The sequence below is a fragment of the Brenneria sp. hezel4-2-4 genome (genome assembly GCF_013155275.1).
Classification (GTDB): Bacteria; Pseudomonadota; Gammaproteobacteria; order Enterobacterales; family Enterobacteriaceae; genus Brenneria.
Map to the genome: position 1 here is coordinate 57672 of NZ_JABJXS010000010.1, position 51968 is coordinate 109639.

The 51968-nt window shown below is 55.4% G+C and carries 45 protein-coding genes (1 of these 45 only partly in view); 23 read left to right on the top strand and 22 right to left on the bottom strand.

What is annotated here, in order from left to right:
- Positions 1–120: the 3' portion of a Tex family protein gene (locus tag HOY33_RS16855; RefSeq protein ID WP_172291299.1), read on the top strand. Its footprint begins 2217 nt before the window's first position; 120 of the gene's 2337 nt are visible here — the last part of the coding sequence; the start codon falls outside the window, past its left edge; the stop codon is at positions 118–120.
- Positions 121–447: 327 nt separating this feature from the next.
- Here the strand turns inward: HOY33_RS16855 and HOY33_RS16860 are convergent, their stop codons facing one another.
- From HOY33_RS16860 to bioH, 5 genes are all read right to left on the bottom strand, one after another.
- Positions 448–1683, bottom strand: coding sequence for an ABC transporter permease (locus HOY33_RS16860; protein ID WP_172291300.1), 1236 nt, complete (start codon positions 1681–1683; stop codon positions 448–450).
- Positions 1680–2372 (bottom strand): ABC transporter ATP-binding protein, encoded by a 693-nt coding sequence (locus HOY33_RS16865; RefSeq protein WP_172291301.1) that lies wholly within the window; start codon positions 2370–2372, stop codon positions 1680–1682. The genes HOY33_RS16860 and HOY33_RS16865 overlap by 4 nt, the downstream gene beginning before the upstream one ends.
- A gap of 8 nt (positions 2373–2380) precedes the next feature.
- The gene (locus tag HOY33_RS16870; RefSeq protein WP_172291302.1) at positions 2381–2857 is read right to left on the bottom strand and encodes a hypothetical protein; all 477 of its coding nucleotides are present in this window, start codon (positions 2855–2857) and stop codon (positions 2381–2383) included.
- A 9-nt stretch (positions 2858–2866) separates the two neighbouring features.
- A complete protein-coding gene (locus HOY33_RS16875; RefSeq protein WP_172291303.1) occupies positions 2867–4612 on the bottom strand; it encodes an alkaline phosphatase in 1746 nt (581 codons plus the stop codon).
- Between the two features lie 91 nt (positions 4613–4703).
- Positions 4704–5492, bottom strand: coding sequence for a pimeloyl-ACP methyl ester esterase BioH (gene bioH / locus HOY33_RS16880; protein ID WP_172291304.1), 789 nt, complete (start codon positions 5490–5492; stop codon positions 4704–4706).
- Between the two features lie 53 nt (positions 5493–5545).
- On the opposite strand from bioH, the gene gntX reads away from it, so the two are divergent.
- The gene (gene gntX, locus HOY33_RS16885) at positions 5546–6247 is read left to right on the top strand and encodes a DNA utilization protein GntX (RefSeq protein ID WP_172291305.1); all 702 of its coding nucleotides are present in this window, start codon (positions 5546–5548) and stop codon (positions 6245–6247) included.
- Positions 6248–6307: 60 nt separating this feature from the next.
- Positions 6308–6883 (top strand): Fe-S biogenesis protein NfuA, encoded by a 576-nt coding sequence (gene nfuA / locus HOY33_RS16890; RefSeq protein WP_172291306.1) that lies wholly within the window; start codon positions 6308–6310, stop codon positions 6881–6883.
- An 11-nt stretch (positions 6884–6894) separates the two neighbouring features.
- On the opposite strand, the gene malQ is transcribed toward nfuA, so the two are convergent.
- The 4 genes from malQ to glpG are packed head-to-tail and all read right to left on the bottom strand — an operon-like array spanning position 6895 to position 13148.
- Entirely contained in the window at positions 6895–9012 is a 2118-nt protein-coding gene (malQ, locus tag HOY33_RS16895) for a 4-alpha-glucanotransferase (RefSeq protein ID WP_172291307.1), read from the bottom strand.
- Positions 9013–9023: 11 nt separating this feature from the next.
- Complete coding sequence (gene malP, locus HOY33_RS16900) at positions 9024–11483, bottom strand: maltodextrin phosphorylase (RefSeq protein ID WP_172291308.1); 2460 nt, start codon at positions 11481–11483, stop codon at positions 9024–9026.
- A 48-nt stretch (positions 11484–11531) separates the two neighbouring features.
- Positions 11532–12290, bottom strand: coding sequence for a DeoR/GlpR family transcriptional regulator (locus tag HOY33_RS16905; RefSeq protein WP_172291309.1), 759 nt, complete (start codon positions 12288–12290; stop codon positions 11532–11534).
- Between the two features lie 24 nt (positions 12291–12314).
- Positions 12315–13148, bottom strand: a complete 834-nt coding sequence (gene glpG / locus HOY33_RS16910) for a rhomboid family intramembrane serine protease GlpG (protein WP_172291310.1) — start codon at positions 13146–13148, stop codon at positions 12315–12317.
- A gap of 261 nt (positions 13149–13409) precedes the next feature.
- Between glpG and rbsK the strand changes: the two genes are divergently transcribed.
- From rbsK to HOY33_RS16935, 5 genes are read left to right on the top strand one after another with little or no spacing between them, the layout of a single operon-like run.
- Complete coding sequence (rbsK, locus tag HOY33_RS16915; RefSeq protein WP_172291311.1) at positions 13410–14621, top strand: ribokinase; 1212 nt, start codon at positions 13410–13412, stop codon at positions 14619–14621.
- A 42-nt stretch (positions 14622–14663) separates the two neighbouring features.
- A complete protein-coding gene (locus tag HOY33_RS16920; RefSeq protein ID WP_172291312.1) occupies positions 14664–15593 on the top strand; it encodes a dihydrodipicolinate synthase family protein in 930 nt (309 codons plus the stop codon).
- 43 nt (positions 15594–15636) lie between these two features.
- Positions 15637–16584 carry a tripartite tricarboxylate transporter substrate binding protein gene (locus HOY33_RS16925; RefSeq protein ID WP_172291313.1) on the top strand — a complete coding sequence of 316 codons (948 nt, stop codon included), beginning with the start codon at positions 15637–15639 and terminating at the stop codon, positions 16582–16584.
- A gap of 37 nt (positions 16585–16621) precedes the next feature.
- Positions 16622–17068, top strand: a complete 447-nt coding sequence (locus tag HOY33_RS16930) for a tripartite tricarboxylate transporter TctB family protein (protein WP_172291314.1) — start codon at positions 16622–16624, stop codon at positions 17066–17068.
- Between the two features lie 12 nt (positions 17069–17080).
- Positions 17081–18592 (top strand): tripartite tricarboxylate transporter permease, encoded by a 1512-nt coding sequence (locus HOY33_RS16935; RefSeq protein ID WP_172291315.1) that lies wholly within the window; start codon positions 17081–17083, stop codon positions 18590–18592.
- A 41-nt stretch (positions 18593–18633) separates the two neighbouring features.
- On the opposite strand, the gene glpE is transcribed toward HOY33_RS16935, so the two are convergent.
- The 3 genes from glpE to ulaG all read right to left on the bottom strand — a co-directional run bounded on the left by glpE (position 18634) and on the right by ulaG (position 21286).
- Positions 18634–18957, bottom strand: coding sequence for a thiosulfate sulfurtransferase GlpE (glpE, locus tag HOY33_RS16940; RefSeq protein WP_172291316.1), 324 nt, complete (start codon positions 18955–18957; stop codon positions 18634–18636).
- Positions 18958–19307: 350 nt separating this feature from the next.
- Positions 19308–20063, bottom strand: a complete 756-nt coding sequence (ulaR, locus tag HOY33_RS16945; RefSeq protein ID WP_172291317.1) for an HTH-type transcriptional regulator UlaR — start codon at positions 20061–20063, stop codon at positions 19308–19310.
- 158 nt (positions 20064–20221) lie between these two features.
- Complete coding sequence (gene ulaG / locus HOY33_RS16950) at positions 20222–21286, bottom strand: L-ascorbate 6-phosphate lactonase (protein WP_172291318.1); 1065 nt, start codon at positions 21284–21286, stop codon at positions 20222–20224.
- 428 nt (positions 21287–21714) lie between these two features.
- Between ulaG and ulaA the strand changes: the two genes are divergently transcribed.
- The 13 genes from ulaA (at position 21715) to ydhT (ending at position 34676) form a co-directional block, all read left to right on the top strand.
- Positions 21715–23109 (top strand): PTS ascorbate transporter subunit IIC, encoded by a 1395-nt coding sequence (gene ulaA, locus HOY33_RS16955; RefSeq protein ID WP_172291319.1) that lies wholly within the window; start codon positions 21715–21717, stop codon positions 23107–23109.
- An 85-nt stretch (positions 23110–23194) separates the two neighbouring features.
- Positions 23195–23503, top strand: coding sequence for a PTS ascorbate transporter subunit IIB (ulaB, locus tag HOY33_RS16960; RefSeq protein ID WP_109054777.1), 309 nt, complete (start codon positions 23195–23197; stop codon positions 23501–23503).
- A 9-nt stretch (positions 23504–23512) separates the two neighbouring features.
- Positions 23513–23980: a PTS ascorbate transporter subunit IIA gene (gene ulaC / locus HOY33_RS16965; protein WP_172291320.1), complete on the top strand. Its 468-nt coding sequence runs from the start codon at positions 23513–23515 to the stop codon at positions 23978–23980.
- A gap of 15 nt (positions 23981–23995) precedes the next feature.
- Positions 23996–24649: a 3-keto-L-gulonate-6-phosphate decarboxylase UlaD gene (locus HOY33_RS16970; RefSeq protein ID WP_172291321.1), complete on the top strand. Its 654-nt coding sequence runs from the start codon at positions 23996–23998 to the stop codon at positions 24647–24649.
- 9 nt (positions 24650–24658) lie between these two features.
- The gene (locus HOY33_RS16975) at positions 24659–25519 is read left to right on the top strand and encodes an L-ribulose-5-phosphate 3-epimerase (RefSeq protein WP_172291322.1); all 861 of its coding nucleotides are present in this window, start codon (positions 24659–24661) and stop codon (positions 25517–25519) included.
- Positions 25516–26205, top strand: coding sequence for an L-ribulose-5-phosphate 4-epimerase (locus HOY33_RS16980; protein ID WP_172291323.1), 690 nt, complete (start codon positions 25516–25518; stop codon positions 26203–26205). Before HOY33_RS16975 ends, HOY33_RS16980 begins: the two co-directional genes overlap by 4 nt.
- A 315-nt stretch (positions 26206–26520) precedes the next feature.
- Positions 26521–28020, top strand: coding sequence for a glycerol-3-phosphate dehydrogenase (gene glpD / locus HOY33_RS16985; RefSeq protein ID WP_172291324.1), 1500 nt, complete (start codon positions 26521–26523; stop codon positions 28018–28020).
- A 611-nt stretch (positions 28021–28631) separates the two neighbouring features.
- Positions 28632–29261, top strand: a complete 630-nt coding sequence (locus tag HOY33_RS16990; RefSeq protein WP_172291325.1) for a ferredoxin-like protein — start codon at positions 28632–28634, stop codon at positions 29259–29261.
- A 63-nt stretch (positions 29262–29324) separates the two neighbouring features.
- The gene (locus tag HOY33_RS16995; RefSeq protein WP_172291326.1) at positions 29325–31427 is read left to right on the top strand and encodes an aldehyde ferredoxin oxidoreductase; all 2103 of its coding nucleotides are present in this window, start codon (positions 29325–29327) and stop codon (positions 31425–31427) included.
- A gap of 12 nt (positions 31428–31439) precedes the next feature.
- Positions 31440–32126 carry a YdhW family putative oxidoreductase system protein gene (locus tag HOY33_RS17000; protein WP_172291327.1) on the top strand — a complete coding sequence of 229 codons (687 nt, stop codon included), beginning with the start codon at positions 31440–31442 and terminating at the stop codon, positions 32124–32126.
- A 129-nt stretch (positions 32127–32255) separates the two neighbouring features.
- Positions 32256–32927: a 4Fe-4S dicluster domain-containing protein gene (locus HOY33_RS17005; RefSeq protein WP_172291328.1), complete on the top strand. Its 672-nt coding sequence runs from the start codon at positions 32256–32258 to the stop codon at positions 32925–32927.
- Complete coding sequence (gene phsC, locus HOY33_RS17010; protein ID WP_172291329.1) at positions 32924–33709, top strand: thiosulfate reductase cytochrome B subunit; 786 nt, start codon at positions 32924–32926, stop codon at positions 33707–33709. Before HOY33_RS17005 ends, phsC begins: the two co-directional genes overlap by 4 nt.
- Before the next feature lie 34 nt (positions 33710–33743).
- Entirely contained in the window at positions 33744–34676 is a 933-nt protein-coding gene (ydhT, locus tag HOY33_RS17015) for a protein YdhT (RefSeq protein WP_172291330.1), read from the top strand.
- A gap of 78 nt (positions 34677–34754) precedes the next feature.
- Here the strand turns inward: ydhT and glgP are convergent, their stop codons facing one another.
- The 5 genes from glgP to glgB form a co-directional block, all read right to left on the bottom strand.
- Positions 34755–37202 (bottom strand): glycogen phosphorylase, encoded by a 2448-nt coding sequence (glgP, locus tag HOY33_RS17020; protein ID WP_172291331.1) that lies wholly within the window; start codon positions 37200–37202, stop codon positions 34755–34757.
- Between the two features lie 74 nt (positions 37203–37276).
- The gene (gene glgA / locus HOY33_RS17025) at positions 37277–38713 is read right to left on the bottom strand and encodes a glycogen synthase GlgA (protein WP_172291332.1); all 1437 of its coding nucleotides are present in this window, start codon (positions 38711–38713) and stop codon (positions 37277–37279) included.
- Between the two features lie 70 nt (positions 38714–38783).
- Positions 38784–40061 carry a glucose-1-phosphate adenylyltransferase gene (gene glgC, locus HOY33_RS17030; RefSeq protein ID WP_172291333.1) on the bottom strand — a complete coding sequence of 426 codons (1278 nt, stop codon included), beginning with the start codon at positions 40059–40061 and terminating at the stop codon, positions 38784–38786.
- A gap of 17 nt (positions 40062–40078) precedes the next feature.
- Entirely contained in the window at positions 40079–42049 is a 1971-nt protein-coding gene (glgX, locus tag HOY33_RS17035; protein ID WP_172291334.1) for a glycogen debranching protein GlgX, read from the bottom strand.
- Complete coding sequence (gene glgB / locus HOY33_RS17040; RefSeq protein ID WP_172291335.1) at positions 42050–44227, bottom strand: 1,4-alpha-glucan branching enzyme; 2178 nt, start codon at positions 44225–44227, stop codon at positions 42050–42052.
- Positions 44228–44681: 454 nt separating this feature from the next.
- On the opposite strand from glgB, the gene HOY33_RS17045 reads away from it, so the two are divergent.
- Positions 44682–46400: a sensor histidine kinase gene (locus HOY33_RS17045; protein WP_172291336.1), complete on the top strand. Its 1719-nt coding sequence runs from the start codon at positions 44682–44684 to the stop codon at positions 46398–46400.
- Positions 46401–46456: 56 nt separating this feature from the next.
- Here the strand turns inward: HOY33_RS17045 and opp1C are convergent, their stop codons facing one another.
- The 4 genes from opp1C to HOY33_RS17065 form a co-directional block, all read right to left on the bottom strand.
- A complete protein-coding gene (gene opp1C, locus HOY33_RS17050) occupies positions 46457–47296 on the bottom strand; it encodes a nickel/cobalt ABC transporter permease (protein WP_172291337.1) in 840 nt (279 codons plus the stop codon).
- Complete coding sequence (opp1B, locus tag HOY33_RS17055) at positions 47293–48231, bottom strand: nickel/cobalt ABC transporter permease (RefSeq protein ID WP_172291338.1); 939 nt, start codon at positions 48229–48231, stop codon at positions 47293–47295. Before opp1B ends, opp1C begins: the two co-directional genes overlap by 4 nt.
- A gap of 15 nt (positions 48232–48246) precedes the next feature.
- Complete coding sequence (gene nikA / locus HOY33_RS17060; protein ID WP_253906987.1) at positions 48247–49782, bottom strand: nickel ABC transporter substrate-binding protein; 1536 nt, start codon at positions 49780–49782, stop codon at positions 48247–48249.
- Between the two features lie 77 nt (positions 49783–49859).
- Entirely contained in the window at positions 49860–50639 is a 780-nt protein-coding gene (locus HOY33_RS17065) for a class I SAM-dependent methyltransferase (RefSeq protein ID WP_172291340.1), read from the bottom strand.
- Between the two features lie 573 nt (positions 50640–51212).
- Between HOY33_RS17065 and HOY33_RS17070 the strand changes: the two genes are divergently transcribed.
- Entirely contained in the window at positions 51213–51731 is a 519-nt protein-coding gene (locus tag HOY33_RS17070) for an Hcp family type VI secretion system effector (protein WP_172291341.1), read from the top strand.
- A gap of 3 nt (positions 51732–51734) precedes the next feature.
- On the opposite strand, the gene HOY33_RS20505 is transcribed toward HOY33_RS17070, so the two are convergent.
- Positions 51735–51968: hypothetical protein (locus HOY33_RS20505; protein WP_216660553.1), on the bottom strand; the 234-nt coding region annotated here is incomplete at its 5' end.

Sequence of the window (51968 nt, forward strand, 5' to 3'; positions counted from 1 at the left end):
ACTCCGGCTTCGCCGCGTCAGCCGTCAGGCAAGCCACGCTCTCGTCCGGCGGGCAACGCTGCCACGGCGGGTAACAGCGCCATGAGCGATGCGCTGGCGGCGGCGTTTAAGAAGCGCTGATCCGGTTGACCCCGGCCCCGCCGTTGGGACTGGAGAATCCCCACAAATTTGGGGAAGAATTTCTGTCAGTGCAGTGAACGTTTCGTGCGCACTAACCTCAGTCGATTGCTGCGACCGTCTCAGCACGCGCCCGGCACGTGGCGGCTCAATCACCGCCGCCCCGTGTCCCCAGGCATTTCGCGGAAAATGATGAACCCCGTTGGGGTTCACCCTACGGCTAACGCAAGCGTTGTTCCATTTTGCGTTGCAAAGTTGCAAAATGGTGTCGTCGCTATGCGATGCTTTCGGCGTTCGTGACCGCTGACCGGGAGAGAGAAAACCTCACCCTCACTCCCCGCGCAGCGCGGCGGCCGGCGACTGCCGGTAAGCCAGCATCGCGGGAACGGTCAACAGCATCGCGGCGACCAACAGCAGAATCAGCACAAAGGCAACGTCATCCTGTCCCAGCGTCACCGGCAGCACAAAGCCGCTTTTCTCGCTCATCGCCTGCGCAATGACCTGTGCGGCGGCATAGCCGATGCCGATACCCAGCAGCACGCCGGCGCTAACCAGCGACATCAAACCACACCAGACAAGCGCGAAAACGCCATAGCGCGGCGCGCCGAACGCCCGCAACGCCCCGATCTGTTTTTGTCGCTGCCGCAGGTGAACCACCGCCACCATCGCCACGGCGACGCCGACCAGCCCTTGCGTGCCCAGTGAGATATAAATCAACAACTGCCGAATATCCCCCAATAGGGAATAGAGCTTCACCAGCACTTCGCCGGGGAAGACGGCCTGCGTCGCGTGGGTGCGATATAACGAACGAAGCTGATAAGCCCCGGCAATGCTCTTGGGCTTCACCACAATCGCCGGCACGCCCGCCTGATGCGCATGATCGCCCGCGTCCCGCTCAGCGTGTTCGTCGTGCGAGTGCCCCTCATCCTGCGCGTCATCCGCAGGTGGCGGCTGCACACCATGCACCCGCCACACCGCGCTTATCGGCACCAGAATCGCCTTATCCCATGCGCTGCCGTCGGCGGGCAGGATCCCCACCACGGTGTAATTGACCTCTTCATGCGCATGCGCGCCCTCTTGCCCCACCTGACCGTGAATCGGGCTGAACGTATCCCCCAACGCCAGGCCGGTATGCGCGCCCACCACCGCTTCGAAATCCGCGTTAAACACCCGACCGGCCAGCAGTCGCCGCTTGCCGTTATCGGTCGCCAGCGGCGCAGTGGTGCCGACTATCGGCATGTCCTGATAAAAATCGCCGAACGCTACCGGCGCCGCCCAGGCCACCAGCGGATTTTTCGTCAAATCGTCCACGATCTGCGCGGGGATCAGCGTCAGCGCCGACGGTTGCAGGAAAACCGACGATAGCACCAGTTGCGTTTCGCTGCCCGGCGCGCCGACGATCAAATCAAAACGATCCGCCGCTTTCGCGCTTCCCATACGCAGCGCTCTTTCCTGTAGGCTGACGGCAATACTTAGCGCGGTAGCCGTCGCAATCAGCAACACCACCACCACGACCCCCGGCCATAAACGCCGCCAGTCAACCCAGATAAGACGCCACGGGATCATGGTGCAACCTCCTGTTGAGCGCTGTCGGCTATCAGCCGCCCTTTCTCCAATCGCAGACAACGCGTCATCCGTGACGCCAGAAGCCGATCGTGGGTAATGGCAATCAACGTGGCGTTATTTTGCCGCGCCAGAGTCGCCAGCAGTTCGGCGATTTGCGCGCCGCTGTGCGCATCCAGACTGGCCGTCGGTTCATCCGCCACGATAATATCCGGCGATCCCAGCAACGCTCTGGCGACGGCGACTCGTTGCTTTTCCCCGCGCGACAGCATCTCAACCGGGCGATTACCGACATCCAGCCCGACCTGCGCCAGCAGATCGGCGGCGCGCTGTTTTAATGATGCCGGCAAGCGCCAGTGATGAAAGTTCGCCGGTAATAGCACGTTTTCCCGAGCGCTCAAACCGGGAAAGAGATGGAAATCCTGCATTACCAACCCCACATGCCGCGCCCGCCAGCGATCCCGTTCGGTTTCATTTAACCGCCTGATGTCCTGCTGCGCCCAGTTCACGCTGCCCGTTCCCCGCGAATCCAGGCCGCTAATCGCATTGACCAGCGTGGTTTTGCCCGAGCCGGACGGCCCCATTACCGCCACCTGCGAACCGGCGGCGATGCGCAACGCCGGAATAGCCAGCACCGCATCCGGCGTATCGGGGAAAGTGACGCTCAGATCTTGAATCAATAACTCCACCATCAGTGCTCCTACAGGGTATCGAACGTCGCATCACGCAGCCGCAGAAGACTGACGAAACCGGTTTCCGCGTCGGTCCACGATCCGTGCTCCAGTACGCCTTTCACTTCAATAATGGTGTTGTTCTGGACGAAGGTTTGCCGTTTAGCCAGATAGACCACCACGATATCTTCCGGCCAGTCGGCATCGGAGGAACAGAAAGGACACAACGCCATCGGCATTTTGGTCAGCACGAAGAATTGGGCTTCCGCTTTCAGCGGCGGCGCCATAAAGCCGCGCATCGTCACCCGCTTGCCGGATAAGATTTTGACGTCATCGGAGAATGCCAGTCCCAGCACGCCGTAAGACGCATAAAGTTTGTCGAAAGACAGTTCAGGCGGCGCGGCTTTCGCTGGCGCGACGCACAATAGCGCAAGCACAATCGGCGCTGCGTTCAACCAGACAGAAAGCGGGTTTGCCCCCGCCGGGTTACATTTCGCGTTATTCATACCGGCCAATTATCTCTTGTCCTGCGGTTTTAGCGCCAACGCATCGACAATCACCCGAAACAGCTCCGTATTTTCCATATAACCCCGGATCCGCTCGGCTCCCGGCCCGCTGGCCTGAATCACCATATCGTCCACCGCGTGCACGCCGGTATCGGAAGAACGCGGCAGGATCCCTTCGCGGAATACCGCCCCCGGCACCGCCTCATAGGCTTTATTCGCCACGTATTCATCCTTTTCATTTTTCACCGCCGGCACAAAGCGCCCGTCCAGCTTCGGCCGAAAGGTTTCGTAATAGTCAGGAAAGTTGTTGAAGAACACCGCCAGACGTTTGGAAACATGCACCTCGTCGGGATAACCATCTTTATTGGCGTCCCGATAGTTCGGGTAGCCGGCGTCTTCATACACGCCGACTTTCTCGCGCATGTCGGCGCCCGGTTTTTCATCGTCCACCGTGCCGATAATGGAGAGACCGTGGGTATGGTCGCCGGTAACGACGATCAAGGTATCCGGGTGCCGCTCGGCGAATGCCTTCGCCAGCGCCACCGACTGATCCAGCATGATGGTGTTATAAAACGCGCGCTCCCAGTCCAGCGGATGCGAGGCTTTGTCGATCAGCGCGGATTCCACCATCAGGAAGAAACCATCCTGATTTTTGGACAGGACATCCAGCGCCGCCTGCGTCATTTCGGTCAGATCGGGCTGGTGGGGGAATTTTTTGGCGACGTCGTTTTTCAGGAAACGGCGATCCAGCACATCATCCATGTTGCCGGTATGGAACAGGCCCAGCAGTTTGGTGGCCTGAGCCGCATTTTCCTTCAGCGTTTGGGCATCGGTAGCCAGCGTGTAACCCGCCTGCTGGAATTTTTCGATATAGTTGTTTTCATCTTTGCGTTTTGAGCCCGGCGTGCTCTGCGGCAGGAAATAAGCTGAGCCGCCGCCCAGGATCACGCTGGGCTGCACGTTGTAGAACATCTCGACGATTTCCGCTTTATCCGCCCGACGGCGGGTATGGGCCACCACGGCCGCCGGGGTTGCGTCTTCAATTTCAGCATCGCTGACCACGCCGACCGCCATATTGGTTGAACGGGTAATCAGCTCGCCGAGCGTTTCCTGTTTCGGATGTTCCAGCGAGTTTTTACTGCGGCTGACGTAGACGCCCAGCGCGTTTACGCCGGATTTATGCCCGGTCATATAGGCGCTCATGGTATTGGCGCTGTCCGCCGCAATCGAGTCGGTACTGGAGGTGCCGGCAAACGCCATGTATTGCAGATCGTCAATCGCCAGACGGCCGTCCGCCTTTCCTTCGGTTATCCCTTTGGACAGAATACGGGCGCCGGTGCGGTGAGCGACGGACAACCCGTCGCCGATAAACAAAATAACGTTTTTGGCTTTGCGGGTATCCGGCGTCTGATAGACGTCCCAGGTTACCCGCGTCGTTTTCCCTTTGGCCTGCGCTTCCACGGCGTATTGACCGGCGGCGGGCAGATGCGCATCCCGCACCCACACGGTAGACGCCCCGGCGCCGTCTTCACGTTCGACGAACGTGGCCGATTTTCCCAACACCTGTTGATAATCTTTGCCGTTGATCAGGATACGGATCTCTTCCGGCTTGAGTACCTCGTCAAACTCGACTTTAAAATCGAATTTTCCCCCCGCCAGCATGGTCGCGCGGTCGATGGGATAAATAGCCTGTGACTGAACCAGGCCCGGCAGTACGCCGGCCAACGCTAAAGGCAATAACCAATAAGCTTTCATCGTGATGTCCTTGATTGCGGAATGAACAGGACATAACGTAGTTATCTTTTCTTACAGTTTGATGAACATGGATATCAATTCCGAGCGGGGTTCACGCCCGCTCGGCCACGTCCGGCCGTTGGCTAAACGCCGTCAGTTGCGCAACAACCGTATCCGGATGGGAAATAAAGGGCGCATGCGCCGCTTTCGGGATCACCAACGATGAAGACCGCGGCCACTGTTCATCCAGCAAACCGGCCACTTTACGCGGCACCAATCCGTCCAACGCGCCATAGAGACGCAAAAACGGCAGCGGCAATGACGTCAGCGCCGGCCGTAAATCCGTCTGACGCAGAATTTCCAGACCGCCGTTCAGCACCTCGACGGAGGGCATGGGTTGCTCCAGCACCACGCGCTTCAGTAATCGGGCATCCTGTCGCGCGCTATCGGTTCCCAGCGTTTGCAGCGCCAGAAAACGTTCGACGGTGCGCTGGAAATCATCGCTGAGCTGCTGCTGGAACCCGTGCAACACATCGGATTTAATGCCCGGCCAGCCCTCCCGCGCGCTAAAGCACGGCGACGACGCCAGCGTGATCAGCCCGCTCACCCGCTGCGGCGCGTTTAATGCAATCTGACTGGTCACCAGCCCGCCCAGCGACCAGCCCAGCCAGACGGCGCGTTCAGGGGCCTGCGCCAGCACCGTCGCCGCCATGTCCTCCAGCGACATCGCGCCGAACCCCTGGCTTCGGCCATAGCCGGGCAAATCCACCAGATGCAGGCGAAAATGCGCGGCCAGTCGCGATGAAATGCCATGCCATACCTTCGCATTCAGCCCCCAGCCGTGCAGCAGCACAAGTTCCGTTTTTCCTGCGCCTTCAGTCTGCCAATACAACGGTTTCATAAGTTATCGTCCGCCTTAGAGAAATCCACTCTGTTCACTTCAGGGAAAAGCCTATGTTAACCATCGCCGCCCTGTGCTGGCTATGCCGGTCGCCGCTTTATCGCAGCCAGCAGGGAATTTGCTCCTATTGCCAGCGCCGCCTGTCGCCGACGCCGGTATGCTGCCCACGCTGCGGCTTGCCGACCGGCGATCCGACGCGGCAGTGCGGGCGCTGTCTGAAAAATCCGCCGCCCTGGCAGTCGATAACGTTTGTCGGTGACTATGTTCCACCGCTCAACGCCTTAATCAAACAATTTAAATTTAACGGTAAAACGGAACTGGCCCCGGCGCTTGCCCGGCAACTCTTATTACGCTGGTTGGCCGCCTATCGCGAACAGGCGTTGCTGACGCCGCGCCGCCTGTTCCGGCCCGACCGGATAGTTACGGTGCCCCTGCACCAACGGCGTCACTGGTCGCGCGGATTCAACCAGACCGAATTGTTAGCCCGCCCTTTGGCGCATTGGCTGGGATGTGATTATGAACCTCGCGCCATACGGCGTATCCGCCAGACGCCTCTTCAGCAAAAGCTCAGCGCCAGCGCACGGCGCGGCAATCTGCGAGGCGCGTTTCGCTGTCACGCCTCGCTGCCGGGCAAACAGGTGGTATTGCTGGATGATGTGGTGACCACCGGCAGCACCGCGGCGGAAATCAGCCGGCTTCTGCTGGCGCAAGGGGCGGCGGGCGTTCAGGTATGGTGTTTGTGCCGAACCTTGTAGTTCAAGGGAGGATGGGCGTATTATAACCGATAAGCGTAGTCAACCATTGAGTTTAACATTATGATCCATATTACTGACGCTGCTCAGGAACACTTCCTGAAACTGCTGGCAAAACAGGAAGAAGGCACGCAAATTCGTGTTTTCGTCATCAATCCCGGCACACCCAATGCGGAGTGCGGCGTTTCTTATTGCCCCCCGGATGCAGTGGAAGCCAGCGACACCGAACTGAAATTTGAAAAAATTTCAGCCTATGTGGACGAACTTAGTGCGCCGTATCTGGAAGATGCTGAAATCGATTTCGTCACCGACCAACTGGGTTCTCAGCTTACGCTGAAAGCGCCCAACGCCAAGATGCGTAAAGTGGATGACGACGCGCCGTTGATTGAACGCGTGGAATATGTACTGCAATCGCAGATCAACCCACAGTTGGCAGGCCACGGCGGCCGCGTCACGCTGATGGAAATCACCGATGATAATCTGGCGATCCTGCAATTCGGCGGCGGTTGCAACGGCTGTTCGATGGTCGACTACACGTTGAAAGAAGGGATTGAGAAAGAATTGTTGCAAAAGTTCCCAGAGCTGAAAGGCGTGAGGGATCTCACCGAGCATCAGCGCGGTGAGCATTCCTATTATTAATGTCCTGATGATTAGGCCGGGTCATTGCACCCGGCATCCTCCTCGCAGACAGTCGCGGGCAACGGCGCGCCGCGGCGCAGATCGATGTCGCGAATCAGACGTTCAAGATAACGATCGGCAAAGATGGATTCCAGCGTGCGGCTAAGTTTCCGCCGCCAGTTCGGGTATTCCCGGCTCGTTCCGGGAACGTTCACCGGCGTCGCCATATCCAGCCAGTCTTCCAGTTGAAACCCGACCAACGCGCTGGCGCTGTCGGCCATATAACGTTGAACGCCCCGGTTAAGCGGTACGCCCATTGTCGTCAACGATGAATTCCTCCCCACCCGCTGCGGCAACAGCCCGTGCTGATGTAATGCGTTCAACAAACCCTGTTTGGATTTTTCACGCAGCTGAATCTGCTGTTGCAATAACACGTCATCCGGGTACAAACCCAAATCCCTGCCCAACGACAAATCCACCGCCTGCCAGTACCCGCGCAGCGTGGGGAGATCGTGTGTGGTGATGGTGGCCATCGCCTGACGCGGATACCTGCCGGGTGAGCGGAAGCGATGCTGCTCGTCCTTTTCAAAAAACAGCACCTTATAGGAATAGACGCCGAAGTCATGCAGTTTGCTGACGATCTCCGGCGGCACCGTGCCCAAATCCTCGCCTATCACCAGGCAGCGGTGACGCTGACTTTCCAGCGCCAGCACCGCCAACAGATCGTCCAGCGGATAGTGGACATAGGCGCCGTCAACAGCCGATTCGGCTTTGGGTATCCACCATAAACGCAGGAGCGCCATCACATGGTCGATACGCAGCGCGCCGCAATTCGCCATGTTGCTGCGCAACACGTCGATAAACGGCTGATAGCCGCGCTGCCGCATCATGTTGGGATTCATCGGCGATAAGTGCCAGTTTTGCCCCAGCGGCCCCAGCGGATCCGGGGGCGCGCCGATGGAGGCATCCAGACAATAAAGCTGACGCTCATCCCAGGTTTCCGCGCCCCCCTGCGCGACGCCTACGGCCAAATCGCGATACAGACCAATAGGCAGACCGAGCTGCTTACTGCGCGCAAAGCATTCCGCCAGTTGCTCGTAAGCCAGCCATTGCAGCCAGCAATAAAAATTAATTTCATCCGCATGTTCCTGGCGAAACGACTTCACCGCCTCGCCGTGAACATCATGATAGCGGGTCGGCCACTGCAACCAGTCCGCGTAATTTTCTCCCTGACGTTTCAGGTAAGCCTGCAACGCATCGAATGTTGCCTGCAATTGCAGACTTTGCCCGCCATTGACCACAAACTGGCGAAAAGCGCTGATACGCGGGTCCAGCGCGCTGCGGGTGTTGAAATAGCCAAAGGCCAGCCGCAACGCGCTCAGCTTGAGGGTGGTGACCGATTCATAATCGACCCAACGTCCCGCCCGCAGCGCCGATACCGCTTGCTGCGTCTCCTCCAGCAGCCACCATTGTTGCGCCTCTGAACTCTGCTGAAAATCATCCACCTGATTGACGTCAATATAAATCACGTTTAGCCAATGGCGGGAAGAGGGACTGTACGGACTTGCCGCCTCCGGAACCGCCGGGTACAGCGAGTGCAGCGGATTCAGCCCCACAAACGCCCCGCCGCGGCGGGCTATCTGTTCCACCAACTGGCGCAAATCGCCGAAATCGCCCACCCCCCAGTTATTTTGCGAACGCAGGGTGTAAAGCTGAACGGTCACTCCCCACCAGCGTTTGCCCTGCAACAGGGCTTCAGGCTCGTAACAACGGGGCGGCGCCACGGTTATCCGACAGTTCCAGCGCTGCTCGGCCTGCGTTAGCGTAAGATGATGATATCCCATAGGAAGTGCTGCGGGGAGCGTCAGATTCGTACCGCCGGTCACCTGTCCCTGAACCTGTCCGCCGTTTTCATACATCAGCGTCCAGTGAAATTCGCCATTGCCGGCCAGCGCAATAACGGCGTCCCGTCCCTGAAGAAAAACTTTTACCGGAGGCAGGGGAGCGCCATCACTGCCTGAGATATCCATCATCGCCAGCAGTCGTTCTCTGATCGACGCATCAATCGTATGCTTATTGCCATAAGCATCCGTATATGTTTCCGCTATACCCATCTGTTGAATTGCCGAGTTACCCGCCTTGAATGCCATCTTCCTTTTCCTTAACGACGCACTTGCCAAATACGCTTCTGGTAATCATGAATCGCCCTGTCCGAGCTAAACATCCCCATTCTGGCCGTATTAAGTACACAACGACGCGTCCATTCCTCCGGTTCACGATATTGCGCATCCACCTGCTGCTGCACCTCACAGTAAGGTACGAAATCAGCCATCAACAAATAGGGATCGCCCTCTTCCAGCAAACTGTTCAACAGCGGCGCAAACGCTTGCTTGTCCCCGTGACTAAAAGCGCCGCTGGCTAGTTCATCCAATATCTCGCGTAGCAAAGGCGTATCGGTAATGTAGTCCGACGGCGCATATCCCTGCGCCTGCAAGGCTTTTACCTGCTCAACCGTATGACCGAAAATGAACAGGTTTTCAGCGCCGACCTGTTGAGCCATCTCGACATTGGCCCCATCCCATGTTCCCACCGTCAGCGCGCCATTCAGCGCCAGCTTCATATTGCCCGTTCCGGAAGCTTCTTTGCCCGCCGTCGAGATTTGCTCGGACACATCGGTAGCGGGGATCATCCGTTCGGCCAGCGATACGCGGTAATCGGGAAGAAAGACCACCTTGAGACGATCGTTGCAGCGGCGATCCCGATTAATCTTTTCCGCCACCTGATTAATGGCATAGATAATATTTTTGGCCAGTGCATAACCCGGCGCGGCCTTGGCGCCAAACAAAAAGACGCGCGGAACTATATCCAGATGCGGGTTATCACGCAATTGCCGATAGAGAGAAAGGATATGCAGCAGATTCAGGTGTTGACGCTTATATTCGTGCAGCCGCTTGATTTGCACGTCAAACAGCGCCAGCGGATCGAGACTCACCCCATAATCACGTTGCAGGTGTTCCGCCAGACGCACCTTGTTGTCTTGTTTAATCCGCCGGTAACGCTCGCGGAATCCGGCATCGTCGGCATAGGGTTCCAGCCCTTGCAAGGCAGGTAAGTCATTCACCCATTCGATGTGTAATGTCTCATCAATCAACGACGACAGCGCCGGATTACACTGCTTCAGCCAGCGGCGCGGCGTAATACCGTTGGTCACGTTGTGAAATTTATTCGGCCATAGCCGGTGATATTCAGGGAACAGATCTTTCACCACCAGTTCCGAATGCAGCGCCGCCACGCCGTTTACCGCAAAGCAGCTCACCACGCACAGATTCGCCATGCGGATTTGCCGCCGGTGACGCACCGCCAGTTTCGCCCACACCTGACGATCGCCGGGCCAGTGTCGCTCCACCTGGATGTTAAAATGCGCGTCGATCTGCTTGATGATGGAAAGATGACGGGGAAGCAGACGGGCGAACAGCCTTTCGTCCCAGCGTTCCAGCGCTTCCGGCATCAACGTATGGTTGGTATAGGCAAAAGTGCGCCTGGTAATCGACCAGGCATCATCCCAGCTCATCCGGTGGTCATCCAACAATATGCGCAACATTTCAGGGATCGCCAGCGTCGGGTGCGTGTCATTAAGCTGGATCACTTCATAATCCGGCAACTCGGACAGCGCCCGTCCGGCCGCCAGATGCCGACGCAGAATATCGGCCACCGAGCAGGCACACTGGAAATATTGCTGCATCAGCCGCAGCCGTTTACCCGCGGCGTGGTTATCATTCGGATACAGCACTTTGGTCAGGCTGGCCGCCGCCACGCCGGCCTGCTCGGCCTTGAGATAGCGCCCCTCATTAAACAGCGTCAGATCAAACGGGTGACGGTGGGTCGCCTGCCACAGGCGCAGCGGTTGAGTGATGCCGTTGCGATAACCAATCACCGGTAAATCACAGGCTTCGCCCCGCAGGCTAAAATCAGGCAGCCACACCTCACTGCCGTCAGCCTGCTGCTGCAACCGGCCGCCAAACCCGACATCCACGGCCAGCTCAGGCCGTTGAAAAAACCACGGATAGCCATCCCGGTGCCAATCATCGGGGGTTTCCTGCTGCTGTCCCTGCGTAAAATGCTGGCGAAACAGACCGTATTGATAATTGAGGCCATAGCCGGTCGCCGGCTGCCCGACCGTGGCCATCGAATCCAGAAAACAGGCGGCCAGCCGACCCAGACCGCCATTGCCCAAACCGGGATCGGTTTCCTGCTCCAGCACATCGCTCAGGTTAATCCGTTGTTGCGCCAATACCTCGGCGACGGCGTTGTACCATCCCAGATTCAACAGGTTGTTGCCGGTCAGACGGCCGGGGAGAAACTCCATGGAAAGGTAATTCACATGGCGTTGTTCCGACCGGCCATGCGTTTTATTCGGCGCAACGGCAAAGGCGGGCTGCGCCGCCAGTTGTTCGGCCAGCGCCAGACTGACAGAGCGCCAGCATTGCGTCGGCGTCATCTGTTGCAGAGAAGCAACGCCGTAGTAGCGCTGCTGGCGAAGCAGCGCGGCGGCGAACTGCGACGGATTGAATGCAAGCGATGGGTGCTCTGAAAACGATTGGTTATCTGGAAACCCTGACATGGCGCCTCTCTCCCCCTGTGATCCGTCGCGGAAAAAGGCACGTCTGGCTCAGCACAACTCCAACTGCACCTTATGTTGTTCAATGATTTTTAGCACGCCGGGCGGTGGCAATTGATCGGTAAAAAGATAGTCAATCAAATCCATGTTGCCCAGATTAACCATGGCGTTGCGGCCAAATTTGGAATGATCCGTCACCAGCATGACACAACGGGAATTTTCAATGATTGCCCGTTTGGTTCGCACTTCATGGTAGTCAAACTCCAGCAATGAGCCGTCCATGTCAATGCCGCTAATACCCAAGATACCGAAATCCAGACGAAACTGAGAGATAAAATCCAGCGTGGCCTCTCCCATAATGCCGCCGTCGCGGGTACGCACTTCACCGCCCGCCAGAATTAAACGGAAGTCTTCCTTTGCCGTCAGCAACGTCGCCACATTCAGGTTATTGGTCACAACGCGTAAATTCTTATGCTGCATCAGCGCATAGGCCACGGCTTCCGGCGTGGTGCCGATATCAATAAACAGCGTGGCGCCGTCCGGGATCTGGCTGGCGACCTTGCGCGCAATGCGCGCTTTCTCCTCGGACCACATCATCTTACGGTCATTATAGGCAGTGTTAACCGAGCTTGAAGGCAATGCCGCGCCGCCATGATGACGGTGGATCTTATTCTGTTCGGCCAAGTCGTTCAGATCGCGGCGAATGGTTTGCGGACTGACCGCAAAATGATCCACCAGTTCCTCCGTACTGACATAACCCTGACGACGCACCAGTTCGATAATGGCCTCATGTCGTTGTGTTTGCTTCACGTTCATCCCCTAGCATGTCCGGATTTACCGGGAGTTCGTTTTATTATAAGTATCCCAAAAGGCCATTAATATCCCTGCGACCAGCCCCGCCGCATGCGCGGCATTGGCTATCGACATCCCTAAAATATCGAAATATCCGGCTATCAGCCACAGTAAAGCAAACGCCATCAGGCTGCGCGGCATAAATAAATTGCCGTTGGGTTCTCTTTCGCCACGCAGCCAGACATACCCCATCAGCGCATAAACGACGCCAGACAATCCGCCAAAGTAGATACCGCTAAACCAGGACTGCGCCCAACCGCTCACCAGCGATGAAATCAGGGTAATCATCAGCAGCTTACGGGTGCCCAGCACTTTCTCGACCGGCCCGCCCAGATACCACCACCACATCAGATTGAATAAAATATGCAAGACGGAAAAATGCAACAAGGCATGACTGAACCAACGCCAGAGCTGCCATTGCTGCCCGGCCTCGGGATAAGACAACCAGGCCATCACCCGATCGGCGCCCGATACCTGCATCAGTAAAAAGACCACCACGGCGACGACCATGATCGACAACGTCAACGGCCCCGCTTTCTGTTGCAGCGTTTGCCAATAGGAAAAGCGATGATATTGGATGCCCGAGTCCGTCGATCCCGACTGCCAGCTTGCCGCCTGATAGCGGGGATTCAGCGGATCGCGCAGAAAAATCTCCAGCGCCTGTTGTACTTTATCCAGTTGCTCGTCGTCAGCCAGCCACAGCTCGGCTTCTTGTCCGGTGGCGCGTATTTCCAGACCGACGTTCTGCGTCTGCATATAATCCACAAACGCCTGCGCCAGACGTGGATTGGATAGAGAGATAACGCGAATTGCCATAAAAAATTAATCACATCGTAGTGGGCGGATTGCGCGTAAAAATATCACATATCCCCAAAAGACGTGCGCGAGAATCTCTTTTCAACGCCAGAACCTTATCGTTTCTCCGGCCTCCATTCCCCTCGACTCCGGCGATCCCCGCCCTTTTGATAACATAGTTATTTATTTTTGTTTACTTCCGTTTCACCTTATTTCCTATGACATCAGTCACTTTTTAATCAACAGGACTCTTTTACTCTCCCAGTATGTAGAGAGGTGATTATGTTTCTCGAAGAAAGGCGACATCAGATCCTGACCTATCTGGACAGACACGGGCGGGCAAGCGTGGAATTTCTGGCGAAGGAGTTTTCCGTGACCAGAGAAACCATCCGCAGTGATTTGAACGCGCTGGCGCGCATGAACCTGGTTCAACGCTGCCACGGCGGCGCTATCGTCATCCGTCGAAGTTTACAGTCCGAACTCATCACCTCCGGCCGGGAGAACATTGAGGCGCTGCTGAAACGGCTGGAAAAACACCCGCGGTATCAAACCATGAAAAACAGGGGAGGCAGAATGAGCGGTAAGGTCTGTATTCTGGGATCGTTTAACGTCGATATCGTCGCGAAAGTGGAGCGTTTTCCCAAAGGCGGGGAATCCTTGCTGGCGTTGGGCAGCGCGCTCGGCCCGGGAGGGAAAGGCGCGAATCAGGCCATGGCGGCCAGCCACGCGGGAGCCAACGTGCATTTTGTTTCCAAGGTCGGCAAAGATCAATTCAGCCAGTTTGCCTATGATCATCTTTCCGCCTCGGCAATACACTCTTTCAAACTTTACCAGTCAGAAACAGAACCGACCGGCAACGCGATTATTTATGTGTCGCAGCAAGATGGCGAGAATATGATCGCCATTTATTCCGGCGCGAATAAAACCATTACCGATGACGAGATCGCGGAGATGATGCCCGAGCTGTCCGACTCGGACGTATTATTGCTGCAACTGGAGAACAACTTCCCCGCCACATTAAACGCCATCAAGTTGGCTAACGCATTGAATATCCGCGTAGTGCTGAACCCGGCCCCCTATTCCCGCGACGTGCTGGACTGTCTGGAATATATCGACGTCATCACGCCGAATGAAACGGAAGCTTCTTTGCTCTCCGGCGTTGAAGTGCGCGATTTGGACAGCGCCAAGGACGCGGCGCAAAAAATCGTCGCGCTCGGCGCCCGACGGGTCATTATCACCATGGGTTCGCGCGGGGCGCTACTCTTTGATAACCAGCAATTTCAACATATTCCGGCGTTTCCGGCGTTGAGCGTGGATACCACGGGCGCCGGCGATGCCTTCAACGGCGCGTTCGCCGCCGCGATTGCCACCGGACAGAATCTGGTGCAGGCCGCGACCTACGCCTCCGCCTTCGCATCGCTGGCCGTAGAACGGGAAGGCGCGGCGAATATGCCGGATCATCAGCAGGTTAAGGTCAGACTGTCCCAACGCTGATCCCTGAATTTACCCATACTGTAATTCCGCCAGGAGTGAACCATGAAAAAAATCGACGGCATTGTCCCGGTCATGCTGACCCCATTTACCGAACAAAACGCTATTGATTATCCCGGGCTGGCAAAACTGATTGACTGGTATCTTGAAAAAGGCGTCGATGCGCTATTCGCCGTCTGCCAGTCCAGTGAAATGCAATTCCTGAGCCTGCAAGAGCGTGTCGACCTGGCGCGTTTTGTGGTCGAAAAAGTCGCCGGCCGCATCCCGGTGATCGCTTCAGGGCATATCAGCGATGGTCTGAACGATCAGATCGCCGAGCTTGGCGCCATGGCGGCGACCGGCATCGACGCGCTGGTGCTGGTCACCAACCATCTGGATCCCAAAGATCAGGGCAGCGAGGTGTTTTATGCCACGCTGAACGCGCTGCTGGCCGCGCTGCCCGCGTCCATGCCGCTGGGGCTGTATGAGTGCCCGGCGCCTTATCGCCGTTTGCTGAGCGATGATGAACTGAGTTACTGCGCCAATAGCGGACGCTTTGTGGTGCTGAAAGACGTGAGCTGCGATCTGCCGACGGTGGCACGCCGGGTCAAACGGGTTGCCGACACGCCGTTGAACATCATCAACGCCAATGCGGCGATTGCCTTCGATGCCATGAAAGCGGGTTCAAAAGGTTTCAGCGGCGTGTTCACCAATTTCCATCCAGAACTCTATAGCTGGCTTTACCATCACCATTCCAGTAACCCGGAACTGGCGCAGGAGTTGGCGACGTTTCTTTCCCTCGCCGCCGTGACGGAAACCCTGGGTTATCCCAAAAACGCAAAAATTTATCACCAACGCCAGGGCACTTTCGGCAGTGCTTACTGCCGGGTCAATAAAGACAACGTGCTGGAAAAATACTGGGGATTGACAGTGATCCTCGAGCAAATCCGCAGCGGCACAGAGCATTACCAAAACAAAATAAATCGCATTAACTAGTCTCCCTTTTTCCTCATACCTCTACGAGAAGGAAGCACCGATTATGAAACTTATCCGGTTGACGGCGTTAAGTACCCTCTTACTCTCCTGCTCCGCCTTCGCAGCGTGGCCGGAAAAACCGATTACCATTATCGTCCCCTGGGGCGCGGGCGGAAATACCGACACCGTGGCCCGGCTGGTGGCCCAGGGTCTGCAAAAAGAGCTGGGCGTGAACGTCAACGTGGTCAACCGCACCGGCGGTAGCGGCGTCGTCGGCCATGATGCGATCCATCGCGCCAAACCCGATGGCTATACGCTGGGTATTGTGACGGTGGAAATCGCCATGATGCACCACCAGAAAATGACCACCCTCAGCTATCAGGATTACACCCCTATCAGCCGGCTGGCGGTGATTTATGGCGGGTTACAGGTCGCCAAGGATTCGCCCTATCAGGATGCCAACCAGTTAATCGAGGCCATCAAGCAGCAGCCTGGCAAATTGCGCGCCTCGGGCAGCGGTCTGAAATCCGTCTGGCACCTCAATACGCTGGGGATGCTGAAAAGCGCCAATCTGCCGGATAGCGCCGTTCGCTATATTCCCTCGCAGGGCGCCAGCGCCGCGCTGCAAGAGCTGGTTTCCGGCGGGGTGGACTTCGTGACCTCTTCGCCCGGCGAAGCCAAGAGCATGGTAGACGCCGGTATGGTGCGCCACCTGGCCATCATGTCCAATCAGGCCTCCGATCTCTATGCCGATATCCCGATCTTCAATCAGGCGACGCCGTATAACTGGTCGCTGACCACCTGGAACGTGCTGTCGGCCCCGAAAGGCCTCTCTACGGAGATTACCGACAAGCTGACCGCCGCGATGAAAAAGGTTTATGACTCTGGAGAACTACAGAAATTCGCCAACAATCAAGGATTTGAAGTCAGCGCGTTGTACGATGACGAACTTTATCAATTTATGAAAGAAGAAGATGCTCAGTTTGGGAGCCTACTTTCCGCAGATAAATAAAACAGGCGGGCGCCATGCAAATGGCGCCTGAACAACAATGCCGAAGTTATCCTTATTACTCCCGCTGCTTTTCCTGCTGTTCGGCGCCGGCATTGCCGCCTATGCCTTTATTCAGCTCGGCGATGCGGCCTCGTTTGGCGCGGGATTTATGCCCGCCATCGTCGGCTGCCTGATGGTATTGCTCTCCGTTCTGGATCTGATAACCGTGCGGTTAACAAAAGCGCATCGCCAGCCGGCGAATAGCGGGCAACGTGACCTCATAAGCGTCGGTATGGTCGCGATCACCGTCGTTTTCTATATTTATTGCGTTGAATTCCTTGGGTTCATCCTGACCACCAGCATCATTATGGCCGGCCTGCTGGTGCTTTTCCTGCCGAAAAACAAAGCCATTGCCGCTGTTGCCGCCGTGGGGCTTTCGACCGGCATTTATTACCTGTTTTCAAAAGTATTATTGGTGCCTCTCCCTTCCGGCAGCATTTTTTAAGGACCACCGACGATGGATATCCTGATCAACGCCAGTGAATACATTACCCTGAACGCCATCATCGCCATCTTTGCCGCCGGGCTGTTCGGCCTGTTTATCGGCGCGATACCCGGTCTGACCGCAACCATGGCCGTCGCCCTGCTGGTTCCTTTCACCTTTTTTATGGATCCCATCCCCGCGCTGGCGATGATGATCTCGGTCGGCGCTTCCACCATCTATGCCGGGGATATCCCGGGCGTACTGTTGCGCATTCCCGGCACCCCCGCCTCGGCCGCCTACGTGGACGACAGCTATGCGCTGAGCCAACAGGGGAAAACCAATCACGTCCTCGGCCTCGGCCTGAGCACCTCGGTCATCGGCGGCATCATTGGCGCCATTGTGCTCAGCTTCGCCTCACCGTTGCTGGCCTCATTCGCCATGAAATTCAGCTCGTTTGAGTACACCTGGCTGGCGCTGCTGGGGCTGAGTTGCTCAACGCTGATTTCAGGACAATATGTGGTCAAAAGCCTGATGGCGTTGTTGTTGGGGCTTGCTTTAGCCACCATCGGTTATGATGAGTTCACCGGGCAGCCGCGTTTCACTTTCGGTCAGGTCGCGCTATTGGAAGGGATCAGTTTTATCCCGGCGATGATTGGGATGTTCGCTATCGCCAACGCGATTGAATATTACGCCGGCCGCCACCGTGACCGCGTTAAGCCGGCAAACGCCGCGCCGCCGCCGGTGGAAAAATCGTCGTTAAATATCCTTGCCGGCATATGTCCGGCATTGAAAAAAAACCGGCTCGGCATTGCGCGCAGCAGCGCCATCGGCACCTTGATTGGGGTACTGCCCGGGGCGGGCGCCGATATCGCCGCCTGGATCTCCTACGCGGTGGCGAAAAAGTTCTCCCGCGAGCCAGAGAAATACGGCAAAGGTTCGGAAGAGGCCGTGATTAACGCCTCATCCAGCAATAATGCCAGCCTGGCGGGAAGCTACATCCCCACGCTGGTGTTTGGCATCCCCGGAGACTCCGTGGCCGCCATTGTGATCGGCGTACTCTATATGAAAGATATGCAGCCGGGGCCGTCCCTGTTTATCTTCCACCCGGAAAAGCTCTACGCCATTTTCATGCTGTTCTTTATCGCCAACCTCGCGTTGCTGCCGCTGGCGCTGATCGTGGTTAACTTCCTGAAGCGCCTGATTTCGGTAAATAAAGATATCGTGTATCCGGTGGTGATCGTATTCAGCATCGTCGGGGCATTCGCCATGAATAACTCCATGGCGTCGGTGGTGGTGATGCTGGTAATGGGGATTGCGGGTTATTTCCTACAGAAACATCACTACCCGATTGCGCCGGTGATTCTGGGCATGGTGCTGGGGCCGATGTTCGAGAAAAGCCTGCTGTCTTCGCTGCTGAAATCGGATGGCAACCTGATTGCCTTTGTGGAACGCCCGATCTCCGCTTTCCTTGCCGTGCTGTTTTTAATCGTGGTCATCATGCAGGCCAAAAGCATCATTCAGGTGTTCAAAAACAGCCGCGGGTAAAACCGCCACACCCTCATCGGGCCGGTATGACGCAGGCCCGATCAGTTGACGGATTCAGCATCCTGCGGATAGCGGTTTTGCCAGGCTTCAAAACCGCCGTCAATGCTGTATACCGACTCAAAGCCCAGGCTGATCAGGTACTGCGCCGCATTGCGGCTGCTGATCCCGTGATAGCACATCACCATGACCGGCGTATCCAAGTCCGCGCCACGCACAAAATCCGCCAACGTCTCGTTGGTCAAATGCGTGGCGCCGGGTACGTGGGCAACGGCAAAACTCTGCCCATCGCGGATATCGACGACGATGCCCCCCTGTTGCCAGCGGGAATAGGCTTTTTCTATGTCAATCGCTTCAAATTGTTCCATTAAGAGTTACGACCTTGTTAACCACAAAGAACATTATTGTAACCCTTAGAACGCCGGATAAAACCCAGCAAATGATATGGAATTAGTGAAAGCGCGGCGGTTTTCTTTCACCGTTAAAGCAACGCGCGCCGCTTGAAGTATGACGGGTATAGAGTCCCGCTTATTACAGCAACTTCCGCTGACAGTAGCATGCCTATACCATCCACCGATGATCTCGCATCGGCTCTACTTAAAATCGTAGATCGGCCTCACCCTGCGGCGTTTTACCGCCCGTCCAACGTTGTGCCGGGGAACTGGATAACAATCGCAACCGTAACTCGTTGATTGATGTGTCCCCTTGCGCAAAGCCGCTACACCAAAATCACCTCTACGTTCTGGTCGCGCAGTTGCGCCACGATCTGCGCATTCGCCTGTTTGCCGGTAATGACGACGTCAATCTGCTCCACCCGGCTGAACAGCATCCCGGCGCGTTGGCCGATCTTGCTGCTGTCCACCACCACCGCCAGCTTACCGACATAGTTAAGCATCTTTTGCTCCGCCATCGCCGTCAGCATATCGGTTTTATACAGCCCTTCCGCCGTCAGCCCCTTGCCGCTGGTAAACATCCAGTGCCCGGCATACAGGCTGGCATCCCCTTCCTGCGGCGCCAGCGTAATGGACTGACTTTTATTGTACTGCCCTCCCATGATGACGACGCTTTCATGTTCCTGCTCAATCAGGTAATTCGCCAGCGGAAGATAGTTGGTGATCACCTGAACGTCTTTGCCGCATATTTCCTGCCCCAGCAAAAAGGCGGTAGAGCCGCAGTTAATCACCACGCTTTCGCCCGGACGGCACAGTTGCGCGGCGGCTTTGGCAATGCGCATTTTCTCGTCCAGGTTTTGCGCCTGATAAATATTGAGCGGCGACCAGGCGGGACGCGGAACGCTCACCGCTTCGGCGCCATTGCGAACTTTCCGCAACTTGCCTGACTCATCAAGCTTGTTGATATCACGCCTTGCCGTGGCGGGTGAGACATCAAAGTGCTCGATAAGATCGGCAACGGTAAGCTGCTTTTGTCGTTGCAGAAAATCAATGATGGCGTTATGGCGCTGAGATTCAGTCATATTGGCCCCGTTAAATGGATTCTACTCACCGATTATAAGGAGCGCTTACGGTAATTTGAATCATAACTTGTCAAAAGTACGCACGGGATATCGTCCACGGATAAGAGCGCGATTGCAAAGCGAATGCTGGAAAGGGCGGCCCACGCCGCCCCGTGGTTTTACAGGAAAGATTTAAACGGCAAATCCGGTTCGATGGTGAAGCAATCGTCAAATCCGCGCGGATAGTGATATTCCAGATTATCTTTGTCCTGCGGCCAGGTGAACTTGCCGCCGACCTGCCAGATAAACGGTTTAAAACCATACTTCAGACGATCTTTTTTCATTTCCCACAACACGCGAATTTCCTGCGGATCGGCCTGAAAATTCGACCAGATATCATGGTGGAAAGGAATGACCACTTTGGTGTTCAGCGCCTCGGCCATACGCAGCATGTCGGAACTGGTCATTTTATCGGTGATGCCGCGCGGGTTTTCGCCATAGGAGCCCAGCGCCACATCGATCTGATGCTCGTTGCCATGTTTGGCGTAATAATTTGAATAATGCGAGTCCCCGCTGTGATAAAGATTGCCGCCCGGCGTTTTGAATAAATAGTTCACCGCCCGCCTATCCATGCCATCCGGCAGCACGCCCGCCGCTTTCTCCTCTGGCGGCAGCGTTATCAACGCCGTGCGGTCGAACGCATCCAGCGCATGAATTTCAACATCCTTGATGGAGATCACATCGCCCGGTTTGACCACGATACAGCGTTCACGCGGCACTCCCCAGCCAATCCACAGATTCACGCAGCTTTCCGGGCCAATAAACGGCACGTCGGCGTCGCAGTTTTTCATCACGGCGGCGGCCACATTCACATCGATATGATCGTTATGGTCATGCGTGGCGAGCACGGCATCAATTTGTCGAATGGCGAAGGGATCAAGAACGAATGGCGTGGTGCGTAAATTAGGCTGTAGTTTTTTCACCCCGGCCATGCGCTGCATTTGATGGCCGGATTTCATCAGCGGATTACCGTGGCTCTGTTTGCCCGTGCCGCACCAGAAATCCACACAAATGTTCGCCCCCTCTTCCGACTTCAACCAGATGCCGGTACAGCCCAGCCACCACATGGCAAACGAGCCGGGCGCCACCTGCTCTTGTTCTATCTCTTCATTCAGCCAGGTTCCCCATTCCGGAAAGGTATTCAGGATCCATGACTCACGGGTAATGCTCTCGATTTTACTCATAGTGTGAACCTCATCAGCGATCGGCGTGGTGCGTTATTGAACGTTACAATCATAAGAAATCATAAAATGAAAACAAGTGATTTTATTTTGCGAATCTACCACCATTTTTTTATGCCCGCAATCGACTATTGCGTGCGGCGATTTTTTATATGCTGCTGAAAAATCGGTTATAAATTGTGACATTGATTCAAATAAATACATAATCACATGAAAAATAACGACAAAAAAATAATGCCAAATTTTATGCGCTGAAAATGACGTCGGTAAAAAGGATAATTGCGAAGCTAATCACAAATAATCAATTAATGTCTTTTTATGATTATTTATGATTGCTAAAGTGTTCGTGCCTTACAAAAAAAGACCTGCCCGCGCCAAGGCAATTCGGACGTGGCGCGTAACAGAATGACCAAAGCCAGAACGGAGTGCTTATGGAAACCCTCTATAAAATCTTTACGATTTTCTTTAATCAGGTCATGACCAACGCCCCGCTGCTGCTGGGGATTGTCACGTTCATCGGTTATTTACTGCTGCGTAAAAGCGCCACTGTCATTATTAAAGGCACCATCAAAACGATCATTGGTTTTATGCTGTTACAGGCAGGTTCCGGCATTCTGACCAGCACGTTCAAACCGGTTGTCGCCAAAATGTCCGACGTTTACGGCATCAGCGGCGCCATCTCGGATACCTACGCGTCCATGATGGCGACCGTCGAACGCATGGGCGATGCCTACAGTTGGGTCGGCTATGCCGTATTGCTGGCGCTGGCGCTGAATATCGTTTACGTGCTGCTGCGCCGGATCACCGGCATCCGCACCATCATGCTGACCGGCCACATCATGTTTCAGCAGGCCGGGTTGCTCGCCGTGTTCTTCTATATTCTCGGCTACCCGATGTGGACCACCATCATCTGTAGCGCCGTGTTGGTTTCCCTCTACTGGGGCATTACGTCCAACATGATGTATAAACCCACGCAGGCGGTGACCGACGGCTGCGGTTTCTCCATCGGCCACCAGCAGCAGTTTGCCTCCTGGCTTGCCTATAAGCTCGCCCCTTATCTGGGGAAAAAAGAAGAGAGCGTGGAAGATCTGAAGCTTCCGGGCTGGCTGAATATCTTCCACGACAATATTGTCTCCACCGCCATCGTCATGACGGTATTCTTTGGCGCGATCCTGCTCTCCTTCGGCCTGGACACCGTGCAGCAAATGGCCGGGAAAACACACTGGACGATTTATATCCTGCAAACCGGCTTCCAGTTTGCCGTCGCCATTTTCATCATCGTACAAGGCGTACGGATGTTCGTAGCCGAACTCTCCGAAGCGTTTAACGGCATATCCCAACGTTTAATCCCCGGCGCGGTGCTTGCCATCGACTGCGCGGCGATTTACAGCTTCGCTCCCAATGCGGTGGTGTGGGGATTTATGTGGGGCACCATCGGTCAGTTGATCGCCGTCGGCATTCTGATCGGCATCGGTTCCCCCATCATGATCATCCCCGGCTTTATTCCGATGTTCTTCTCTAACGCCACCATCGGCGTGTTCGCCAACCACTTTGGCGGCTGGCGCGCGGCGATGAAGATCTGTCTGGTGATGGGCGTGATCGAAATATTCGGCTGCGTATGGGCGATAAAACTGACCGGTCTGAGCGCGTGGATGGGCATGGCGGACTGGTCGATTCTGGCGCCGCCGCTGATGCAGGGGTTAACGCTTGGCCTGTGGTTTATGAGCGTCGTTATCGTGATTGCCTTGGTTTATATGGTCTTTGCCAGCCGCACATTGCGGGCTGAAGAAGATGCTGAAAAGAAACTCGCTGAGTCCATACCCTAAATGATTCGAGTTACAGAGCGCAGTCAAAACACATGCAACTTGCAGTATGACGGGTATACCACGAACGCATTCAGGAGAAATCATTATGACCGTACGAATTCTGGCCGTATGCGGCTGCGGGCAAGGAAGTTCCATGATCATGAAAATGAAAGTCGGCCAATTTTTAACCGAGCAGGGGATCGACCATAGCCTGAATAGCTGCGCAGTGGGCGAATACAAGGCCGAACTAAGCGGTGCAGACATCATCATTGCCTCTACGCACGTTGCCGATGAAATCACCGTCAGCGGCAACAAATATGTGGTCGGCGTACGCAATATGCTCTCGGCCGCCGACTTTGGCCCAAAGCTGCTGGATGTCATCAAAGCGCATTTCCCGGCGGACTTAAAGCAATAGGGAGCTTTTATGAAACTACGTGATTCACTGGCGGAAAATCGTTCCATTCGTTTGCAGGCGGAAGCCGGTAGCTGGCAGGAGGCGGTAAAAATCGGGGTTGATCTGCTGGTCGCCGCCGACATCGTCGAACCCCGCTACTACCAGGCGATTCTGGATGGCGTAAAACAGTTCGGCCCCTACTTTGTGATTGCGCCAGGACTTGCCATGCCCCATGGCCGCCCGGAGGAAGGGGTGAAAAAAACCGGCTTTGCGCTGGTGACGTTGAAAACGCCGCTGATTTTCAACCACGAAGATAATGACCCGGTCGATATTCTGATCACCATGGCGGCCGTTGATGCCCATACCCATCAGGAGGTGGGCATCATGCAAATCGTGCAGCTTTTTGAAGACGAAGCCAATTTTGACCGCCTGCGCGCCTGTCGCACCGAGCAGGATGTACTGGATTTGATTGACCAGACCGCTACGGCGGCATGCTGATTAAGGAGCTTACCGATGTCTCATTTACCGATGTTACAGGTCGCGCTGGATAACCAAACGCTGGCCGATGCCTACCAAACCACCCGACTGATTGCCGAAGAAGTGGATATTATTGAAGTCGGCACCATTCTGTGTGTCGGCGAGGGGGTGCGCGCGGTGCGCGATCTGAAATCCCTTTATCCGCACAAGATTGTGCTGGCCGACGCCAAAATTGCCGACGCCGGGAAAATTTTGTCACGCATGTGCTTTGCCGCCAATGCAGACTGGGTGACCGTTATTTGCTGCGCAGACATTAATACCGCCGCCGGCGCGCTGGAGGTCGCCCGCGAGTTTAAGGGAGACGTTCAGATCGAACTGACGGGCTTCTGGACCTGGGAGCAGGCGCAAGCCTGGCGTGATATTGGCATTCAACAGGTGGTGTATCACCGCAGCAGAGATGCGCAGGCCGCGGGGATCGCCTGGAGCGAGACCGATATCAGCGCCATCAAGCGGCTGGCGGATATGGGCTTCAACGTGACCGTTACCGGCGGTCTGGCGCTGGCGGATCTGCCGTTGTTCGAAGGCATTCCCATCCATGTGTTTATCGCCGGCCGCAGTATTCGCGACGCGGCGGATCCAGTGGAAGCCGCGCGCGAGTTCAAGCGCCGCATCGCCCAACTCTGGGGCTAAGGTGATCTCATGCTCATGAAGGCTGTTCCTCTCGGTATTTATGAAAAAGCACTGCCGCCGGATGAAAGCTGGCTGGCGCGTCTGCAACTGGCGAAAGCGCTGGGTTTTGATTTTGTCGAAATGTCGGTGGATGAGAGTGACGGCCGACTGGCACGGCTTGACTGGAGCCCTGAGCAACGTCTGGAACTGGTCAGCGCGATTTCCGCCAGCGGCATCCGTGTCCCGTCCATGTGTCTGAGCGCTCATCGGCGTTTCCCGCTCGGCTGCGAAGATGACGACATCCGTAACCAGGGGCTGGAGATTATGCGCAAAGCGATCCGCCTTGCGCAGGATGTCGGTATTCGCGTTATCCAGCTCGCCGGTTACGACGTCTACTATCAACAGGCTAACGACCTTACCCGCGAGCGTTTTCGCCACGGTTTGCAACTGGCGGTGGAAATGGCCAGTCGGGCTCAGGTCACGCTGGCGATGGAAATCATGGACTACCCGTTAATGAACTCCATCAGCAAAGCGCTGGGCTATGCCAATTACCTCAATAATCCGTGGTTTCAGCTTTACCCGGATATCGGCAACCTGTCGGCGTGGGATAACGATGTTCAAATGGAGCTTAAAGCAGGGAAAGGCCATATCGTGGCCGTGCATGTTAAAGATACGCGGCCGGGCATTTTCAAAAACGTGCCCTTTGGCACCGGCGTGGTCGATTTTGCGCGTTGTTTCACCACCCTCAGAGAGAGCGGCTACTGCGGCCCTTATCTGATTGAAATGTGGAGCGAAACATCGCCCAATCCGCTAAAGGAAATCACCGCCGCGCGCGACTGGGTTAAACAGCGGATGGCCCAGGCCGGTTTGCTGGTGGAGGAAGTCGCATGACAGAACAGCTAAAACAGCAGGTTTTTGAGGCGAATATGGCGCTTCCGCGTCATGGTCTGGTGACCTATACCTGGGGCAACGTCAGCGCCATCGATCGGCAACGGCAGCTCATCGTCATCAAACCCAGCGGAGTGGCGTATGACGTTATGCAGGCCGACGATATGGTGACGGTGGATATGCAGGGCAACGTGCTGGAAGGCAAATATCGCCCTTCCTCCGATACGGCCACCCATCTGGAACTCTATCGCCGCTATCCGCAAATCGGCGGGATCGTCCATACCCATTCCACCCACGCCACCGCCTGGGCGCAGGCCGGGATGGCGATCCCCGCGCTGGGCACCACGCATGCCGACTACTTTTATGGCGATATCCCCTGTACCCGCCCCTTAACGTCGCAGGAGGTGGAAGCGGAATATGAGAAAAATACCGGCGTGGTGATTGCCCAAACGCTTGGCGACGCTAACCCGCTGCATACGCCGGGCATCATCGTTTACCAGCATGGACCCTTTTGTTGGGGTAAAGACGCGGATGAAGCGGTGCACAATGCGGTGGTGATGGAGGAAGTGGCGAAAATGGCGTGGCTCACCGGCTCGATTAATCCACAACGGCACCCGATTGACGGCTATCTGATGAATAAGCACTTCAGCCGTAAACACGGCCCTAACGCCTATTATGGGCAGCGGTAGTATAATCCCCGTTTATGCCCGCGAAAGCGGGCATCTCATGCACTGCGCCGTCAGGCAACGCAAATCTCCGTCAGCGCAAAAACAGCGGAAATAAATCTTCTGTTACTGCGCCGCTCCTAAAGCCCGCCGCTGTCTTATGCTTTTATCGCGCTTAATACCCATTATTTTAATGTGACAATTATCATCAAATTGTTAGCTACATCACGCATAAATGTTTTTATTCGGTTAAGTGTTAGCTGTATTGTTTGTTTTCGATTATTATAATGCTCGAAAACGAACATTTTTTGCTTTTATTTTAATGGTGGAGGAAAAAACGTGGAAACCAAAGATCTAATTGTGATCGGCGGCGGCATTAACGGTGCAGGCATAGCCGCGGATGCGGCCGGGCGCGGCTTATCCGTGCTGCTGCTGGAAGCGCAGGATCTGGCCTGCGCCACCTCCTCCGCCAGCTCTAAATTGATTCACGGCGGCTTACGCTATCTGGAACATTATGAGTTTCGTCTGGTCAGCGAAGCGCTCTCCGAACGTGAAACTCTGCTGAAAATGGCTCCCCATATTATTTTCCCCATGCGTTTCCGCTTACCGCATCAACCACACCTGCGTCCGGCATGGATGATCCGTATCGGTTTGTTTATGTATGACAATATTGGCAAACGCGTCAGTCTACCGGCCAGTAAAGGGGTGAAATTCGGCGCCGAATCAGTCTTAAATCCTCAACTGACCCGCGGTTTTGAGTATTCAGACTGTTGGGTGGATGATGCGCGTTTGGTGGTGCTGAATGCGCAGGAAGTCACCAAGCGCGGCGGCGAAGTGCGCACCCGCACCAAGGTCGTCAGCGCCCGTCGCGAACAAGGCTTGTGGGTAGTTGAAGCGATTGACTCACTCAGCGGCGAAACGCTCACCTGGCGTGCCAAAGGTCTGGTAAACGCCACCGGCCCGTGGGTGAAAGCGTTCTTTGATGATGGCTTGCATCTGAAATCCCCATATGGCATCCGCCTGATCAAAGGCAGCCATATTGTCGTGCCGCGCGTACACGATCAGCCTCAGGCTTATATCTTGCAGAACAAAGATCACCGCATTGTGTTTGTGATCCCCTGGCAGGATGAATTTTCGATCATCGGTACTACCGATGTGGAATACCAGGGCGAACCACATAATGTGCAGATCGACGACAACGAGATTAGCTATCTGTTGGACGTATATAACGATCACTTCAAAAAACAGCTCACCAAAGAAGATATCGTCTGGACCTATTCCGGCGTGCGCCCGCTGTGCGATGACGAATCGGATTCGCCACAGGCTATCACCCGTGATTACACGCTGTCGGTGGATGATGAGCACGGTCAGGCTCCGCTGTTGTCCGTATTCGGCGGTAAGCTGACCACTTACCGTAAACTGGCGGAACACGCGCTGGATAAACTGCAAAAATATTACCCGCAGGCCGGCAAAGCCTGGACTAAAAATGCCGTTTTACCCGGAGGCGATATCGCAGGCACGCGGGATGACTACGCCGCGACGCTGCGCCGCCGCTTTAACCTGCCGGAAGCGCTGGCGCGCCGCTATAGCCGGACATATGGTTCAAACAGCGAGCTGATTCTTGCTAATGCGCAAGGCCTTGCTTCCCTGGGCGAGCATTTCGGTCATGACCTGTATGAAGCAGAGCTTCGTTATCTGGTTGAAAAAGAGTGGGCGGTAACGTTGGATGATGTTATCTGGCGGCGCACCAAACTCGGTATGTGGTTAACTGAAGCGCAGCAACAGCATATCAGCGAATGGCTGGACGCTTATCGTCATCAGGTAGCAAAAGTCAGCTAATCCTCCTTTGCAGAACGTTTACATTTTGGTAAACGTTCTGTATCTTCGAAAAACATCAAATCATTCCCAGGGTTATTTTTCTGGCTGAAAACCACGTTTTGAACCAGAATCTCCCCAAAACCGTATGTATATCATTTTCAACCCATCGTCTTAATTCTGTATATTTCGGCATAAATCAAAAATACCGATATTCGGTATTATTCAGATATAACATTTCACCTGATAAATTAACCTCGCCAGAAATAAACCATAGATAATCATTCTTAATCATTATTATATTTATTTATGGTTTAAAAATACGCATTGATATCTCATTATGAAATTATCAAATAATAATAAGAATCAATAACAACAATTATATTTAAAATAAATAATTTATACGACATTAATCACAGAATAAAAAATAACCTAACCACATTATTTATATGGTTAACGAGCTGTATAAAAATGACCTATAGCGAACAGATTGAAAAATCGTGAAATTAAAGAGGATGGCGCAATCGTTATTTGTTTTTTATATAACGCTATTCAATGCCGCTTCTCATTCTATTTTCCACTAAATTGCCTTTGATGTTTTGCTATGGGTTGGGTATGCGGGGGATAAGAATTAAATGCCTAATCAGGTTGAACGTCCTTTATTAGATCTGGGGTTAACAAGACTGGAGTTCCTGCGTATTTCAGGCAAAGGCCTGGCGGGGATCACCATCGCGCCGGCATTGCTTTCTTTGCTGGGGTGCAGACAGGAAGAGATTAACAGCGGCGCCATCGGGCTGACGACCACGCCGAAAGGGGTGCTAGTGACCAAGAGGGCCCGCTGCACAGGCTGTCACCGCTGCGAAACCTCCTGTACAACCTATAACGACGGCAGCGTCGGCTCTTTCTTCTCACGGGTGAAAATCCACCGCCATTTTTATTACGGCGATGGCGGCATAGGTTCCGGCGGCGGGCTGTATGGCGATCTGAATTTTACTACCGACACCTGTCGGCAATGTAAAGATCCCGAATGTATGAAAGTCTGCCCGATAAACGTGATCGCCTATAACGAGGAGCGCGGCTGTATTACGGTGGACGCCCGGCGTTGTATCGGCTGCGCCGCCTGTACCACCGCCTGCCCGTGGATGATGGCGACGGTAAACCCGCAGATCGAAAAATCCGGTAAGTGTAATTTATGTGGCGAATGCGCTACCGCTTGCCCTACAGGTGCATTGAGTATCATCGACTGGGAAGAGATTACGGTCTGAGCAGCCGGACGTTATCCCTATCTATTCATCCATGTCGATGCTTCACACTCGGGAAAATAAATTATGATCAACGGTTGGACGGGCAATATATTACGCATCAACTTAAGCACCGGCGCGATCGCTAAAGAAGATTCCAGCAAATATAAGCCGTTTATTGGTGGAATGGGCTTTGGTTATAAAATCATGTACGACGAAGTGGCGCCGGGAACCAAACCTTTTGACGAAGCCAATAAGGTGGTATTTGCCGTCGGGCCATTAACCGGTTCCGGCGCCCCCTGCAGCTCACGGGTTAATATCACCACGCTGTCTACTTTTACCCGCGGTAATTTAGTCATTGACGCGCATATGGGCGGTTTCTTTGCCGCTTATATGAAATATGCCGGTTATGACGCCATCATTATTGAGGGGAAATCGGCCACGCCGGTGTGGATTAATATTCAGGACGATAAAGTCAGCATTGAAAATGCCGCTTTCCTGTGGGGGAAAGGAACCCGCGCCACCACCGAAGAGATCTGCCGCGCCACCAATGTGGAAGCCTGCGTCGCCGCTATCGGTCCGGCGGGGGAAAATCTGGTTCCTTTGTCCGGTATTCTGAACAGCCGCAACCATAGCGGCGGCGCCGGTACGGGCGCGGTACTCGGCTCGAAGAATCTTAAAGCCATCGCCGTCATCGGCACCCGGGGCGTCAACGTCTCGAATCGGGAAGCGCTGAAAAACCTCAACGATTACATGATGACGCAGTTAATCGGCGCGAATAATAACCATGTGGTGCCGAGCACGCCGCAGGCCTGGGCCGAATATTCCAATCCGCGCTCCCGCTGGACGGCGCGCAAAGGGTTGTACTGGAAAGCCGCCGAAGGCGGCCCGATTGAAACCGGCGAAATTCCCCCCGGCGACCAGAATACCGTTGGCTTCCGTACCATGAAATCGGTATTCGACCTGGGGCCGGCGGCTGAAAAATATACCGTGAAAATGGGCGGATGTCACTCCTGCCCCATCCGCTGTTCGGCGCAGTTGAAAGTCCCGCAGGCCGGCGAATACGGCGTGCCGACCACCGGAGGCAACACCTGTGTCGCTCAAACCGCGCATAGCTCGATGTACCCGAACGGCCCCAAAGATTTTGAGGAAAAAGGGGACGGCAAGGTTATCGCCAATTTTGTGGCGTTAAACGTGTTTGACGACATGGGGCTGTGGTGTAACTACGCCCAGTTACAACGCGATTTTGTTTACTGCTATTCACACAATGTGTTCAAACGCGTACTGCCTGCGGAGGAATACGCTTCAATCCGTTGGGATCTGCTGGAAGCGGGCGATCCGGCGTTTATCAAAGATCTCTACCTGCGTCTGGCGCACCGGCAGGGTGAAATCAGCCACCTGGCCGACGGATCTTATCTGCTGGCGCAAAGGTGGGATCTGGGCGAGGAATACTGGGCGGCCGCCAAAAACAAACTGTGGTCGCCGATGGGCTTTCCGGTGCATCACGCCAATGAAGCCTCGGCCCAGGTCGGCGCGCTCGTCAACTGCATGTTCAACCGCGATGCCATGACGCATACCCATATCAACTACATCGGCAGCGGGTTGCCGTTAAAACTGCAAAGAGAGGTCGCCGCGGAGCTGTTCGGTTCGGCGGATGCCTATGACGAAACCAAGAACTATACGCCGATCAATCCGTACAAAATCAAATACGCCAAATGGTCAATCCTTAAAAGTTGTCTGCATGACGCGGTGACGCTGTGTAACTGGGTCTGGCCGATGACCGTCTCGCCCTTGAAAAGCCGTAACTATCGCGGCGACCTGGCGCTGGAAGCCAAATTCTTCGCGGCGGTGACGGGCGAAACCACCACGGAAACGAGTCTGGATCTGGCGGCGGAGCGTATCTTCACGCTGCACCGCGCCTACACCGTAAAGCTGATGAACACCACAGACATGCGTCATGAGCACGACCAAATCTGTTCGTGGGTATTTGATAAAGACCCAGACATCCCGGTGTTTACCGAAGGCACCGACAAGATGGAGCGGGAAGACATGCAAAAAGCGCTGACCCTGTTCTATACGGAAATGGGCTGGGATCCTGAACTGGGCTGTCCGACCAGAGCAACGCTGGCCAGGCTGGGTATGGAAGACGTCGCCGACGATCTGGCGTCACGGGATTTGCTCCCGGCATAAGCGGTATTGATTATGAATACGACACCATCATTTACATCAGGGCCATCATCCGAGCCAAAAGCACAGCATGACGCCCAGCCGGATTTAACCAAAAGACGACTGCTGCTGCCGTTATCCCGTCAGGCGGCAGATAACGATGTCACGGCTGATGAGCCCGCCGAACAAAAAGCGCCGTATTTAGTCGTGGCGGGTTATATCCGCCAGCGTTCGGCGGCGGGCGAACTGGTTGACGCGCGGAACTTTCAGGCAGCCCCCTACTCGCTGGATGCGGAAACCCTCGACCGGCTGTTTGAACAGATTAATCACAGCCAGGATTGTGCGGACCTTCTCTCCATCAGTAACGATGAAGCGCGGTATTACTACTCCGATCGACATATGAGCCATAACTACGCCCGGCTCCTGGTTTTCACGCACCAACAGGATATCTGCAAAACCATTGCGGACACCGTTCGTTTCGAGTGCCAGACCTATCCGCGGCCTTACAAGGTGCAGATGCTGCGATTGCCGCCCTATGCTTTGACACAGGAAAAAATTGACGGCGCAATGCGCTTTTTCGAACAGTCCGATGCGTTTCAGGATATTCGCCTCGTCGCGGCGTCTAACGGCGCGTCCTATTTATTCAGTGAACGTTTCATGAGTTACGGCAAAGCCAGGGGGCTATGTGAGTGGATTGAGGTCGAACAGTATGAAAACCCTTAACCCTTTTCCCGGCAACGCACGACAAAAAGAACAGCCGCCTCGTGCCGCCGGGGAACTGATGAAAAAACGCGCTTTGACGCCGCGGATAACACCGACTTTGAACGACTTTTGTTCCGGGAGGCAAGGAAAATGACATGCTCACGCCGTAAATTTGTCCTCGGCATGGGATCGGTGATTTTTTTCAGCGCCCCGCTGTTCTCCGCTTTGGGCGGAACCGATAAAAACAAACCCGGGCGCTACGCCATGATCCACGATGAAGTGCTGTGTAACGGCTGCAATATTTGCACCGTGGCCTGCCATAAAGTGAACAAAGTCCCGGTCGGCGCGGCGCGCATGAGTATCGCTCACATTGCGATGACGCCCCCCGAGCAGGGGAATAGCTATCACTTTTTTCGCCATTCCTGCCAGCAGTGTGAAGATGCTCCGTGCATCGCCGTGTGCCCGACCGGCTCCTCTTATCGGGATGAAAACAACGGTATCGTGCGGGTGAACCAGGCGAAATGCATCGGCTGTAGCTACTGTATTTCCGCCTGTCCCTATCAGGTGCGCTACCTCAATCCGCGCACCCGCGTGGCCGATAAATGCGATTTTTGTCTGGAATCGCGGCTGCAAAAAGGCTTCGCGCCGATCTGCGTCAGCGCCTGTCCGCAAAATGCGCTTATTTTCGGACCTGAGGACAGCGAACCGGTTCAGACCTGGCTGAAAACGCATGAGTATTACCAGTATCAACTCCCCAATGTCGGTAAGCCGTATCTTTATCGTCGCCCTGGCCCCCACGATATCGAAAAGGTGACTGTATGAATATTATGCCGAATGCCGAGCAGTTTCAGGCTCAGCTTTATCAATATGTTTATATCTATACGCCCGATTTCTGGCCGGTATGGCTTATTCTGGCCGGGGTGTTATTGGTCGGTATGCTGGGCGTACTCACGCTGCATGGGCTACTGCGTTACAAATTCGCGTCGCCGCACGCCGTTTCACATGAAGAGAAGGTATACCTCTATTCACGGGCCATCCGTTGCTGGCACTGGAGCAACGCGCTGCTGTTTATTTTGCTGCTCGGCAGCGGCTTGCTGAATCACTTTGCCATTGGCTCGGTCAACGACACCGTTACGCTGGCGGCGCTGCATGAACTGTGCGGCTACCTGCTGTTGGTAAGCTGGGTCGCGTTTGTCCTGATCAACGCGTTTGGCGGTAACGGCAAGCACTACATTATCGACCGTAAAAGCTGGGGGCAGCGCGCCTTTCTACAGGTGCGTTTCTACCTGTACGGCATCATCAAAGGGGAAGACCATCCGTTCCCGGCAACGCCGCGCGCCAAGTTTAATCCGCTGCAACAGGCGGCTTATCTTGGCGTGATGTACGCGCTGCTGCCGGCGTTGCTGGCGACGGGGGTGCTGTTAAGCAACCCGCTGTGGCTCCCGGCCGATTTTGTGCTGGTCAAAGCCTGGCTGCTGCCGCTGCACCTGGCGCTGGCCGTCGCCAGCCTGTTCTTCCTTTGCGGGCATATCTATCTGTGCACCACGGGGCGTACGCCCACCCAAACGTTCCGCTGCATGATCGATGGTTATCACCGGCACTGAGCGGGAAAATAAGCGACGCGGATATCAGGCGAGAATGAACAAAATTACCCGGCAGCAATTACATTCATTACAGGTCAGCCCGCGGATTTATCGCTGGTTCCTGCGCCGTTTCCCGCAGGGCGGGGATTATCAGGATATTCACTATGCCCTGATGTGCGACGGGTACGTTGAATGGCTGGAAAGCCTGGTGGAGTACGGCTATTCATTGGGCTTCGACTCGCCGCAGTTTATCCGGCAGGAAACCAAGGCCACGCGGGCGATGATTGATCGACTGACCACCGGCGACGCCGGGATCATACAGGTCACGCCCCGTTATCGCTCGGTAAAACATACGCCGGAAATCCCCGATGAGGTGCAGTTAGCCACCGGCGACCAGGCGCTGGATATCGGCTGCATCGGCCTGCAAAGCAAAGTCGCGACGTCAGGCGCCTATAACTTTATCGGTCATTCAGGCGAAAACAGCGCCATCGCCAGCGTCGGCTACGCCTGCCAACTGGTCAGTTCCGGCTTTGCCGTCAAGATCAGCAATACGGGTCAGCACTGTCGAATCGGCAGTCTGGGCGGGCGGGCGCGCATCAGCAACAGTGGAAACTCCGCGAAAATCAGCGGCGCGGGCCGGGGAACGCATATCGCCAACAGCGGCATGCGCAGCTATATCAGCGGCACGGGCGAAGCAACGAACATCGCCAACGCCGGCGATATGTGCAAAATCGGCCTTGCCGCGCATGAAAGCCGAATCGCCAATACGGGCGACAACGTCGCCATCAGGGTAACGGGCGAAAACGCCGTAGTCGTCTCGTCAGGTAGTCTGCATACGCTGGTTCTAGGGAAAGGCGGCTGCGCCGCATTGACCTATCACGATGGCGCCCGCACTCGCTTTCTGGTGGTATATGAGGGTGAGAATGGCATCACGGCGGGAGTAAAATATCGGCTTAACGCCCGGTTTCAGTTGGAAGCGTTCGAATGATGCCGCGCGCAGCGGCGCAAGTCCCCCCTCCGGACCTCTCCCTTGTTAAGCAGAGGCCCGGAGGGGGATTACAAACGGCTATAGCCGTATCGGTTTGATATTCCAGATTTCTTCCGCGTATTCAGCGATCGTTCGGTCCGACGAAAAGTAGCCCATATTGGCAATGTTATGCACGGTGCAGCGCGTCCATTCGTCTTCATTGCGGTACAGTTCATCCACCCGGTCCTGCGTATCCACATAGCTGCGGTAGTCCGCCAGCAGTTGATAGTAGTCGCCAAAGTTCACCAGCGAATCAAACAGGTCGCTGTAGCGTCGGGTGTCCTCCGGGCTGAAGATCCCCGTCGCGATCTGCGTCAGCACCCGATGCAACTCATCATCGTTATTGTAGTATTCACGCGGGTTGTAACCATTTTGCCGCAGATCTTCCACTTCATCCGCCGTGTTGCCGAAGATAAACATGTTTTCTTCACCAATATGCTCCAGCATTTCAACGTTCGCGCCATCCAGCGTACCGATGGTCAAGGCGCCATTCAAGGCGAACTTCATGTTGCTGGTGCCGGACGCCTCGGTTCCCGCCAGCGAAATCTGCTCGGAGAGATCCGCCGCCGGAATAATGATCTGCGCCAGGCTGACGCCGTAGTTGGGAATAAACACCACTTTCAGACGATCGTGCAAAGCCGGATCGTTGTTGATCACCTTCGCCACGTCGTTGATCAGATTGATAATATGCTTCGCCATGTAATAGGCCGACGCCGCTTTGCCGGCGAAAATCGCCACCCGCGGCACCCGATCAAGTTCCGGATCGTCCTTGATGCGGTTGTAGAGCGTGATAATGTGCAACACGTTCAGCAGTTGCCGTTTGTACTCATGAATGCGCTTAATTTGCACGTCAAACAGCGCTTCCGGGTTGACGACAATATTCAGGTTTTCCGCAATGTAGTCAGCCAGACGTTCTTTATTCTCCAGTTTGGCCTGACGGACTTTCTGCACAAAAGCCGGGTAATCAATATGCTGCTTAAGCTCGCTTAGTTGACTCAGATCGGTACGCCAGTTATGCCCGATGGTCTCGTCCAGCAGTTTAGACAACGGACGATTCGCCAACGCCAGCCAGCGTCTGGGAGTTACGCCGTTGGTTTTATTACAGAAGCGGTTGGGGAACAGTTTGGCGAAGTCGGCAAACAGCGACTGCACCATCAGATCTGAATGCAACTCCGACACCCCATTCACTTTGTGACATGCCACCACCGCCAGCCAGGCCATGCGGACTTTACGCCCGTTGGTTTCTTCAATAATGGAAACCCGCGCCAGCATATCGTTGTCGCCGGGAAACTGCTGTTGGACGAAGGCCAGAAAATGCTCGTTAATCTCGAAAATCAATTGCAGATGGCGCGGCAGAATCTTGCCCAGCATATCCACCGGCCAGGTTTCCAGCGCTTCCTGCATCAGGGTATGGTTGGTATAGGAAAAGACCTGAATAACCACGTCCCAGGCGTCCTGCCATTTGAACTTATGCTCATCAATCAGCAGGCGCATCAATTCAGGGATCGCCAGCACCGGGTGGGTATCATTCAGGTGGATGGCGAATTTCTCCGCCAGATTGTCGTAGGTTTTATGCATCATCCAGTGGCGGTTGAGAATATCCTGCACCGTGGCGGAAACCAGGAAATATTCCTGACGCAGGCGCAGCTCGCGCCCTGAATAGGTTGAATCATCAGGATAAAGCACCCGGGATACGTTTTCCGAATGGTTTTTATCTTCAACCGCCGCGAAATAGTCGCCCTGATTGAATTTACCCAGATTGATTTCATTACTGGCCTGCGCGCTCCACAAACGCAGCGTATTGGTGGCATCGGTGTCAAAACCGGGAATAATCTGGTCGTAAGCGCAGGCGATGACCTCTTCGGTTTCCAGCCAGCGGGCTTTGGTGCCCTCCTGTTGAATACGCCCGCCGAAGCGCACTTTGTAACGCGTGCTGTGACGGGGGAATTCCCACGAATTGCCATATTCCAGCCAGTAATCCGGCGACTCCGCCTGCTGCCCGTTAATGATATTCTGCTTGAACATGCCGTATTCATAACGAATGCCGTAGCCGCGCCCCGGCAGCGCCATAGTGGCTAACGAATCCAGAAAACAGGCCGCCAGCCGCCCGAGGCCGCCATTGCCTAAGCCGGGATCGTTCTCTTCCTGTAAAAGCTCATCCAGCTCCAGCCCCATACCATCCAGCGCGGCTTTTAAATCGTCGTACAACCCCATCGCCAGTAATGCATTGGATAACGTGCGCCCCAGCAAAAACTCCATGGAAAGGTAATAGACCTGGCGGACATCCTGCGACAGTTGCGCCCGGTTAGAGCGTAGCCAGCGCTCAACCATGCGATCGCGCACCGCCAGCAAAGTGGCATTCAGCCAGTCATGCTTGGTGGCGATGGCCGGATCTTTACCCACGGCGAACATGAGTTTGTAAGCGATAGAGTGTTTCAACGCTTCCACACTGAGCGTTGGTGAAGCATAAATAAACGGCGTGTTCATAATATTCATTCCCCAGTGAGTGTCACGATACCCGCCTTCGTTCAAGCCGACGCACTCCGGCGTCTTGAAAGCCATCAGGTATATAAGCGTTGATACAGCGTACGATAAGCCTGCGCGGCCACCTGCCAACTGAAGTCCATCGCCATCGCCTGACGCTGTACGTAGCGCCAGAGCGTCGGACGGGCCCACAGTACAAATACGCGACGAATTGCCCGGGATAGCGATCCAACGTTGCAATCGTTAAACACAAAACCACTCGCCAGACCGTCCGCCAGATTTTCCAGCGAGCAGTCCGCCACCGTGTCCGCCAGACCGCCGGTACGGCGCACCAGCGGCAACGTGCCATATTTCAGTCCATACAGCTGCGTTAACCCACAGGGTTCAAACCGACTGGGCACCATGATGACATCCGCCCCGCCGATAATTCGGTGAGAAAATGCTTCGTGATAACCAATCTGCACCCCGACCTGACCATGATATTTTGCGGCGGCGGCCAGAAACCCTTCCTGTAAAGCCGCATCCCCCGCCCCCAGCACCACCAGTTGTCCGCCCTGATCCAGCAAATCAGGAACCGCGCTCAATGCGACATCCAGCCCTTTCTGGCTGGTAAGACGACTGACGATGGCGAACACCGGCGCTTTGTCATCCACTTTAAGCCCCATCGCCGTTTGCAGATGCCGCTTATTTTCCGCCTTGTTTGCCAGCACATCCCGGCTGTAATGGCTGGTCAATAAGGGATCGTGCGCCGGATCCCAAATGGCGCCATCAACCCCGTTGAGAATGCCGGATAAACGCCCTTCCTCTTCACGGGTTTTCAATAGCCCTTCCATGCCGTAACCGTATGCCGGCAGGGTGATTTCATGTGCATAGGTCGGGCTGACCGTGGTGATGTGATCGGCGTAATACAGCCCCGCTTTGAGATACGAAATCTGCCCATAGAACTCCAGCCCATAGACCTGAAAGAAATCCGGCGGCAGTTGCAGCTCAGCCATATGGCGGGCATTAAACAACCCCTGATAGGCTAGATTATGGACGGTAAATACCGATTTTGCCGGATGATTGCGGGCCGCCAGATAGGCGCAGGTCAACCCGGCGTGCCAGTCATGGGCATGTACCACGTCAGGCCGCCAGTAATGATCCAGCCCGCAGGCCATTTCACTCCCCATCCAGCCCAGCAGCGCAAAACGTAAATAGTTGTCCGCATAGGCGTACAACGCAGGATCGTGATAAGGGCTGCCCGCGCGCTGGTACAGCGCCGGCGCATCAATCAGATAGATACCGACGCCGTTAAAATGACCGTACAGCAGGGTGACTCGCCCGGCGAACGTGTCCAGCTCACGTACCACCTGCGTATTGGCGATCCCTTTTTTCAGATCGGGAAACGCCGGCAATATGACCCGGACATCCATGCCGGCCTCAATCTGCGCCGCCGGCAACGCCCCGGTCACATCCGCCAGCCCCCCGGTTTTCAATAGCGGAAACAACTCTGAACAAACGTGTAATACCTGCATTATCACTCCTGTTTTAACCCGATGGTTTTGCGCGGAGAAGACGACGTGAAGACGCATGTCCGGTTGCCCATTACTGGTTTTCCAGCATCGCCCTCGTCACCAGCACAATCCCCTCTTCCGAGCGATAAAACCGACGTTTATCTTCTTCTGCATTTTCACCAATGACCGTGCCTTCCGGGAGTTGGCAGGCACGGTCGATGACACAGCGGCGTAAACGACAGGAGCGCCCGACGGTGACGTCCGGTAACAACACCGTTGAATCAATGCTGCAAAACGAATTCACCCGCACCCGGGGAAACAACACCGAATGCGTCACCACCGAGCCGGAAACAATGCTGCCGCCGGAAACCAGCGAGTTCATGGTCATACCGTGGCTGCCGGAATGATCCTGCACGAACTTCGCCGGCGGCAACGACTCAATCGCCGAGCGAATCGGCCAGGTACGGTCATACATATCCAGTTCCGGCGTCACCGACGCCAAATCAAGATTGGCCTGCCAATAGGCTTCCAGCGTACCGACATCCCGCCAGTAAGGTCGCCCGCTCTCGCCCGACGTCACGCAGGACAGGGTGAACGGATGTGCCCAGGCCGAACGCTGCGCGACAATTTTCGGGATCAGATCCTGACCAAAATCGTGATTGGAATCCGACGCGTTGAGATCCTCTTCCAGCAGGCGATACAGGTAGTCCGCATTAAAAACATAGATCCCCATGCTTGCCAGCGCCATCTCCGGGTTATCCGGCATCGGCATCGGTTGCTCCGGTTTTTCCGCGAAATCGAGGATACGGTGCTGTTTGTCGACGCTCATGACGCCAAAGGCGCTGGCCTCTCGCAGCGGTACGGGCAGGCAGGCCACGGTGCACTCCGCCCCTTTTTCGACGTGGTCGATCAGCATGCGTGAATAATCCATCTTGTAGATATGATCGCCTGCCAGTATCACCACGTATTCCGCCTGATAACGGCGGATAATATCCAGATTCTGACACACCGCATCGGCGGTGCCGCGATACCAGTGTTCGGTGGCGTTACGCTGCTGCGCCGGCAGCAGATCGATAAACTCATTCATTTCCACATTCAGGAAAGACCAGCCGCGCTGAATATGTTGCACCAGCGTATGCGACTGATACTGCGTAATCACGCCGATACGCCGTATGCCGGAATTAAGGCAATTGGACAGGGCAAAATCGATAATGCGGAATTTGCCGCCAAAATGAACGGCGGGTTTGGCTCTCAACGCCGTCAAACCTTTTAAACGTGTTCCCCGGCCGCCGGCCAAAATTAACGCCACCGACTTCAGCGGTAATTGTCTTGCCAGCATCAGGGGATCGTTCTTGTCGTTATTCACCATGGCTAACTCCTTTTTATTTATCTTGTAAGGATACAGACCGCTTGTGCATTCCCTTGCCATATCCCATCGCTGATATGATGCTCTTGCTCATCAAACGGTGGCGATACCTCCCACTGTCCCGCCGGCAGGGTGAAATCTCCCGGGCGCACGCTGGCGTTAATCACCAATAGCCAGCGCTCGGACAGCAGAATCTGTAGCTGGCGTTCCCCCTGCTCCCACTGCCGCGGGGTCAGCGGTTGACCGTTGATATCCAGCCATTGCACGGCGTTATCGCCCTCCCGCCACCATTCTTCCTGCCGCAACGCCGGTATCGCGCGGCGCAGCCGGATTAACCCGGCGGTAAAGCGGCTCAGGGCCTGGTCGGCGTCATCCCAATGCAGCCAGGTCAGTTCGTTGTCCTGACAATAGGCGTTGTTGTTGCCCCGCTGGCTATGCCCCAGCTCATCCCCGGCCAGCAGCATGGGGGTTCCCTGGGATAACAACAGCGTCGTCAGCAACGCCCGCTGGCTGGCGCGACGGCGCCGTTGCGTCTCTTCATCGGCGTCCAGCCCTTCCGTGCCGTGGTTATGACTGAAATTACCGTCAGTGCCGTCGCGGTTATCCTCGCCGTTCGCCTCATTGTGTTTATGGTTAAAACTGACCAAGTCGCGTAGGGTGAAACCATCATGGGCGGTCAGTTTGTTGACCGAGGCGTAAGGCAGACGCTGGCGATGCTGGAAGATGTCGCTGGAGGCGGCAAAACGGCGGGCAAAAACGCCCAGCGGGATATCGCCGTGCAGCCAGAAGCGGCGCATGTCATCACGATAGCGGTCGCTCCATTCGGCAAACGGCGCGGGGAATTGCCCCAGTTGATAGCCGCCGAGGCCCAGATCCCACGGCTCGGCGATCAGCTTACAGCCCTGAAGCCGCCGATCGTTTTGCATTGCGGCGAATAACGGCGCGGAAGCGGTGAAATCAGGGGTGCGCCCCAACACGGTCGCCAGATCGAAACGGAAACCGTCAACGTGGCAGACGTCGCGCCAGAAGCGCAGACAGTCCATCACCCAGTCGATAACCGCCGGATGATTAAGCCGCAGCGTGTTGCCGCAGCCCGTCCAGTTGTGATACTCGCCCTGCTCGTTCAGCCAGTAATAGCTGCGGTTATCAATGCCGCGCAGGGAAAGCGTCGGCCCTTCCACATCCAGCTCGGCGCTGTGGTTGAACACCACATCCAGAATGACTTCGATACCGGCTTTGTGCAGGGCTTTTACCGCGTCCCTGAATTCGTTCAGGGCGTCTTCACCGGCGGCCAGACCGTTATCCGCCGCAAACGGCAGCAATACGTTATAGCCCCAGTAATTACGCAACCCCAGCCGTTGTAGCCGCGGTTCGTCGGCATGTTGCTGGACGGGAAGCAACTCCAGCGCGGTAATGCCCAACGTTTTCAAATAATCGATAATCGCCGGGTGGCCCAGCGCGGCATAGCTGCCGCGCATCGCCTCCGGGATATCGGGATGCAGTTGGGTCAGCCCACGCACGTGAGCTTCGTAAATGACGGTCTGTTGCCAGGGGGTCTGCGGGTAGCTGTCGTCCTGCCAGTCGTAATCCTCATTGGCGACGACGCACTTGGCCATCACCTCCGCGCTGTCGCGCTCATCACGCCGATCGACGCCGCCTTGCAGGCATTCGTCATCGACGACCCAGCCATCCAACTGACGGGCGCAAGGGTCAAGCAACAGTTTGTGCGGATTAAAACGTAAGCCGCGCGCCGGCTCAAAAGGGCCGTCCACCCGGAAGCCATAGCGTAATCCCGGCTGCGCGCCGGGCAGATAGCCATGCCAGATGTCGCCGCTGCGCGCGGTCAATTCCAGCCGTTGCTCCTGCTGGCGTTCATCAAACAGGCAGAGTTCAACCCGCTCGGCATCCGCCGAAAACAGCGCAAAATTGACGCCTTCGCCATCAAAGTGCGATCCCAGCGGAATAGGGCCGCCCGCCTGCAATACCGTCATTCATACCTCCCTCTCCAGATACAACGTCGCCAATGGAGGAATGGTCAGCACCAGCGATTGCGGCCGCTGATGACTACCGATATCTTCGCTGTGCACCGAACCGCCATTACCCAGATTGCTGCCGTGGTAGTACTCGGAATCCGTATTGACGATCTCCCGCCAGCGGCCGGGCTGATTTATACCGATGCGATAGCCGTAGCGCGGCACCGGAGTAAAGTTGCTGACCACCAGAATTTCATTGCCCTGCTCGTCACGGCGCACAAAGGCGAACACCGAGTTTTCGCTGTCGTCCACCACCAGCCACTCGAACCCCTGCGGCTGGAAATCCAGCTGATACAAGGGCGGCTGCCGGCGATAGCAGTGATTGAGATCGCGCACCAGATGCTGAACGCCGCGGTGCCAGCCTTCCGGTTCGTCCAGCAGATGCCAATCCAGGCTGGCGTCGTAATTCCATTCGCGCCCTTGCGCAAACTCACATCCCATAAACAACAGCTTTTTACCGGGATAAGCCCACATAAAGCCGTAGTAAGCCCGCAGATTGGCGAATTTCTGCCAGGCGTCGCCGGGCATTCGGTCAAGCAGCGAACGCTTGCCGTGCACCACCTCATCGTGCGAGATCGGCAAAACGAAATTTTCGCTGTAGGAATACAGCATGCCGAACGTCAGCAGATGATGGTGATATTTGCGATGAACCGGATCGAGCTGCATATAAGACAGGGTGTCGTGCATCCAGCCCATGTTCCACTTGTAGTGAAAACCCAGGCCGTTGCAGTCGGGCGGCAACGTGACCCCGGGATAGTCCGTCGACTCTTCCGCGACGGTAATCGCGCCGGGATAGGCATGACCCAGCATCTGATTGGTATAACGCAGGAAAGCAATCGCTTCGAGGTTCTCTCTGCCGCCATAGTAGTTCGGCACCCACTGCCCTTCATTGCGGCTATAGTCGCGGTAAATCATCGATGCGACGGCATCCACCCGCAGCCCGTCGATGCCATAGTGCTCCATCCAGAACAGGGCGTTGCCTGCCAGATAGTTACGCACCTCATGGCGACCATAGTTGTAAATCAGGGTGTTCCAGTCCTGATGATAGCCTTCACGCGGGTCGGCGTACTCATACAGCGCTGTGCCGTCAAACTGAGCCAGACCATACTCATCGCCGGGGAAATGCCCCGGCACCCAGTCCAGCAGGACGTTAATGCCCGCGTCATGAAAGGCGTCGATGAATTTTCTAAACTCTTGCGGCGTGCCAAAGCGGCGCGTCGGCGCATACAGACCGAGCGGCTGATAACCCCAACTGCCGTCAAACGGATGCTCATTGATCGGCATCAGCTCGATATGGGTAAACCCCATCTCTTTCACATAGGCGATAAGCTGTTCCGCCAGTTCCTGATAGCTGAGCCAGAAATTGTTATCCGTATGCCGCCGCCAGGAGCCGAGATGCACTTCATAAATGGAAATCGGCGCCTGTAACCCGTTCGCCTGACGGCGCGCGTCATCAACCGGCACTTTCTCCGGCAAAGGCGCGATCAGGGAGGCGGTATCAGGACGCATTTGCGCTTCAAAAGCATAGGGGTCGGCTTTCAGACGAACGTTACCGTGGCAATCGATCATCTCATATTTATACAGTTGCCCGGCGGTCACGGCGGGAAGGAACAACTCCCAGACACCGTTTTCTCTTCTAAACCGCATGGGATGACGGCGCCCGTCCCAGAAATTGAACTGCCCGACGACGGAAACACGTTGGGCATTCGGCGCCCAGACGGCAAAACGCGTCCCTTGCACGCCATCCAGCGTGGTCAGATGCGCCCCTAAACGCTCGTAGGGACGTAAATGCGTGCCTTCCGCCAACAGCCAGATATCCAGATCCTGCAACAGCGGGCCAAAGCGATAGGGATCTTCAATCAGCCAGGTCTGCTGCTGCCAGGTGACTTCAAGCTGGTAGCGAAAGGTCTTTTTGCGACGGGGCAACACGGCATAAAAAAACCCCCGCTCATCATAGCGCTCCAACTGCGCCACCTTACGGCCATTACCGCTCTCAACCACCCACACGTCCTGAGCATCGGGCAACAAGGCCCTCACTTCGATTCCCTGTGTGGTTTGGTGCATTCCCAAAAGCGAAAATGGATCAGCGTAATGCCCGTCAATAAGTAAATTAATCGCATCGGAAAAATCTGGCATGGTATCCATCCTCTGATTAACCATTTGAATTAAATAAATATGTTATATAAAAAAGTCATGACGATGCGATTACACCCCCCGGTACAATTAAAAAAATCAATAAAAAACAGAAAGATAGAAAAACAACCAATCAGTTAACTTATAAAAAATAATTTACAGCGTGAAATAAATCATTTAATAACAACCTACTATTTAGCGTAGCCAAAGAATGATGAAATATCTGAGACGCCGCCAAATTTTTTCCGTTTATATTTATACAAATAAGTTATGGAAAAATATTTTGGCCTATATTGCGCCGGTTCAATTCGCCACAAACGGAAAAACGCTATCTTCCTGACATAATTGAGCCGATGCCCTGGTAAATGATTGGGGCGATAATGCCTCGCCTCATGCTGCAACTTCAGGCAAGAAGGGTATAATCCGCCGGAGTAAATATAATTAAGAGTGATTCCCCATGGTCAGCCAGGTCGATCTGATTCTTTCGTTACTGCAACAGATGTGCGTTTATCTGGTTATCGCCTATCTATTAAGTAAAACTCCGTTATTCATTCCGCTGATGCAGGTCACTATCCGCTTGCCCCATAAGCTGGTGTGCTATCTGGTTTTCTCCATGTTCTGCATCATGGGCACCTATTTCGGTCTGCATATTGATGACTCCATCGCCAATACCCGGGCCACCGGCGCGGTGTTGGGCGGGATGCTCGGCGGCCCGTCGGTCGGCTTTCTGGTCGGGCTGACCGGCGGACTGCATCGCTACTCCATGGGGGGGATGACGGCGCTGGCCTGCATGCTGTCGACGATTGTCGAAGGCCTGATTGGCGGGCTGCTGCATCGCTATCTGGTGCGACGCAATCGCATTGACCTGCTGTTTCAGCCGATGGTGGTCGGGTTGACCGCGCTGGTGGCCGAAATACTGCAAATGGTTATTATCCTGCTGGTGTCGCGCCCATTCGGCGACGCCGTGGAACTGGTGAAAGACATCGCCCTGCCGATGATGATCACCAATACTATCGGCTCCGCCATGTTTATGCGTATTCTGCTCGACAGACGCGCTATTTTTGAAAAATATACTTCCGCCTTTTCCGCCAAGGCATTGCAAATCGCCGCCCGGGCCGAAGGGGCGCTGCGCCAGGGCTTTAACGCGCAAAACAGCATGCGCGTCGCCCGTATTTTGTATGAAGAGCTGGGCGTGGGGGCCGTCGCCATTACCGATCGCGAAAAACTGCTGGCGTTTATCGGACTAGGCGACGACCATCATAAGGTCGACTCCCCAATCACCTCCCGCCATACCCATCGGGCCATTGAAAAGAATCAGGTGGTCTATGCCGATGGCAATGAAGTGCCATACACCTGCTCGATTTCTCCCCATTGCAAACTGGGTTCGACGCTGGTTATTCCGTTACGCGGTGAAGAACAACGCGTTATCGGCACGATTAAGCTGTATGAACCCAAAAACAAACTGTTTTCCAGCATCAACCGGACGCTGGGGGAAGGGATCGCCCACCTGCTCTCCGCGCAGATTCTGGCCGGACGGTTCGAAGGACAAAAACAGCTGCTGGTGCAATCGGAAATCAAGCTGTTACACGCTCAGGTTAACCCGCATTTCCTGTTTAACGCGCTCAACACCTTATCCGCGGTGATACGCCGCAACCCTGACCATGCCCGGCAGTTGGTGCTATCCCTGTCGACATTCTTCCGCAAGAACCTAAAACGCAGCAATGATGAAGTGTCGCTCAGCGACGAACTGGAACACGTCAATTCTTATCTGGAAATCGAGAAAGCGCGTTTTGCCGATCATCTTACCGTGGAAATCACGCTGCCAGACGAACTGCTGGAAGCGCGATTACCGGCGTTTTCCCTGCAACCGATTGTCGAAAACGCCATCAAGCATGGTATTTCACAAATGCTCGAATGCGGTCATATCCATATCAACGGCCGCCTGCACGCCAATACGCTGGAGTTGACGGTGGAAGACAATGCGGGCGCCTATCAGCCCCACAGCGGCGGCGACGGACTGGGCATGAACCTGGTGGATCGACGGATTAAAGCCCGCTACGGCAACCGCTATGGCATTACGGTGGTCTGCGAAGCCGATAAATTCACCCGGGTCGAGGTACGCGTACCGTTGATTTCACCGCGCAAAGCGCTGGCGGATAGTGAAAAAGCGGCCTGATGTCATTGCCCCATTAAAAACAATCTGAACATAATCGAAGAGAGCCGAGCGACGATTTAATCGCCGCCGGCTCCCTGCTTATCCAGCACGTCACGCAAAAAATCGCCCAGATAGTTGAAGGCGGCCACCACCAGCACAATGGCGAGTCCGGCAGGCAGCATGTGTTCCGGGTGCGTCAGCATCACGTCTTTCGCTTCGCCCAGCATCGCGCCCCACTCCGGCGTCGGCGGCTGAACGCCAAGTCCGATAAAAGACAGCGCCGACAGCAGCAGGATCACCGCGCCGCTGTCGGTGGTCGCCAGCACCGTCATTTCGGCGGCGGTGACCGGCAGCACATGCCGCAGGATGATATGCCGCGATGGCCCGCCGATAATTTTAGCGTAATGAATATAATGCTTATCGCTATATTGCAGCACGATGCCGCGGATCATCCGGGCGTACCAGGCCCATTTCACCAACAATACCGCCAGAATAATATTCTCCAGCCCCGGCCCCAGGATCCCCACCAACGCAAAGATCATCACTTCGCCGGGAAAGGACAGCATCACATCGGACAAGCGCATCAGAGCCGCATCAACGCGCCCGCGAAAATAGCCCGCCAGCATGCCAATCAACATGCCGAGCGCCAGCGTAACCGCCATCGCCAGCAGCGATACCCACACCGTGGCGCGAATACCGTATAACAGGCGGGAAAACACGCACCGTCCCAGACGGTCGGCGCCCAGCGGATAATGCCAACTGATGGCATGATATTTATCACGCCATGACACCAGCAAAGGATCGTGCGGGGCAATCCACGGCGCCAGCAGCCCCGCCAGCAGAATTACGGCGAGAAAAATCAGACACGCCAGCGCCAGTCGATCCCGCTTCAGCCGCAACCAGAGATGCCGCGTCATCCGGCGATACCGTGACGCAGACGTGGATCGAGCCACATTTGCAGGATATCAATCAGGAAATTCGCCGCCACAAACAGCAGCGCCATTAACAGCACATAGGCCTGAATCACCGGGTAATCACGGTTGAAAATAGCGCTGACGCACAGACGCCCCAGACCGGGCCAGGAAAAGAGGTTTTCGATAATCAGCGTGCCGGCCAGCAGCCTGGGAATACTCATGCCAAGCGCCGCCAGCGGCGAGTAGAGCGCGTTAATCAGCACATGCCGCCACAGGATACGCCGCGCCGTCAACCCGCGGGTATTGGCATAATCGACATAAGGCTGGTTAAGCTGCCCCAGCATATTGTTGCGTAGCAGACGAACATAAGTGCCGATATATCCCAGCGCCAGCGTGAGCGCCGGTAATATCACCGCGCCGGGTTGCTGAATACCGCCGACGGGCAGCCAATCCAGCCTGACCGCCAGCAGCCAGATAAGCAGCAGACCAATCCAGTAATTCGGCATGGCGGTGAGTAAAAAAAGCAGGCTGCGCAGCAGCTTATCCGGCCAGCGCCCTCGGGTTGCCACACACAGCATAGCCAGAGACAGCGACGACAGCAGGATCATGACCAGCGCAGCGGTCGCCAGCCGTAGCGTGGCCGGCAATGCTTGCATTAGCTCGCGCCCTACGCTGGCGCGGGTGACGAACGACGTGCCGAAATCCAGATGCAGGCTGTGTTGCAGCCAGGAAACGTATTGTCGCCAGAGCGGTCGATCCAGACCTAGCTCATGGCGCATCGCGGCAATGGCTTCATCGGTGGGCACGATCATATTCACCCGCAGCGCGACTTCAGCGGGATCGGACGGAGAAAGTTGAATCAGCGCAAACGCAACCCATGATATCGCCAGCAACAGCGGCACCATCATCAGCAGCCGGCGGAGGATATAGCGCGTCATCACCTCTCCCCTAACCTAACGCAACGACATCTTTTCAAATGGAATTTCATACTGCGAGGGATTGAACGTCACGCCTTGCAAATGGGGACTGAATACCGCTTTGGTACGGAAATAGGTCAAAGGAATGTAGACCCCTTCCTGCGCCAGCGTGAGCAATATCCGCCGGTAAAGCGCCCGGCGTTGCGCGTCATCCGGCGTAATCAACACCCTGCCAATCAGCGCATCCAGCTCAGCCTTGTTCGCCAGCCCCTTTTGCCCCTGATAGTCGGCATGGGCGGGTATACGAAACGAGGAAACGTAAGACTGCGGATCGTAAGGTTTTCCCCAGGACAAGGAATATTGCAGATCGAAATCGCCGGATTTTTGCCGATCGAGATAAGCCTGCTTTTCCTCGCCGATCGGCGTGACATCCACCCCGATCCGCCGAAAATCGCTTTGCACCACCTCGGCGATCTGCCGCTCGTCGGCGTTACTGGTGTTGTAAGAGAACACCAGTCGCAGAGGCCGTCCCTGCTTCTCACGGATCGTCCTGCCCGCGGGCAACCGCCATCCCGCCTCGTCCAACAGCGCGCCGGCCTTCGCCATGTCGTAGCGATAGACAGGCAGGTCGTCGATGTCGGCATAAGGAACATTACGGGCCAGCAGCGTGTCCGCCACGCTCTCACCGCCCGCCATCACCCCTTCCGCAATCGCCTGCTTGTCCACCGCGTACTGCAAAGCGAGGCGCACCCGGCGATCGGCGGTGATTTCCCGACTGCTGTTCAGTATCAGCGCGCGTGAGGCGACCGGTTCGCTGATGGCGGAATGAAATTTGCCCGCCGCCTGCAACGCCGCAAAATTATCGCTGTCGATCATGTCGCCATCTGCGCCGAAAATAAGCTGAATATCGCCCTTCTCCAGGGCCAGTAACATACTTTGCCGATCCGGGATCGTTTTCCAGATCACGCTTTTCAACTGCGGCGGCGTTCCCCAGTAATGCGGATTGGCGTTAAACACCGCATACTGATTTTTCACCTGTTCCGCCAATAGCCACGGCCCCGTGCCGGCATAGCCGCTAACGCCGTTTTTAGTCTGACCATCAATAAAATTTTTAGGCGAGATAAAGCGGAAAGGACGCGTCAACCCCAACTCCACCAGTGTGGGATAATAAGGGTTTTTCAGGTGTACGACGAAAGTGCCGTCATCCACCACCTCCGTTCGTTCAATCTGCCGCACTAGTTCCAACCAGGCATGACGCTGATAGTTCGCCAGGATGGCGTCAAAATTCTGCTTCACCGCCTGCGCATCGAATTTCTCACCGTCGCTGAACGTTACGCCCTGACGCAGATGAAAAATATACCGCTTACCGTCCGGCGATATTTCCCAGCGTTGCGCCAGCCACGGCTGAACGCCCTGCTCGGTATTGACGACCAGCGGCTCAAACACCATATTTTGCGCCGCCATCTCACCGCTGTAGAGGTGCGGATTAATATCGCGAATATCTTTGGTGCTGGCATAGTTCAGCGTGTTATCCGCGGCTAATGCCCCGCAGGCCATTAAACCAAGCAGCATGCAACATCCGGCTTGCACACACTGGAAAAAGGCCGCACGCCAAACGGTTCGAATGCCTATCATCTCTTTCCCCGCGGCTATTTCTCCGCACACACCAGAAACATCGGCGTCGAGGCGTAATTCACTTTTTCCGTCTCGTCCCACAGTTCATCGCCCACGCGGGTATCCAGCATAATCTTGCGATAGCCGCACTCGAGCAATGCCTGCGTATCCCACTGCGGACGGCGTTCACGGCTGAGCGGCAACTGGCGGGCGATATTTTCCATCGCGGTGGTATCGGTGTCGACATAGTGATCGTCCAGCCCCAGATAGCGCGCATTGGCACGGTCTTGCAGATAGCCAAGCCGACTCGTCTCATCAAACAGTTGCCGATACCAGTTGGCGTCAAAGTTCACCAACCGTCCCCCGGCGGCCAGCACCCGGTGCCATTCCTGATAGGCGCATTGCGGATCGTCCAGATTCCAGGTCACATTGCGCGTGACGATCAGATCAAAGCTCTCATCCGCAAACGGCAGCGCATGCACATCCGACAACACCAGGTTCACCTCGACGCCGTACTGCGCCGCGTTCTCGCCGGCCTGATCCAACATCGCCTGCGTGATATCCACCGCCGTCACCTGATGCCCGGCCAACGCCAGCGTGATGGCAAAGAACCCCGGCCCGGTTCCCATATCCAGCACTTTCAACCCCGGTTTATCCGGGGCATATTGATGGATTTTTTTCAGCCAGGCGGCGCGTTTGGCGTTGGCCAGCTCGGCGGCATTCAGTTGACTGTAGCTCGCGGCGCGGGATGTCCAATAGCACTGCACATCATCCAATAGCTCACGATTTTCATTTTCGACAAGGAGTTGGCTCACGCGGATCGTCCTGTTAAAGCATTCAGACCAGCATGTACGCCATCAGCAGCACACCGGCAACGAACGGGAATGGATTCTCTTTATGTCCGACTTATAACAGATAGAATTGGCTAATTTAACCGCAGGGTATGAACTTTATAAAAAAGTTCATACTTTTTTGATCTGGCTTAATTTAGGCCGCCCAGGCGGGAGACGTTTCTAAGCGCTAGAAAGAAATGAATATCATTTCGCGAAGGTAATAATGAAGATAGTTTTACAATCTGGCGCTTATTGATAGGCCACAACTGCCAACCTAACGACCGCTATAAACTCCTAACTCAAACTTTCAGAATAAATGCAAAATCTGCGCAACTTCTTGCTCACTTTCCAGCATAAATCACTTTTTGCGCAATGTTTGCAAACGATATGGGAAGTCTGCGCAACTTTTTGCTCAAATTTGACTTAGGGAAAATTTGACTTAAGGTAATTTCCTTAAAAAACAAAAAGATAATTATTGGCATGGGCATTGCTATACGAGCCGGTGCAATCAAGCACCTGTTCAATCAACGTTTTTAATCAACAAGGAGCAAGACCATGCCAACCCCATGTTATATCAGCATCGAAGGGAAAACTCAGGGCAATATCACCGCCGGCGCCTTCACCTCTGACTCTGTCGGCAACATCTACGTGCAGGGCCACGAAGACGAAATGCTGGTGCAGGAATTCAACCACGTGGTCACCGTGCCCACCGACCCGCAGTCCGGGCAGCCGTCCGGCCAGCGCGTGCACAAGCCGTTCAAGTTCACCGTGGCGCTGAACAAGGCGGTGCCGCTGATGTACAACGCCCTGGCCTCCGGCGAAATGCTGCCCACCGTGACCCTGAAGTGGTATCGCACCTCGGTTGAAGGCAAGCAGGAGCACTTCTTCTCCACCATCCTGACCGACGCCACCATCGTGGATATCGACTGCCAGATGCCGCACTGCCAGGACCCGTCGAAGCTGGACTACACCCAGCTGATTCAGGTGTCGCTGGCCTACCGCAAAATCGACTGGGAGCACACCGTGGCCGGGACTTCCGGCTCCGACGACTGGCGCGCGCCGGTCGAAGCGTAATCCTTATGCAACCCGGGCCTGGCCCGGGTTTTTAGCGTGTGCTGCGGTGTGGGCGGCCCCAGCCCCCAGCACAGGCGGTTTATTTTTTATCAGGCAAGAAGATGTCGCACCGGGCGGTAACGGGGCGTGCGGTAGCCATGGCGGAAGGAGAAAAAACACGATGGCAAACAGTACAGGATTACAGTTCACCGTGACGCTCGGCGCGCTGCCGGCCGGCACGTTCGCGGTGGTGGATTT

Excerpts from the sequence above, each read along its gene's own strand:
- HOY33_RS16860 (WP_172291300.1), bottom strand. The coding sequence starts at position 1,683 with ATGATCCCGTGGCGTCTTATCTGGGTTGACTGGCGGCGTTTATGGCCG.
- HOY33_RS16865 (WP_172291301.1), bottom strand. The coding sequence starts at position 2,372 with ATGGTGGAGTTATTGATTCAAGATCTGAGCGTCACTTTCCCCGATACG.
- HOY33_RS16870 (WP_172291302.1), bottom strand. The coding sequence starts at position 2,857 with ATGAATAACGCGAAATGTAACCCGGCGGGGGCAAACCCGCTTTCTGTC.
- HOY33_RS16875 (WP_172291303.1), bottom strand. The coding sequence starts at position 4,612 with ATGAAAGCTTATTGGTTATTGCCTTTAGCGTTGGCCGGCGTACTGCCG.
- bioH (WP_172291304.1), bottom strand. The coding sequence starts at position 5,492 with ATGAAACCGTTGTATTGGCAGACTGAAGGCGCAGGAAAAACGGAACTT.
- gntX (WP_172291305.1), top strand. The coding sequence starts at position 5,546 with ATGTTAACCATCGCCGCCCTGTGCTGGCTATGCCGGTCGCCGCTTTAT.
- nfuA (WP_172291306.1), top strand. The coding sequence starts at position 6,308 with ATGATCCATATTACTGACGCTGCTCAGGAACACTTCCTGAAACTGCTG.
- malQ (WP_172291307.1), bottom strand. The coding sequence starts at position 9,012 with ATGGCATTCAAGGCGGGTAACTCGGCAATTCAACAGATGGGTATAGCG.
- malP (WP_172291308.1), bottom strand. The coding sequence starts at position 11,483 with ATGTCAGGGTTTCCAGATAACCAATCGTTTTCAGAGCACCCATCGCTT.
- glpG (WP_172291310.1), bottom strand. The coding sequence starts at position 13,148 with ATGGCAATTCGCGTTATCTCTCTATCCAATCCACGTCTGGCGCAGGCG.
- rbsK (WP_172291311.1), top strand. The coding sequence starts at position 13,410 with ATGTTTCTCGAAGAAAGGCGACATCAGATCCTGACCTATCTGGACAGA.
- HOY33_RS16920 (WP_172291312.1), top strand. The coding sequence starts at position 14,664 with ATGAAAAAAATCGACGGCATTGTCCCGGTCATGCTGACCCCATTTACC.
- HOY33_RS16925 (WP_172291313.1), top strand. The coding sequence starts at position 15,637 with ATGAAACTTATCCGGTTGACGGCGTTAAGTACCCTCTTACTCTCCTGC.
- HOY33_RS16930 (WP_172291314.1), top strand. The coding sequence starts at position 16,622 with ATGCCGAAGTTATCCTTATTACTCCCGCTGCTTTTCCTGCTGTTCGGC.
- HOY33_RS16935 (WP_172291315.1), top strand. The coding sequence starts at position 17,081 with ATGGATATCCTGATCAACGCCAGTGAATACATTACCCTGAACGCCATC.
- glpE (WP_172291316.1), bottom strand. The coding sequence starts at position 18,957 with ATGGAACAATTTGAAGCGATTGACATAGAAAAAGCCTATTCCCGCTGG.
- ulaR (WP_172291317.1), bottom strand. The coding sequence starts at position 20,063 with ATGACTGAATCTCAGCGCCATAACGCCATCATTGATTTTCTGCAACGA.
- ulaG (WP_172291318.1), bottom strand. The coding sequence starts at position 21,286 with ATGAGTAAAATCGAGAGCATTACCCGTGAGTCATGGATCCTGAATACC.
- ulaA (WP_172291319.1), top strand. The coding sequence starts at position 21,715 with ATGGAAACCCTCTATAAAATCTTTACGATTTTCTTTAATCAGGTCATG.
- ulaB (WP_109054777.1), top strand. The coding sequence starts at position 23,195 with ATGACCGTACGAATTCTGGCCGTATGCGGCTGCGGGCAAGGAAGTTCC.
- ulaC (WP_172291320.1), top strand. The coding sequence starts at position 23,513 with ATGAAACTACGTGATTCACTGGCGGAAAATCGTTCCATTCGTTTGCAG.
- HOY33_RS16970 (WP_172291321.1), top strand. The coding sequence starts at position 23,996 with ATGTCTCATTTACCGATGTTACAGGTCGCGCTGGATAACCAAACGCTG.
- HOY33_RS16975 (WP_172291322.1), top strand. The coding sequence starts at position 24,659 with ATGCTCATGAAGGCTGTTCCTCTCGGTATTTATGAAAAAGCACTGCCG.
- HOY33_RS16980 (WP_172291323.1), top strand. The coding sequence starts at position 25,516 with ATGACAGAACAGCTAAAACAGCAGGTTTTTGAGGCGAATATGGCGCTT.
- HOY33_RS16990 (WP_172291325.1), top strand. The coding sequence starts at position 28,632 with ATGCCTAATCAGGTTGAACGTCCTTTATTAGATCTGGGGTTAACAAGA.
- HOY33_RS16995 (WP_172291326.1), top strand. The coding sequence starts at position 29,325 with ATGATCAACGGTTGGACGGGCAATATATTACGCATCAACTTAAGCACC.
- HOY33_RS17000 (WP_172291327.1), top strand. The coding sequence starts at position 31,440 with ATGAATACGACACCATCATTTACATCAGGGCCATCATCCGAGCCAAAA.
- HOY33_RS17005 (WP_172291328.1), top strand. The coding sequence starts at position 32,256 with ATGACATGCTCACGCCGTAAATTTGTCCTCGGCATGGGATCGGTGATT.
- phsC (WP_172291329.1), top strand. The coding sequence starts at position 32,924 with ATGAATATTATGCCGAATGCCGAGCAGTTTCAGGCTCAGCTTTATCAA.
- ydhT (WP_172291330.1), top strand. The coding sequence starts at position 33,744 with ATGAACAAAATTACCCGGCAGCAATTACATTCATTACAGGTCAGCCCG.
- glgP (WP_172291331.1), bottom strand. The coding sequence starts at position 37,202 with ATGAACACGCCGTTTATTTATGCTTCACCAACGCTCAGTGTGGAAGCG.
- glgA (WP_172291332.1), bottom strand. The coding sequence starts at position 38,713 with ATGCAGGTATTACACGTTTGTTCAGAGTTGTTTCCGCTATTGAAAACC.
- glgC (WP_172291333.1), bottom strand. The coding sequence starts at position 40,061 with ATGGTGAATAACGACAAGAACGATCCCCTGATGCTGGCAAGACAATTA.
- glgX (WP_172291334.1), bottom strand. The coding sequence starts at position 42,049 with ATGACGGTATTGCAGGCGGGCGGCCCTATTCCGCTGGGATCGCACTTT.
- glgB (WP_172291335.1), bottom strand. The coding sequence starts at position 44,227 with ATGCCAGATTTTTCCGATGCGATTAATTTACTTATTGACGGGCATTAC.
- HOY33_RS17045 (WP_172291336.1), top strand. The coding sequence starts at position 44,682 with ATGGTCAGCCAGGTCGATCTGATTCTTTCGTTACTGCAACAGATGTGC.
- opp1C (WP_172291337.1), bottom strand. The coding sequence starts at position 47,296 with ATGACGCGGCATCTCTGGTTGCGGCTGAAGCGGGATCGACTGGCGCTG.
- opp1B (WP_172291338.1), bottom strand. The coding sequence starts at position 48,231 with ATGACGCGCTATATCCTCCGCCGGCTGCTGATGATGGTGCCGCTGTTG.
- nikA (WP_253906987.1), bottom strand. The coding sequence starts at position 49,782 with ATGCTGCTTGGTTTAATGGCCTGCGGGGCATTAGCCGCGGATAACACG.
- HOY33_RS17070 (WP_172291341.1), top strand. The coding sequence starts at position 51,213 with ATGCCAACCCCATGTTATATCAGCATCGAAGGGAAAACTCAGGGCAAT.